This window comes from Nonlabens sp., from assembly GCF_051251825.1.
Lineage (GTDB): Bacteria > Bacteroidota > Bacteroidia > Flavobacteriales > Flavobacteriaceae > Nonlabens.
In genome coordinates, this window is the sequence record NZ_JBPOGG010000005.1 from 173,014 (window position 1) to 230,684 (window position 57,671).

General features: G+C 36.7%; 52 protein-coding genes and 1 other RNA gene (2 of these 53 only partly in view). 28 read left to right on the forward strand and 25 right to left on the reverse strand.

Annotated elements, in window-relative coordinates; all coding sequences use genetic code 11:
• The 5 genes from pheT to ACSHWW_RS08435 all read right to left on the reverse strand — a co-directional run.
• A protein-coding gene (gene pheT, locus ACSHWW_RS08415; RefSeq protein WP_435681997.1) for a phenylalanine--tRNA ligase subunit beta crosses the window boundary here: on the reverse strand, nucleotides 1–2,038 show its 5' portion. 386 nt of this gene lie to the left of the window's left edge; 2,038 of the gene's 2,424 nt are visible here — the first part of the coding sequence; its start codon is at nucleotides 2,036–2,038; its stop codon lies beyond the left edge, outside the window.
• Nucleotides 2,039–2,118: 80 nt separating this feature from the next.
• The gene (locus tag ACSHWW_RS08420) at nucleotides 2,119–2,886 is read right to left on the reverse strand and encodes a hypothetical protein (RefSeq protein ID WP_435681998.1); all 768 of its coding nucleotides are present in this window, start codon (nucleotides 2,884–2,886) and stop codon (nucleotides 2,119–2,121) included.
• 25 nt (nucleotides 2,887–2,911) lie between these two features.
• The gene (locus tag ACSHWW_RS08425; RefSeq protein ID WP_435681999.1) at nucleotides 2,912–3,715 is read right to left on the reverse strand and encodes a lysophospholipid acyltransferase family protein; all 804 of its coding nucleotides are present in this window, start codon (nucleotides 3,713–3,715) and stop codon (nucleotides 2,912–2,914) included.
• A gap of 76 nt (nucleotides 3,716–3,791) precedes the next feature.
• Nucleotides 3,792–5,612, reverse strand: coding sequence for a T9SS type A sorting domain-containing protein (locus ACSHWW_RS08430; RefSeq protein ID WP_435682000.1), 1,821 nt, complete (start codon nucleotides 5,610–5,612; stop codon nucleotides 3,792–3,794).
• 1 nt (nucleotide 5,613) lies between these two features.
• Nucleotides 5,614–6,213 carry an NUDIX hydrolase gene (locus ACSHWW_RS08435; RefSeq protein WP_435682001.1) on the reverse strand — a complete coding sequence of 200 codons (600 nt, stop codon included), beginning with the start codon at nucleotides 6,211–6,213 and terminating at the stop codon, nucleotides 5,614–5,616.
• Nucleotides 6,214–6,251: 38 nt separating this feature from the next.
• On the opposite strand from ACSHWW_RS08435, the gene ACSHWW_RS08440 reads away from it, so the two are divergent.
• Complete coding sequence (locus ACSHWW_RS08440; protein WP_435682002.1) at nucleotides 6,252–6,992, forward strand: peptidylprolyl isomerase; 741 nt, start codon at nucleotides 6,252–6,254, stop codon at nucleotides 6,990–6,992.
• A gap of 387 nt (nucleotides 6,993–7,379) precedes the next feature.
• Here the strand turns inward: ACSHWW_RS08440 and ACSHWW_RS08445 are convergent, their stop codons facing one another.
• Both ACSHWW_RS08445 and gcvP read right to left on the reverse strand, forming a co-directional pair.
• Nucleotides 7,380–8,438 (reverse strand): 3-oxoacyl-ACP synthase III family protein, encoded by a 1,059-nt coding sequence (locus ACSHWW_RS08445; protein WP_435682003.1) that lies wholly within the window; start codon nucleotides 8,436–8,438, stop codon nucleotides 7,380–7,382.
• Nucleotides 8,439–9,239: 801 nt separating this feature from the next.
• Nucleotides 9,240–12,080, reverse strand: coding sequence for an aminomethyl-transferring glycine dehydrogenase (gcvP, locus tag ACSHWW_RS08450; RefSeq protein WP_435682004.1), 2,841 nt, complete (start codon nucleotides 12,078–12,080; stop codon nucleotides 9,240–9,242).
• A 429-nt stretch (nucleotides 12,081–12,509) separates the two neighbouring features.
• On the opposite strand from gcvP, the gene ACSHWW_RS08455 reads away from it, so the two are divergent.
• Nucleotides 12,510–13,088: a hypothetical protein gene (locus ACSHWW_RS08455; RefSeq protein WP_435682005.1), complete on the forward strand. Its 579-nt coding sequence runs from the start codon at nucleotides 12,510–12,512 to the stop codon at nucleotides 13,086–13,088.
• A 266-nt stretch (nucleotides 13,089–13,354) separates the two neighbouring features.
• Here ACSHWW_RS08455 and ACSHWW_RS08460 read toward each other — a convergent pair whose 3' ends face one another.
• From ACSHWW_RS08460 to purE, 5 genes are all read right to left on the reverse strand, one after another.
• A complete protein-coding gene (locus ACSHWW_RS08460; RefSeq protein ID WP_435682006.1) occupies nucleotides 13,355–13,600 on the reverse strand; it encodes a hypothetical protein in 246 nt (81 codons plus the stop codon).
• Nucleotides 13,601–14,167, reverse strand: coding sequence for a sigma-70 family RNA polymerase sigma factor (locus ACSHWW_RS08465; protein WP_435682007.1), 567 nt, complete (start codon nucleotides 14,165–14,167; stop codon nucleotides 13,601–13,603).
• Nucleotides 14,168–14,338: 171 nt separating this feature from the next.
• On the reverse strand, nucleotides 14,339–16,396 hold the full coding sequence (locus tag ACSHWW_RS08470) for a M3 family metallopeptidase (RefSeq protein WP_435682008.1): 2,058 nt from the start codon (nucleotides 16,394–16,396) through the stop codon (nucleotides 14,339–14,341).
• 82 nt (nucleotides 16,397–16,478) lie between these two features.
• A complete protein-coding gene (locus ACSHWW_RS08475) occupies nucleotides 16,479–16,718 on the reverse strand; it encodes a hypothetical protein (protein WP_435682009.1) in 240 nt (79 codons plus the stop codon).
• Complete coding sequence (purE, locus tag ACSHWW_RS08480) at nucleotides 16,711–17,205, reverse strand: 5-(carboxyamino)imidazole ribonucleotide mutase (RefSeq protein WP_435682010.1); 495 nt, start codon at nucleotides 17,203–17,205, stop codon at nucleotides 16,711–16,713. The genes ACSHWW_RS08475 and purE overlap by 8 nt, the downstream gene beginning before the upstream one ends.
• 354 nt (nucleotides 17,206–17,559) lie before the next feature.
• Here purE and msrB (ACSHWW_RS08485) point away from each other — a divergent pair, with 354 nt between their 5' ends.
• Nucleotides 17,560–18,078: a peptide-methionine (R)-S-oxide reductase MsrB gene (gene msrB / locus ACSHWW_RS08485; protein ID WP_435682011.1), complete on the forward strand. Its 519-nt coding sequence runs from the start codon at nucleotides 17,560–17,562 to the stop codon at nucleotides 18,076–18,078.
• A 34-nt stretch (nucleotides 18,079–18,112) separates the two neighbouring features.
• The gene (gene msrB / locus ACSHWW_RS08490) at nucleotides 18,113–18,499 is read left to right on the forward strand and encodes a peptide-methionine (R)-S-oxide reductase MsrB (RefSeq protein ID WP_435682012.1); all 387 of its coding nucleotides are present in this window, start codon (nucleotides 18,113–18,115) and stop codon (nucleotides 18,497–18,499) included.
• Nucleotides 18,500–18,591: 92 nt separating this feature from the next.
• On the opposite strand, the gene ACSHWW_RS08495 is transcribed toward msrB (ACSHWW_RS08490), so the two are convergent.
• Together ACSHWW_RS08495 and ACSHWW_RS08500 are read right to left on the reverse strand one after the other, a co-directional pair.
• A complete protein-coding gene (locus tag ACSHWW_RS08495; RefSeq protein WP_435682013.1) occupies nucleotides 18,592–19,725 on the reverse strand; it encodes a DEAD/DEAH box helicase in 1,134 nt (377 codons plus the stop codon).
• A gap of 345 nt (nucleotides 19,726–20,070) precedes the next feature.
• Complete coding sequence (locus ACSHWW_RS08500; RefSeq protein ID WP_435682014.1) at nucleotides 20,071–20,913, reverse strand: OmpA family protein; 843 nt, start codon at nucleotides 20,911–20,913, stop codon at nucleotides 20,071–20,073.
• 56 nt (nucleotides 20,914–20,969) lie between these two features.
• Here ACSHWW_RS08500 and ACSHWW_RS08505 point away from each other — a divergent pair, with 56 nt between their 5' ends.
• Nucleotides 20,970–21,575: a DNA-3-methyladenine glycosylase gene (locus tag ACSHWW_RS08505; RefSeq protein WP_435682015.1), complete on the forward strand. Its 606-nt coding sequence runs from the start codon at nucleotides 20,970–20,972 to the stop codon at nucleotides 21,573–21,575.
• A gap of 3 nt (nucleotides 21,576–21,578) precedes the next feature.
• Here the strand turns inward: ACSHWW_RS08505 and ACSHWW_RS08510 are convergent, their stop codons facing one another.
• The 6 genes from ACSHWW_RS08510 to ACSHWW_RS08535 all read right to left on the reverse strand — a co-directional run bounded on the left by ACSHWW_RS08510 (nucleotide 21,579) and on the right by ACSHWW_RS08535 (nucleotide 27,410).
• A complete protein-coding gene (locus tag ACSHWW_RS08510; protein ID WP_435682016.1) occupies nucleotides 21,579–22,322 on the reverse strand; it encodes a LytR/AlgR family response regulator transcription factor in 744 nt (247 codons plus the stop codon).
• Complete coding sequence (locus ACSHWW_RS08515) at nucleotides 22,319–23,116, reverse strand: sensor histidine kinase (RefSeq protein WP_435682017.1); 798 nt, start codon at nucleotides 23,114–23,116, stop codon at nucleotides 22,319–22,321. Before ACSHWW_RS08515 ends, ACSHWW_RS08510 begins: the two co-directional genes overlap by 4 nt.
• Nucleotides 23,109–23,744 carry a hypothetical protein gene (locus ACSHWW_RS08520; protein ID WP_435682018.1) on the reverse strand — a complete coding sequence of 212 codons (636 nt, stop codon included), beginning with the start codon at nucleotides 23,742–23,744 and terminating at the stop codon, nucleotides 23,109–23,111. Before ACSHWW_RS08520 ends, ACSHWW_RS08515 begins: the two co-directional genes overlap by 8 nt.
• Before the next feature lie 8 nt (nucleotides 23,745–23,752).
• Nucleotides 23,753–24,322, reverse strand: coding sequence for a hypothetical protein (locus tag ACSHWW_RS08525; protein ID WP_435682019.1), 570 nt, complete (start codon nucleotides 24,320–24,322; stop codon nucleotides 23,753–23,755).
• Nucleotides 24,323–24,460: 138 nt separating this feature from the next.
• Nucleotides 24,461–25,639 (reverse strand): SdrD B-like domain-containing protein, encoded by a 1,179-nt coding sequence (locus ACSHWW_RS08530; RefSeq protein WP_435682020.1) that lies wholly within the window; start codon nucleotides 25,637–25,639, stop codon nucleotides 24,461–24,463.
• Between the two features lie 55 nt (nucleotides 25,640–25,694).
• Entirely contained in the window at nucleotides 25,695–27,410 is a 1,716-nt protein-coding gene (locus ACSHWW_RS08535) for an OmpA family protein (protein ID WP_435682021.1), read from the reverse strand.
• A gap of 331 nt (nucleotides 27,411–27,741) precedes the next feature.
• Here ACSHWW_RS08535 and htpG point away from each other — a divergent pair, with 331 nt between their 5' ends.
• From htpG to ACSHWW_RS08585, 10 genes are all read left to right on the forward strand, one after another.
• Nucleotides 27,742–29,634, forward strand: coding sequence for a molecular chaperone HtpG (htpG, locus tag ACSHWW_RS08540; protein WP_435682022.1), 1,893 nt, complete (start codon nucleotides 27,742–27,744; stop codon nucleotides 29,632–29,634).
• A gap of 517 nt (nucleotides 29,635–30,151) precedes the next feature.
• Complete coding sequence (locus ACSHWW_RS08545) at nucleotides 30,152–31,429, forward strand: hypothetical protein (RefSeq protein WP_435682023.1); 1,278 nt, start codon at nucleotides 30,152–30,154, stop codon at nucleotides 31,427–31,429.
• A 121-nt stretch (nucleotides 31,430–31,550) separates the two neighbouring features.
• Nucleotides 31,551–32,834 carry a hypothetical protein gene (locus ACSHWW_RS08550; protein ID WP_435682024.1) on the forward strand — a complete coding sequence of 428 codons (1,284 nt, stop codon included), beginning with the start codon at nucleotides 31,551–31,553 and terminating at the stop codon, nucleotides 32,832–32,834.
• 120 nt (nucleotides 32,835–32,954) lie between these two features.
• The gene (locus tag ACSHWW_RS08555) at nucleotides 32,955–34,238 is read left to right on the forward strand and encodes a hypothetical protein (protein ID WP_435682025.1); all 1,284 of its coding nucleotides are present in this window, start codon (nucleotides 32,955–32,957) and stop codon (nucleotides 34,236–34,238) included.
• A 104-nt stretch (nucleotides 34,239–34,342) separates the two neighbouring features.
• The gene (locus ACSHWW_RS08560; RefSeq protein WP_435682026.1) at nucleotides 34,343–35,617 is read left to right on the forward strand and encodes a hypothetical protein; all 1,275 of its coding nucleotides are present in this window, start codon (nucleotides 34,343–34,345) and stop codon (nucleotides 35,615–35,617) included.
• A 67-nt stretch (nucleotides 35,618–35,684) separates the two neighbouring features.
• The gene (locus tag ACSHWW_RS08565; protein ID WP_435682027.1) at nucleotides 35,685–36,197 is read left to right on the forward strand and encodes a hypothetical protein; all 513 of its coding nucleotides are present in this window, start codon (nucleotides 35,685–35,687) and stop codon (nucleotides 36,195–36,197) included.
• A gap of 6 nt (nucleotides 36,198–36,203) precedes the next feature.
• Complete coding sequence (locus ACSHWW_RS08570; protein ID WP_435682028.1) at nucleotides 36,204–36,932, forward strand: CsgE family curli-type amyloid fiber assembly protein; 729 nt, start codon at nucleotides 36,204–36,206, stop codon at nucleotides 36,930–36,932.
• 11 nt (nucleotides 36,933–36,943) lie between these two features.
• Nucleotides 36,944–37,363: a curli production assembly/transport component CsgF gene (locus ACSHWW_RS08575; protein WP_435682029.1), complete on the forward strand. Its 420-nt coding sequence runs from the start codon at nucleotides 36,944–36,946 to the stop codon at nucleotides 37,361–37,363.
• A gap of 17 nt (nucleotides 37,364–37,380) precedes the next feature.
• Nucleotides 37,381–38,895, forward strand: a complete 1,515-nt coding sequence (locus ACSHWW_RS08580) for a CsgG/HfaB family protein (RefSeq protein WP_435682030.1) — start codon at nucleotides 37,381–37,383, stop codon at nucleotides 38,893–38,895.
• Nucleotides 38,896–38,911: 16 nt separating this feature from the next.
• Nucleotides 38,912–40,384, forward strand: coding sequence for a carboxypeptidase regulatory-like domain-containing protein (locus tag ACSHWW_RS08585; protein WP_435682031.1), 1,473 nt, complete (start codon nucleotides 38,912–38,914; stop codon nucleotides 40,382–40,384).
• 371 nt (nucleotides 40,385–40,755) lie between these two features.
• Here ACSHWW_RS08585 and ACSHWW_RS08590 read toward each other — a convergent pair whose 3' ends face one another.
• Genes ACSHWW_RS08590 through ACSHWW_RS08600 form a run of 3 tightly spaced genes read right to left on the reverse strand, consistent with a single transcriptional unit; the run spans nucleotide 40,756 to nucleotide 43,750 of the window.
• Nucleotides 40,756–42,294: a hypothetical protein gene (locus tag ACSHWW_RS08590; protein ID WP_435682032.1), complete on the reverse strand. Its 1,539-nt coding sequence runs from the start codon at nucleotides 42,292–42,294 to the stop codon at nucleotides 40,756–40,758.
• On the reverse strand, nucleotides 42,291–42,701 hold the full coding sequence (locus ACSHWW_RS08595; RefSeq protein WP_435682033.1) for an acyl-CoA thioesterase: 411 nt from the start codon (nucleotides 42,699–42,701) through the stop codon (nucleotides 42,291–42,293). The genes ACSHWW_RS08590 and ACSHWW_RS08595 overlap by 4 nt, the downstream gene beginning before the upstream one ends.
• Nucleotides 42,701–43,750 (reverse strand): glutaminyl-peptide cyclotransferase, encoded by a 1,050-nt coding sequence (locus ACSHWW_RS08600; protein ID WP_435682034.1) that lies wholly within the window; start codon nucleotides 43,748–43,750, stop codon nucleotides 42,701–42,703. Before ACSHWW_RS08600 ends, ACSHWW_RS08595 begins: the two co-directional genes overlap by 1 nt.
• Nucleotides 43,751–43,837: 87 nt before the next feature.
• Here ACSHWW_RS08600 and ffs point away from each other — a divergent pair.
• Both ffs and ACSHWW_RS08610 read left to right on the forward strand, forming a co-directional pair.
• Nucleotides 43,838–43,937, forward strand: an RNA gene (gene ffs, locus ACSHWW_RS08605) — signal recognition particle sRNA small type.
• A gap of 45 nt (nucleotides 43,938–43,982) precedes the next feature.
• The gene (locus tag ACSHWW_RS08610) at nucleotides 43,983–44,786 is read left to right on the forward strand and encodes an SDR family oxidoreductase (protein ID WP_435682035.1); all 804 of its coding nucleotides are present in this window, start codon (nucleotides 43,983–43,985) and stop codon (nucleotides 44,784–44,786) included.
• Here ACSHWW_RS08610 and ACSHWW_RS08615 read toward each other — a convergent pair.
• Nucleotides 44,783–45,475 carry a Crp/Fnr family transcriptional regulator gene (locus tag ACSHWW_RS08615; RefSeq protein WP_435682036.1) on the reverse strand — a complete coding sequence of 231 codons (693 nt, stop codon included), beginning with the start codon at nucleotides 45,473–45,475 and terminating at the stop codon, nucleotides 44,783–44,785. The genes ACSHWW_RS08610 and ACSHWW_RS08615 overlap by 4 nt on opposite strands.
• Nucleotides 45,476–45,615: 140 nt before the next feature.
• Between ACSHWW_RS08615 and ACSHWW_RS08620 the strand changes: the two genes are divergently transcribed.
• The 9 genes from ACSHWW_RS08620 to ACSHWW_RS08660 all read left to right on the forward strand — a co-directional run bounded on the left by ACSHWW_RS08620 (nucleotide 45,616) and on the right by ACSHWW_RS08660 (nucleotide 54,472).
• On the forward strand, nucleotides 45,616–48,012 hold the full coding sequence (locus tag ACSHWW_RS08620; protein WP_435682037.1) for a heavy metal translocating P-type ATPase: 2,397 nt from the start codon (nucleotides 45,616–45,618) through the stop codon (nucleotides 48,010–48,012).
• A 66-nt stretch (nucleotides 48,013–48,078) separates the two neighbouring features.
• Nucleotides 48,079–48,261, forward strand: coding sequence for a cbb3-type cytochrome oxidase assembly protein CcoS (gene ccoS, locus ACSHWW_RS08625; RefSeq protein WP_435682038.1), 183 nt, complete (start codon nucleotides 48,079–48,081; stop codon nucleotides 48,259–48,261).
• 2 nt (nucleotides 48,262–48,263) lie between these two features.
• Nucleotides 48,264–50,468, forward strand: coding sequence for a cytochrome-c oxidase, cbb3-type subunit I (gene ccoN, locus ACSHWW_RS08630; protein ID WP_435682039.1), 2,205 nt, complete (start codon nucleotides 48,264–48,266; stop codon nucleotides 50,466–50,468).
• Between the two features lie 3 nt (nucleotides 50,469–50,471).
• The gene (locus ACSHWW_RS08635) at nucleotides 50,472–50,663 is read left to right on the forward strand and encodes a CcoQ/FixQ family Cbb3-type cytochrome c oxidase assembly chaperone (RefSeq protein ID WP_435682040.1); all 192 of its coding nucleotides are present in this window, start codon (nucleotides 50,472–50,474) and stop codon (nucleotides 50,661–50,663) included.
• Entirely contained in the window at nucleotides 50,656–51,615 is a 960-nt protein-coding gene (locus tag ACSHWW_RS08640) for a cbb3-type cytochrome c oxidase N-terminal domain-containing protein (RefSeq protein WP_435682041.1), read from the forward strand. The genes ACSHWW_RS08635 and ACSHWW_RS08640 overlap by 8 nt, the downstream gene beginning before the upstream one ends.
• Nucleotides 51,616–51,634: 19 nt before the next feature.
• The gene (ccoG, locus tag ACSHWW_RS08645) at nucleotides 51,635–53,056 is read left to right on the forward strand and encodes a cytochrome c oxidase accessory protein CcoG (protein WP_435682042.1); all 1,422 of its coding nucleotides are present in this window, start codon (nucleotides 51,635–51,637) and stop codon (nucleotides 53,054–53,056) included.
• An 89-nt stretch (nucleotides 53,057–53,145) separates the two neighbouring features.
• On the forward strand, nucleotides 53,146–53,589 hold the full coding sequence (locus ACSHWW_RS08650; RefSeq protein ID WP_435682043.1) for a FixH family protein: 444 nt from the start codon (nucleotides 53,146–53,148) through the stop codon (nucleotides 53,587–53,589).
• On the forward strand, nucleotides 53,549–54,316 hold the full coding sequence (locus ACSHWW_RS08655; RefSeq protein WP_435682044.1) for a sulfite exporter TauE/SafE family protein: 768 nt from the start codon (nucleotides 53,549–53,551) through the stop codon (nucleotides 54,314–54,316). The genes ACSHWW_RS08650 and ACSHWW_RS08655 overlap by 41 nt, the downstream gene beginning before the upstream one ends.
• Nucleotides 54,317–54,328: 12 nt before the next feature.
• Nucleotides 54,329–54,472 (forward strand): hypothetical protein, encoded by a 144-nt coding sequence (locus ACSHWW_RS08660; protein ID WP_435682045.1) that lies wholly within the window; start codon nucleotides 54,329–54,331, stop codon nucleotides 54,470–54,472.
• 291 nt (nucleotides 54,473–54,763) lie between these two features.
• Here ACSHWW_RS08660 and hemN read toward each other — a convergent pair whose 3' ends face one another.
• On the reverse strand, nucleotides 54,764–56,128 hold the full coding sequence (hemN, locus tag ACSHWW_RS08665) for an oxygen-independent coproporphyrinogen III oxidase (protein ID WP_435682046.1): 1,365 nt from the start codon (nucleotides 56,126–56,128) through the stop codon (nucleotides 54,764–54,766).
• A 195-nt stretch (nucleotides 56,129–56,323) separates the two neighbouring features.
• On the opposite strand from hemN, the gene ACSHWW_RS08670 reads away from it, so the two are divergent.
• Together ACSHWW_RS08670 and ACSHWW_RS08675 are read left to right on the forward strand one after the other, a co-directional pair.
• Nucleotides 56,324–56,863, forward strand: a complete 540-nt coding sequence (locus ACSHWW_RS08670) for a CopD family protein (RefSeq protein WP_435682047.1) — start codon at nucleotides 56,324–56,326, stop codon at nucleotides 56,861–56,863.
• Nucleotides 56,864–57,044: 181 nt separating this feature from the next.
• A protein-coding gene (locus ACSHWW_RS08675) for a hypothetical protein (protein WP_435682048.1) crosses the window boundary here: on the forward strand, nucleotides 57,045–57,671 show its 5' portion. 687 nt of this gene lie beyond the right edge of the window; only the first 627 of its 1,314 coding nucleotides appear in the window; it begins with the start codon at nucleotides 57,045–57,047; the stop codon falls past the right edge of the window.

The following is a 57,671-nucleotide window of genomic DNA, read 5'->3' on the forward strand; positions in this document are numbered from 1 at the left end:
AAAGCTTCTTTTTAACCACTCCTAAATCGGCGATTTTCACGCCACTATTTAGAGATATTCCTTCACTAAGGAAATCCATTTTAGTAGGTTTTTCATTTAATGACTCTATACCTAACCTTTTTAATAGTGCAATCACAGCTCCTTTTATGTAGAAGAAGTCTGCGGTGCGAGAAGGGTTATTCCAACTTTGTTCATGTATAGCACCGGTGGTGATTAAACTCAAGTGTTTTTGCTCTGTAAACTGGCGTTCTTGATATTGATGATATGAACTACCGAATTCAAATAACCTCAAATTATCCTGTCTACGATTCAGGTTATGAGCTACCGCTTCTAGTGCTCCATAAATCAAACTCTGTCGCATCACAGATAAATCACTACTCAATGGATTGAGCATGCGCACCTCATTTTTAGGTGAGATTTGCTCTGTAAGTGTATGATATTTGTCAGAGGTCAAGCTGTTTGCCATCATCTCATAAAAGCCTTGTCCAGCCAGTTGCTGTCCTACAAGATCTTGAAGTTTATGATTGTCTAGTCTAGAACTTTTTGCAATACTTGCATTTAATTTATCGCTAGTTCCTATGCGGTCATAACCATACACACGTAGTATTTCCTCAATAACGTCGGCTGGTCTTGTGACATCATTTCTATAAGCTGGAATAGTAAGTCCTAATCCAGTTTCAGTCACATTATTTACATTAATGTCTAGTGTTCTTAAGATGCTTTTAATTTCTTCTTTAGGAATTTCTTGACCTATTAAAGAATTCACTTTTGCAAAAGGAAGAAAAACTTGTTGATCTTCAATTTTCTGTGAATACACATCAGTAATATCACTGCTTATCTCACCACCTGCAGTTTCAAGAATAAGAACAGCCGCTCGTTTTAAAGCGTACTCAGTAATATTAGGATCTATACCACGCTCAAATCTAAAAGAAGCATCTGTATTAAAACCGTGACGTTTTGCTGTTTTACGTACGCTAACTGGATTAAAATAAGCCGATTCTAAAAATATAGAAGTCGTTCCATCTTTCGCACCACTATTCAAGCCACCATAAACTCCAGCAATGCATAACGGTTTAGAAGCATCGCATATCATTAAATCCTCTTCATGTAATTCGTGCTCTACTTCATCGAGTGTCGTGAACTTTGTTCCAGACTCCAGTGTTTTTACTACAATTTTATTTCCTGCGATAGTGCTTAAATCAAATGCGTGAAGTGGTTGCCCGAGCTCGTGCATTACATAATTAGTAACATCTACTACATTATTTTTAGGAGCAATTCCTATCGCTTTTAATCTATTTTGAATCCAGTCAGGAGAATCCTTTATGGTTAAACCAGTAAGCGTTACACCACAATATCGTGGTGCTAGTTCTGGTTTTTCTATTTCAATATCTACTCTATGAGAGCGATTGTCCACATGAAAAGTACTTACAGATGGAGTTATGAATTCTAGTAAATCACCATCTATAGCTAGTCCAGCACGTAAATCACGAGCAACACCTAGATGCGACATCGCGTCTGAGCGGTTAGGAGTAAGACCTATTTCAATAGTGTGATCTGTTTCTATTTTTAATATTTCACTAAGTGCAGTACCAGGTTCAAGAGTATCATCGAGTACCATAATACCGTCATGTGATTTTCCTAGGCCTAGTTCATCCTCAGCACATATCATCCCATAACTTTCCTCACCACGTATTTTACCTTTTTTAATTTTCCACGCTTCGCCATCCACAGTGTAAAGTGTCGTTCCTATAGTTGCTACGGGAACTTTCTGTCCAGCTGCAACATTAGGCGCACCACAAACGATTTGAACCGTTTCTGAGCCTATGTTTACTTTAGTAAGCTTCAATTTATCTGCATTAGGATGTTGCACACATTCTGTAACGTGACCTACCACAATTCCTTGTAATCCACCTTTTACGCTTTCAAATTTCTCAACTCCTTCTACTTCCAGACCTAGTGATGTGAGCAATGCAGTGTGCTCTTCAATTGATTCTGCAACAGTGATAAATTGGCGTATCCAGTTATAAGAAACCTTCATAAAATAGTGATTTTTTAAGGCGGTAAAGATAGTATTAATGCCGCTTTCGCGAAAGCGTATCCACCATAATCACACAACTCTTAAATCATCCAGTGACCGTGATGCACAATTTCTAGAACTGCTATTGCGAGCAACCACTTTTCTTCCTCAGGAGATGGAGTTTCTAGTAACGCGATGATAGGTTGTCCTATGGCGTTTTCATTAAAGTTTTGAGAGAAATTCCCGTGCTCAAAATCGGCATAGTTAGGTGCAACATAGATAGTCGCCAGTCTTTTATTATTGAGAACGACCTCATAAGTAGAGTCACCAAATCTATATCTCATACTACCTGTATGGATCGAAACTTTTGTAGGATGTTTTGCCGTTCCTAGGAAATTCCCATGATGGTCAGTTATTTCTCCAGAACTGGTAATTCTTCCTAATGATTCATTATTGAGAATGACGTTAATGTTATCATCCACCACTTGATAAGAAAGGTTGAAATTTGTTGAGCCTACAAAGAAATAGCCGTCTGATTTAAATCCACGTTCCACACGACTGAAAGCCATGATAGGTTCTTTATTAGTAGAGTAAACGGTTCCCACCAGTCTTCTCGCAAATCCTTTTGAGAACTTATAGGTCATGTATGATGAAATGTCTGTAAAACTGCGGTTTCCCCATGGAACGAGCGATTTTTTCATGTAATCGACTCGTGCGAGCATCTGCTGTTGTTCATTTTGTGCGTGCTCTGGTCCTTTATTAGGTGAAGATTTTCTAATAATCCATCTTATAAAAAAGAACATTCCCACCATAGGAATTGCTGCTAATAAGATAAATATGAGAATTAGAAAAACGCCAAATCCTTCCATGATAAGAGTTAATTATTTGAGACTATTAATAATCCCACTTACGCTTTTCGTTCAGTTTCTCCATTTCTTCCAGCTCTTCTTGCGGAATCACTTTAGAGAAAGATGGATGTTGCTCGATAGCATACTCGATTTTTTCAACGATGGATTCTACGCTTTCGTTTTCATAATCTATGTCTAGAGGTTCTTTAATGATAAAGGATTGTAGAATATTACGCTTTTTAATACGCAATCCTTTTTTATCAAAACTCCTACGGAAACCGTCTATAACTATAGGCACCACAATAGGTTTGTATTGTTTTATAATATGAGCTGTTCCTTTTCTAATAGGTTTAAAAGGTTTAGTCGTTCCTTGAGGAAAGGTAATCACCCAGCCATCTTCCAGCGCGATTCCTATATTCTTAGTATCGTCTGGATTTACCGCACGATTTACTTCTTCACCTTTTGCGCGCCAGGTGCGTTCAACCGTTATTGCTCCTACATAAGCAAACACTTTAGGTAAAAAACCACTGGTCATGGTTTCCTTTGCAGCGACATAATACATATTAAGTTTAGGTTTCCATAAGTAACCTACATTTTTAATAGTATCCTGTCTTCCAGATAGTGCTGCGTTGAATACGTGAAACATGCTCACTACGTCTGCAAAATATGTTTGATGATTTGATATAAAGAGCACACCAGTATCTGGTAAATCTCTTATGATCTCGCTTCCTTCTATGTTTAGTTCATTAAAACCGCGATATCTACGGTGTGATAAAGCACCTAAAACACGTATTAAGAATCGTTTAATCCAAAGAATATGACCGAAAGGATTTTTTTTAAATAATCCCATAGAGTTGTTTAAGTTTAAGGGATAGCTAATATAGGTATTGAGACTTTATCTGAGTCAAATTTGCTCAAAAAATCATCTATTCTTTGAGCAATCTATGGTGATACACCTCATTTCCCACTTGGAAATGCACCATGTAAAAACCAGATTGTAATTCTTCAACATTGATCATGGAAAAGCTTGATCGCTTCTCTAAAACTAACTGTCCTAATTGGTTATAGACTTGAATACTTTTGATGTCTGCATCAGTAGTGATGAACAAACGGCTATGTACAGGATTAGGATGTAAGCTTATCGATGGTTTCTCAATTTGAGCTATGGTTAAAGAGGCATCAACGGCATTTTTAATACTACCATGAATATTCTTTAAAAGTAATCGTTCATAAAATATTTGATGAGCTTCATTTGTAGCATGAACACCATCACCGCTATCATAGGGTAAAAGAATTTGGTTTCCAGCGCTGTTACCTATTCCTGTCCAGAAATCAACAGCGTTTGTTCCAAAGGTATTGTAAGTCTCTGTGACCATTTGATTTTGAATAGTAGCCTGTGTGCTATTTGCTGTAAAATTGCGTGGTTGTGGTGTCGTTACCCATAACTGAATCTGGTTTTGGGATGCGGTTTGAGCAATTAATGCATAGTTATGTAATTGATCTGTTACTGGATAACTGCTAGCAGCATCATTAGAAGGTAAGTTAATAATGATTCCGTGAGCGCCTAGACTGACTGCTTTAGTTACGTTTTTATTAACATTAATCGTTCTGTTTACTCCAGTAGGAATAGAAGTCCCAGTAGGTAGAATATTATAGGTTGCAAAACCACCTTGCGCTAGATTAATCACTTCATATCTAGTATCCAGTTGCTCTAGATAACGACGGTATTTCCATACCCAAGCGTTAAACTGATTAGACGGACCACTTCCAGAGGCAGTTGATGAACCTAAAACTACTATTCTATAAACCGTTCCATCATCTGGAATTATGGTAATAGGAGCAGAGTCCATGGTTTGAGTACCATTACTTAATCTTATAATCGCGTTGTTACTTAATTGATTAGGTACTGTAAAGTCATAACTAGAATCTGTAGCGGGAACTGTTGCTATAGAAGTAAAAGAATTACCACCATCTATGGAATATTCTAGAGTTACCATTTGGATTCCTTCACTTTTCCATAATAATGAAACTGTTTTTCCTACTTCCCAAGTGGCTGCAGCAGTTGGATAAGTAAGCTGCAAACTTGTAGCGGTTGATAATTGTGTTATCGGAGCACTTGAAATTTGTAATTCAAGTGCATTTAAATAATAAAAACCAAACCCATTTGTATTATTAATTCCAGCGGTTGCAGTTACGATTATTTCTCCATTAGCATTAGGTTGCATGTTAAAAGCATCGGCTTTTTGGGAACTGTTGTTAGATGCATTAAGAGAAACAGATTGTGTGCTGTTACCTGTAATGGTATATACTGTTTCCCGATTGTCTGTAACGTTCATTCTTGAAGCAAAAAACGAAAAACTATAATATCGATTAGGATCCAGTTGCCTCAATTTAAAACCACCAGTAGCTTCAGTATTTCCATTAAAAACTCCAGTCGCTCCAAAGAAACTATCACGACTGCTGTTTTGTGAAATTCCTAATTGATAGTCGGGAGAAGTGGTTCCAGTAGTATTAATGTTCAACCACGCATCATGTACTTGTAAATTAATTCCCGACGATATTCCTTGCTGATTGAATAATAGTACACCGTTTGAGTAACCACTTTGGAAACTTGATGAAATATTATTTATGTATTCTTGACTTGCTAAACTTTCATTTGTAGAACCAAAATCGACTAAAACGCGTTCTTGTGCCATCACTGCTGTGCATGAGCATAGAAAAATTAAAAAGTGATAGAATGCGCGCATGTTATAAAGATAAACTTTCTTGAAGCATACTTTTAAACTCTGCGAGCATCATGGCCGTTGCGCCCCAAACTACTTGGTTTTGTAACTTGTAGCATGGCACCGTGACTTCATTCATATAGCTTGTGGAAAGTGTGATTTTCTGTACATTTTGTGCGTCGAGTAACTCGTGCAGTGGGATTTCTATAATCGATTTGACCTCGCTGGGTTGCGGTGTGAATTGTAATTCCGCTTTCGCGAAAGCGAGAAAAGGAGCCACCATATAGTTGCTAGGAGGAATGTATATAGGAGTTCCTGCCGTGATGATTTCTTGCTGCTCTGGATAGATGCCTACTTCTTCGTGAGTTTCTCGAATCGCCGTAACAGAGTCGTTTGCGTCTTCTTTTTCTTTGCGTCCACCAGGGAAAGCAATCTGGCCGCTGTGTGCGCCTTTAGATTCCATGCGTTCAATCAAGACAAAGTGTGCGATGTCATTAACCGGATAGATAAGCATCATTACCGCAGCATGTCGTGGCGTTTTCTTTTGCAATGTTACACGTTGTAATTCATCCAGACGTTCCACGGCAGCCATTTGGTTTTGTGCGGCAAAACCTGGTCGTGGCATTTTCTTTATTTTTGATACCGAATTCTTAAACGCGTCAAATGAAATCAAGAGGTCTGTTTTTAATAATGTTGATACTCTTATCCTATAGTTGTAAAGATAGCTCACAAAATGAGATTATCGATACAGCGCCAGTTGAAGAAACTCGCTCTGCGGCTCAAATTGAAAAAGAGCGCAAAGAGAAAAAAATGGCCCAATATTATCAACGTAGATTGAATAGTAAAGGCGATACGCTGTTACCCTATATACCGCAGGATAGTGTTGAAGTGTTTTTTACTCGATATGCTCAAGAGCATCCAGAAACTAAGGTGCGTATGAGAACAACTTATGGCGATATAGAAATGGAGCTGTTTGAAGAAACACCTTTGTATCGAGCTAGTTTTTTGTTCTTAATTAAGAATGGATATTTTGACGAGACTGTGGTGCATCGCGCTGTGGAAGGTTTTATAGTTCAAGCTGGAAATAGCGATAACATGATTACTGCACAGAAAAAGGGTAGTGCGGGAAACTATCAATTACCCATGCATATTTTACCAGGCGTGAAACATGATTATGGAACTTTGAGCAGTGCTAAGTATTGGGAAAATAATCCCGAAAACTGGCACAATCCATTTGACTTTTTTATCTCGTTGCGTCCTACAGCTCACTTAGATGGAGAACATACAATTTTCGGTCGTGTCACAAAAGGAATGAAAGTCGCCGAGGCAATTTCAAAAGTTGAGAAAGATTCTCGCGACTGGCCTAAGACGGACATTTATATTGAGATGAGTGTGGTGGAGTAGTTTTCAGTCGCAGTTTTTAGTAGGCAGTAGGCAGGTTCATTTCAATATCTCGCTTTGCTTGATATTGAAATGTAATAGTCAGTTTTTTAGTTTTCAATCGCAGTCTCAGTTTTCAAACTTTTTAATTAAACGACTTTGCAATATCGAGCGAAAGTCGAGATATAGTTATGAGTTCTCAGTTGTTTATCGACCTTTCTTTACCTGTAGGCTGGCTGCGCTCAAACAAACGTGATAACAGAGATAACGAGGTTATTGCTGTTTAAAACTTTCAATTATTTTAAACTGTTCCAGGCTAAACTCGAACTAACATTTCGTTTTTTTAACTAAATACTAAATACTAAATACTAAATACTAAATACTAAATACTAAATACTAAACACTAAACACTTAATAACGATAAACAATCGCGTTAATGTTCATTCCGGCACCTACACTGGCAAACATGACTACATCGCCTTTTTCAACTTTGTGTTGTGGCATTTTACCGCGTACGACTAGATCCATAACGGTAGGCACTGTTGCTACAGAGCTGTTTCCATATTTATGAATGATCATAGGCATGATGTCTGTAGGAACTTCCATGTCGTAGAGTTTGTAGAAACGCTCTACGATAGCTTCATCCATTTTCTCGTTAGCTTGATGGATGAAAATCTTTTTTAATTCTTTAATATCTACGCCAGCATCTTCCATAGCAGCTTTCATTCCTTCAGGAACTTTAGAAAGTGCAAAGTTATATATGCGACGACCGTACATTTTAATGTACTTAGTTTTGTCTTGTAAGTCTTTATTATAAGAAGTCTCGTTGAAGATAAAGTATGCTTCTTCTTCGGTATATGTTGCTGTAGTTTGTCCTAAAATACCATGTTCATCATGACTTGCTTCTAGAACTGCTGCTCCAGCACCATCTGAATAAATCATAGAATCACGATCATGTGGATCTACGACACGTGAAAGCGCTTCAGCTCCTATCACGAGCACTTTTTTTGCAAGTCCAGATTTTATAAATGAGTCAGCTTGCGTAACTCCGAGAACCCATCCAGGACAACCGAATAGTAAATCATAAGCCACACAACCTGGATTCTTAATTCCAAGTTTGTTTTTTACACGGCTGGCAAGGCTAGGAACCATGTCGCTAGAACTACCATCTGCTTGTACGTCACCATAGTTGTGAGCTACAATGATATAGTCTAAAGTTTCAGGATCTAGATTGGCATCGGCGATTGCTTTTTGAGCTGCAAATGTTGCAATGTCGCTAGTTACTAGGTTGTCATTCATGTAACGACGTTCTTCAATACCAGTAATAGCAACAAATTTTTTAATAATCGTCGCGTTATCACTACCGAAAGAACTACCATCATTATTTAAGAACTCATGATTCATGAATTCTTCATTTTTACGTACTACATCTGGTAGATGGCTACCAACTCCTGTAATTTTTGCTCTCATTATAATTTACTTGTGTAAACAAAAAAAGTGAATAATGTTATGCATTCCTAGTAATTAAGAAGTTAATATATAGAAGTTTTTCAAAGTTTAAGAATCTGTCGGCATTACAACGTTTTCGTTGCGGATAATACAATGCGCTGCATAGTAAATTGACTTTAAGCTCTTTAAAAATTAAAAAACCGAATCAACAAAAGTGGGATTTGGAATGGTATATCTCAATGGACAAACTTAACTTGTTAATGAGGAATCAGTTATCTAAGTTTCCTGCGACTATTTTTCAAGAACCGAATTTTGATTTTCTTTCTTAAAAACAAATTCTAATAGAATTAAAAATAATGGTTTGGAAACATTATGGTATACGGAGTAATCAATGTCCATAAGCTTCCCAACAATAATCCACACACAAAAAGTAGCCACCTTAATCTATAGAGTTTTAGTCTATTTTTAAAATAGTAAAAATCAAATATCTCAATTAACAACCCAGCGGAATAAAATAAGTTTGCACCTGTAGTCCATATGATTACTCCAAAAGTATCTTGAAACGACCAATTATAATCTATGAAATTAAGGATGTCATATATTGCAATACAACCTGCTATTAGTAATGCTAAATTATAAATCCATCGCTTAGATTCCCACCATTTTATTTGAGATTTTAAATCTATAATCAAATCATTATTTTCCATCTAAACAAACTTAAACTATTGAAACAAAAAATCCGAATCAACAATTAGCTGATTCGGAATTCAATATTAATTACAAATTACCCAGTAACCTAATACCCAATAACCCAAAACCTAATTAATCCATATACTCTTCCATAGGAGCACAAGTACACATTAAATTACGGTCACCGTAAGCATCATCTGCACGGCGTACTGATGGCCAGAATTTATTGTCTGCTACATATTCTAGTGGATAAGCAGCTTGTTGTCTGGTGTAAGGTAAATCCCAATCGTCACTCGTAATCATTTGTAACGTGTGCGGACTGTTCTTCAACAAATTATTAGGCTCGTCGGCTTGACAAGTTTTAATCTCTTCTCTTATAGAAATCATGGCGTCACAAAAACGATCCATTTCTTCCTTAGATTCAGACTCAGTAGGCTCAATCATCATTGTTCCGTTAACTGGAAATGATACGGTAGGAGCGTGGAAACCATAATCCATCAATCTTTTTGCGATATCCACTACTTCGATTCCGTTTTCTTTAAATGGACGACAGTCTATGATCATCTCATGAGCAGCACGACCTTTTTCACCAGTATATAAACACTCATAAGAACCTTTTAAACGTTCTTTAATATAGTTGGCATTGATGATAGCATACTCAGTAGAACGCTTCAATCCGTCAGCACCTAGCATACATATGTAACCATAAGAAATCAAACATGCTAGTGCACTACCAAATGGTGCTGCACTAATAGGTGTAATCGCTTGGTCGCCACCAGTGGGAACGATAGGATTAGATGGTAAGAATGGAGCCAGTTGAGGCGCCACGCAAATAGGACCTACTCCAGGTCCACCACCACCATGAGGTATGGCAAATGTTTTATGCAAGTTCAAGTGACAAACATCGGCTCCTATGTTTCCAGGATTAGTTAATCCCACTTGCGCGTTCATGTTTGCACCATCCATATATACCTTACCACCATTTTCATGAATCAATCCCGTAATCTCTTTAATCGCGCTTTCATAAACTCCATGAGTTGATGGATAAGTCACCATTAACGCGCTTAAATTGTCCTTATACTTTTCTGCCTTTTCACGTAGATCATCTACGTCTATATTACCGTTCTCAAGAGCTTTGGTAACTACTACTTTCATTCCAGCCATTACTGCACTTGCAGGATTTGTCCCGTGAGCACTGGACGGAATCAAGCAAATATCTCTGTGATGATCTCCACGACTGTGGTGATATGCACGTATGGCCATTAATCCAGCAAATTCTCCTTGCGCACCAGAGTTAGGTTGTAAAGAAGTCCCTGCAAAACCAGTCGCTTCATTTAATTGCAACTCTAATTTCTTCAACATTTCTTGATAACCAGCCGCTTGATCTAGCGGTACAAATGGGTGGATATTTCCCCATTGTGGATTTGAAAGTGGCAGCATCTCTGCCGCTGCATTTAATTTCATAGTACAAGAACCTAGTGCAATCATGGAATGATTTAACGCTAGATCTTTGCGCTCTAATTTCTTGATATAACGCATCAACTCAGTCTCAGAGTGGTATGAGTTGAATACCTCATAGGTCATGAAATCCGTTTGACGTCCTTCACCTAAGTGTGTGTTCTCGATCAATTCTGTGATAGGAGAGAAGTCTTTGTTCACCGCTTTCGCGAAAGCAGATACAACATCATTCAAGTCTGCAAGTGAAGTCGTCTCATTTAAAGAAACCTGGACTGTGTTTGCATCTGGATAGTAGAAATTGATTTCTAATTTTAAAGCTTCTTTTTTAACAGCCTCAGCATCTACTTTGAAACTAAGTGTGTCAAAGAAGTTCTCGTTAGTCTGATAAATTCCTAGTTTTTCAACAGCGTCTGCAAGAGTTGCTGTTTGAGCGTGTAATTTATTTGCTATAAACTTCAATCCACGAGGACCGTGATAAACCGCATACATTCCTGCCATTACTGCCAGTAATACTTGCGCGGTACAAATATTTGAAGTTGCTTTATCTCTTTTTATATGTTGCTCACGAGTTTGTAGAGCCATGCGTAATGCACGTTTCCCATCAGTATCTTTAGTAACACCTATAATACGACCTGGGATTTGTCTTTTGAATTCTTCACGAGTTGCAAAATATGCTGCGTGTGGTCCACCATATCCTAGCGGTATCCCAAATCGCTGTGTCGTTCCTACAACTACATCTGCGCCCCAATGTCCAGGTGCTTCTAGCAATACAAGTGAAAGAATATCTGCTGCTACGGCGATACGTATGTTGTTTTCTTGACACTTTTTCGCGAAAGCGGTATAATCCACCACATTTCCACTAGCTCCAGGATATTGCAATAAAATACCATAGTAACCAGCATTCATATCCATCTCCTGCGGATTTCCTTCTACAAGCTCAATCCCTAGCGGAATCGCACGAGTTTTCAATAATTCTTTAGTCTGTGGTAAGCAGTCCTGATCTACAAAGAATTTAACAACATTGTCCTTTTTCTGTGCGCGTTCACGTACAGAGAAAAGAAGCGTCATTGCCTCAGCCGCAGCGGTAGATTCATCTAGTAATGAGGCGTTTGAAAGCTCCATTCCAGTTAGATCTGTCACCATGGTTTGAAAATTCAACAACGCTTCTAGACGTCCTTGAGCAATCTCTGCCTGATATGGTGTGTAAGCCGTGTACCATCCTGGGTTTTCAAGAATATTTCTTTGAATTACAGCAGGCGTGATAGGTGCGTTATATCCTATACCTATATAAGATCTAAATTGCTTGTTCTTATCGCCTAATTTTTTAATATGACTCAAGAATTCATACTCGCTCATCGCTGGATCTAACTGAAGATCTTGCTGCAAACGTATATTTGCTGGAACAGTTTCATAAACGAGTTGATCTATGGAGTCTACTCCTATTTTTTCTAGCATGGGTGCAAGGTCTGCCTTGCGTGGTCCGATATGTCTAAGGGCAAAACGATCTGTATTCATAGTACTTATGTGGTCTATTTTTAAGATATTGAATTCTTCCTGAACTCATTGCAAAAGTAGTCGTTTATGAGATTTAAACTAACAGTTGTTAGGTGGTAAAAGCATGTATTTTTCAACCTTTTTAAGCTAGTTATTAACTATGTGCAGTAAATTTGATCTATGAGCTTATTGAAAACTGTTTTAGATTTTTATATACGCAGTAGTTTGCATGTGGCGGTTTGCTTTGTGGCGTTGTTTAAGGCAATATCCTTAAACGGAAGTTATCTCATACCAAATTCCTTGTTTATCTTATCGTTTTGTGCCATTTTAATAGGTTATAATTTTATAAAGTACGGTAAACTGATATGGTTAGTAAAGCCGTTTAGTTTCAAAACGGCCATAATAATTTGCTCGCTATTATTTTCATTGATAGGTATTTATTGCTTGTCGATGGAAAATTATCACGTGTGGTTGGTGGTTGGAATTATGGGATTGTTAAGCGCATTTTATGCCATACCGTGGATAGGAAATAGAACTTTGCGGGACTTTCCAACGCTTAAGCTACTAACCGTGGTTGTTTGCTGGATGTTAGTGCTTTTTGCACTGCCAGAATATTCCATTTCTGCCCCTAAAGCTGTTTTTACTGATGATAATGGGTATAACAATAGAATACTGCTAACTCAAGTTTCAAGCGTTTTCTTTTTTATTTATGCTTTATGTATTCCTTTTGAAATTAGAGATTTACATTATGATCGTGAGGATTTACAAACTCTACCTCAGAAAATAGGAGTCCATAAAACTAAGATTTTAGGGATTGTATTATTACTAATTTCGTTTTCAATCGACTGGTTAGGAGATTATCACGTGTACTTTTATCCTATTCCCAAAATAAATTTACCATTTAGTATTACCATTGGGATTACAATTCTTGCCATCTGGTTCTCTGACAAGGTCAAATCTGACTACTACGCTAGTTTCTTTGTAGAAGCGATTCCTATATTGTGGTTGGGATTGTATTGGGTTTTTTAAATCATAGCGAACACCCATCTCCTGTCTTCCCATGCCTATCGGCAGGCGAGCCTCAAGGGAAGATGATTCATTTAGGGGAAGAACGAATTATTAGGATTAAAATGGTGTTATTATAGTTTTCCCTTGAGGGAAATGCCGATAGGCAAAGGGTGTTTTGCGTTGTTTGTTGTTTTGAATTGAAATCTATTTACTCACCACACCCAACTCTTATCTTCCCTCATATGAAAGGGTGTTTTGCATTGAATATGAATTGATAATGAGTAGAATCACTTCCTCATGGCATCTTTTAATCTCTCTTTAATGGAGTTTTTTTGAGATTTTGAAAGTTTGACCCAACCTAAACCGTTAAGTGTTTTTGAGAACAATCTGGATTTTTTATCAAAACTTCTACAACCTAGACAGTGTCCATGATGCAGTTTTTGCCTAAATTTTTCCTTAGGAGAAAGGTCGTTATACTGGTCTCTGGTACTTAAGATGCTTGCCTCGTCGCAGGAGATGAAAAATTTAGCCATTTATGAATCTTTATTGTACCATTTACTATTAAGGCATTCCATCAATTGTATTCTTGCACGATGAATGATTACCCATAAATTTGACGCCGTGATGTTGTGTTCCTTACAGATTGTTTCGGTATCTAATTTATCAATCGTTTTTTGTACAAATATAGTAGCATATCGTTCAGGTAATGCAGCAATACATTCATTTAAAGCTTCGCCTAATTCTTTTTGTTCAATCTCGTCTTCAATATTTGGATTGCGCAAGTCTCTCACTTTCTCTTCCATCCAGTCGCCATCTTGGTCGCCACTACTCAAGTAGTTCATACGCACTTCGGCCTTTCCTTTTTTAGAATTGGATTTTCTGTATTGATCTATAATCTTGCGCTTAAGTATGGAAATCAACCAAGTGCGTTCTGTAGATTCTCCTTTAAATCGATGAGCACTTTTTAATCCTGCCAGGAAAGTTTCAGATACCAGATCTTGAGCCATTATCGGATCATTGATACGCGATATGGTGAAATTAAAAAGGTAGTCTCCGTAGCGATCTACCCATTTTTCTGGTATGAGTTTTATTTCTGGCATTTTTGTTTTTTAGATTTCCGTTTCGCAGCCTTAGTGAATGCTGAAACTTTTTTATCTTTTTAAACTATTCTCAAATGAGCTTGCACTAAAATTATTTTTTGAATTTCGTTAATCGTTAATCGTTAATCGTTAATCGTTAATCGTTAATCGTTAATCGTTAATCGTTAATCTCTATGCGACTAATCCAGCTCTTTTAAGCAAGGCGTCTATTTTAGGTTCGCTTCCGCGGAAGCGTTTATATAATAACATAGGACTCTCAGTTCCTCCTTTTGATAATATGTGATCCTTAAAGCTTGTGGCAGTGGTTCTATCAAAAATCCCTTTTTCTTTAAATACTTCAAAAGCATCAGCATCTAAGACTTCGGCCCATTTATAGCTGTAATATCCTGCGCTGTATCCACCTTGGAAAATGTGACCAAAAGAGGTGCTCATACAACTGGTAGGAACATCTGGATACAAGTCTGTTTTTTCAAAAATGGTTCTCTCGTGTGCTTTTACATTAGTAATATCTGTTGGGTTAATCCCATGCCAGCTCATGTCAAGCATTCCAAAAGACAATTGCCTTAAAGTCTGTAATCCTTCTTGAAAATTTGCCGCTTTTTTAATCTTCTCGATATATTCTAGCGGTATCACTTCATTAGTCTCATAATGTCTTGCAAAAATCTCTAGCGCTTCTTTTTCATAACACCAGTTCTCTAAAATCTGACTAGGTAATTCTACAAAGTCCCAATATACCGATGTGCCCGATAAGCTTCGGTAATGAGTGTTTGCGAGCATACCGTGCAGTGCATGACCAAATTCATGAAACAATGTCGTTACTTCATTAAAGGTAAGAAGTGAAGGTTTGGTTTTAGTAGGCTTAGTGAAATTACAAACATTTGAAATGTGCGGTCTATGATTCTTACCGTTTTCCACATACTGACTTTTAAATGAAGTCATCCAGGCACCATTGCGTTTTCCTTTACGTGGAAAAAAATCTGCATAGAAAATAGAATTCAAACTTCCGTCTTCATTCTTTACCTCGTAGGTCATCACGTCTTCGTGGTATTTATCAATCTTATCTGTCTTTTCAAAGCTCAAACCGAATAAACGATTTGCAACTTCAAACGCTCCATCGATGACATTTTCTAGCTTGAAATATGGTTTAAGAAGCTCATCATCAAGTTCAAAAAGTTGTTTTTTAAGCTTTTCGGCATAATAAGCGGCATCCCATTTTTCTAATGAAGTGATTGTTTCACTAAGGTCAGATTTTGAAGAGGTCGTTATGGCAAAGTTTTGAAGTGCCGCAAAGTCACGCTCTGCGGCAGGTTTTGCTTTTTCAAGAATATCATTTGAAAATTCCATCACCTTTTCTGGTGTCATGGCCATGCGTTCTTCTAGCACAAAATGTGCATGCGTTTCATAACCTAACAATTGTGCTCTCTCATAACGCAATGTTGCGATTTTAAGAACGTTTTCTTGATTATCAAATTCGTCATTAAAAGCTTTGGAACCAAAAGCCATTGAGATTTCTTTTCTCAATTCACGATCATCGGCATAGGTCATTACTGGGATGTAACTAGGATAATCTAGTGTGAATAAATAGCCATCTTTATCTTTAGATTTAGCTAGTTCTGCTGCGGCTTCTTTGGCGCTTTCTGGTAATCCGGCTAGTCTAGAATCATCCTTTAAATGCAGTTCAAACGCATTTGTAGCAGCTAGTAAATTCTCGCCAAATTTTAAGGTCAACTGTGATAGTTCACTGTCTATTTCGCGTAAGCGGGATTTTTTATCTTCATTTAAGTTTGCTCCGTTGCGAGAGAAACTTTTGTATCTTTTATCTAATAGTGTGGATTGTTCTGCATTTAAATCCAGTGTGTTTCTAGAGTCATAAACCGCTTTTACACGCTTGAATAAATCCTCATTTAAAGTTATGTCATTACCGAACTGTGATAGCTTAGGACTTACTTCACGAGCTATGCGCTGGATCTCATCATTAGTCTCGGCACTATTCAGGTTAAAAAATATACTGGAAACGCGACTTAATGTATCTCCAGATGCGTCAAGTGCTTCTATAGTATTTTCAAAAGTAGGTACGTCGCTATTGTTAATAATAGCTTCTATTTCCTCACGTGCTTTTTGAATCGCCTTGTCAAAAGCCTCTTCATAGTGCGTTTCCTTAATCACATCAAATGGTGCTGTGTCTAGATAGGTGTCAAATGTTTGTAATAATGGATTTTTATCACTCATAATAGTAAAATTAGTCCTCAAAAGTCAATTTGTTCTAATTAAATTGTTAAACTTTTGAATCTAAAGATTAAACAAAAAATTGTTATGCGAAAAAATACCCATAACCGCCCAAGGCAATCATGAATATAATATGTATGAAACCGAGGTAGTTGTATTGGGCATTTACAAATTGCCGATTTATGACAATCGCCATCAAGAAATGAATCCCGCCAGCAGCGAGATATTGCCACTGCGGCGTGTATTTATCAATTCCAAAAATAAAAAACCAAAGCACCGTTAATACAATGATTATGATGGAAGCAATTTGAAAAGGTTTACTCATTATCGCGCATCTCTTGGGCAGCTCGTGTTACTTTTTCTTTTAGGCTTTCTTTATAAGAGATAATACGTTCTCGCACATCTTCTTGAGTAGCGCCAATGATTTGAGCTGCAAGAATTCCAGCGTTTTTTGCTCCATTAAGTGCAACTGTTGCTACGGGAACTCCACCTGGCATTTGTAGAATAGAAAGTACACTGTCCCATCCGTCTATAGAATTAGATGATTTTACAGGAACACCTACTACAGGTAAAGGCGATAAACTCGCTACCATTCCAGGTAAGTGAGCGGCTCCACCAGCACCAGCAATGATGACTGCGATACCTTTTTTATGAGCGGTTTTACCAAATTCAAACATTTTCTCAGGCGTGCGGTGAGCACTCACCACATCAACCTCAGTCTCAATTCCTAATTCTTTCAACACATCAATAGCGTCTTGCATTACTGGCAAGTCGCTGGTTGATCCCATGATAACAGCTACTTTTTTATTCATGTGATAAAAGTAATTATTTTGAGTCTAAACCAGGTTCTATTAAGCAGTGTTTTTTAAAGTTGTCGATCTACACGTGATACAGGTTCTACCCGTGAGGTAACACGATAGATTATTTCTCATTACCTTCTAGGTTCTTTGGTGCTCAATGGCGGAAAGAATTCCGCCGCTATAATTTCTTAAGTCGCCTGCGGAGTTCTTCTATAATGCCGACTAAAGTTGGACTTGATTTTAACAACCTACAACAGATAACCGTTAACCATTTGCAATGATTCTGTGATACTATCGACATAACACTTAACATATCTTAAAGAACCGTTATGCGTATAATCTCGTAACTTTACTCAAATGAACAACATGAAATATTTAATTTTATTAATAGTAGCCGTAATGACTTTGGGTTGCAAAACAGCACCTAAGGAAATAGCTCAAAACGATACTCAAGATCAAGAAAAAGTTTATGAAGTCACAAAGACTGAAGAACAATGGCGACAGGAATTAACGTCTGCCCAGTTTGAAGTGCTGCGCCGTGCTGGAACAGAAAGACCTAACACGAGTCCATTAAATAAACAATATGAAGCAGGAACACTTATATGTGCCGGTTGCAATGCGCCTTTGTACAAGAACGAGCATAGATTTGACTCAGGAACCGGTTGGCCTAGTTACGATCGTGCCATTGAAGGACAAGTAGAACGCGATGTGGATTATAAATTAGGCTACGCACGTACTGAATTGAAATGCAATACTTGTGGTGGCCACTTAGGACATGAATTTAATGATGGACCTAGAGAAACGACTGGGAAACGTCATTGTATTAATGGAGTAGCGTTAGAATTTATTCCTCAAGGACAGGCTATTCCAGCGTTAAATAAGTAGTTGAGTTTCGCGAAAGCGTAATTAAAACATCATCATGATAGAAAAAACTGATGCAGAGTGGAAAAGAGAACTCACTCCAGAGCAATATAGAATACTAAGAGAAAAAGGAACAGAACGACCTTTTTCAGGTGAATACAATACTCATTATGAAGATGGGACTTACAGCTGCGCCGCGTGTGGAAATGACCTATACAAATCCGAAACTAAATTTGATAGTGGTTGTGGCTGGCCATCTTTTGATGATGAAATTGAAGGTGCCATCATGCGCAAACGTGACGTAACGCACGGAATGATACGTACTGAGATCATGTGTGCTAATTGTGGCAGTCATTTAGGACATGTTTTTAATGACGGTCCTACGGCTACAGGAATAAGACACTGTGTAAATAGCGTGAGTGTGGATTTTAAGAAAGGTTCTTAGTTTTAAAACTTAAACCTAAATCTAAACTTAAATTAAAATCTAGCCTTTTTTAGACACACTAAAAAAAAGACTGCCTACTAAATCCTATCTACTTACTTCGGATTCCACTCTGGTAAATCCTCAGTCCAGACTTTGATTTTCATTTTCTTCTGGATGACGCGCCAGTGGTGTGCTTCTTCGGTACTGATGAATGTTATGGCTTCTCCAGTATTTTCAGCACGGCCAGTTCTTCCTATACGGTGGACAAAATCTTTAGGAGAACGTGGTAATTCATAATTAATGACATAAGGTAAGAACTCAATGTCGATACCACGAGCAAGTAGGTCTGTAGTTACTAAAGCTGTTAGTTCGCCAGTTTTAAATTCGGTTAACGCTGAGTTTCTCGCACCTTGACTTTTCTTACTGTGAATAGCTTTTGAGGCAATACCATTCTTTTTAAGCTTATCGTTTACATGATCTACTTGATACGTAGAGGAACAGAAAATCAACACTTGTGTCATTTCCTTTTCTTTCATTAAATGTCTTAATAAGGCTCCTTTTTTACCTTCTTGAACTCGGTAACCTATTTGTTTGATAAGAGAAATATCTTCCTCTTTTTCTTCTACAGATACTGTTACAGGATTATTAAGAAGAAGCTGTGTTAAGTCAGAAACATCATCACTAAGAGTTGCAGAGAATAATAGATTTTGCCTTTTATTGGACATCAATTTTATAATCTGATCCAGTTCGATTTTAAAACCTTTGTTAAGCATTTTATCAGCTTCGTCTAGAACTAGCGCTTTGACATCTTTTAAGTGAACAGCGTTTGATTCTATCAATTCTAATAACCTTCCTGGTGTAGCGATAAGAATATCTACGTTATTCATCTTACGCATTTGCGTATTAATGGATGTTCCTCCATAAACAGCCATGGTAATTAAAGGCTTAGCAAGCGCTTTAGAAAACGGAATAAAAACATCACTCACTTGTGCTGCTAATTCACGTGTAGGAACGAGTACTAATGCGGTAATATGTCTATTTTCAGATTCGGTTCCTTCTAATCGTTGTAAGAGTGGTAGGGCATAAGCCATGGTTTTACCAGAACCTGTTTTTGCGATACCAAGAACGTCCTTACCTTTTACTATTTCTGGAATCGCCAGTTTTTGTATTGGAGTAGGATGTGAGAATTGATTTTCTCGTAAAGCAAAAAGTAACTGATTAGATAATCCTAAGGATTCAAAAGACATAAGATGAATTTATTCTTTGCAAAGATAGTTGGTTTTTAGAGTGCTTAGAAGGAGTATTAGTTTTATAACAGATCTTGACTTTCGCTTCAAGTTCGGTCTTCGAGAACACTTCGACAGGCTCAGTGTGACACCTCAGACCTCGCTTTTGTGGTTTGATTTTGATTTTGGTTTTGATTTTGTTTTTAAAAAGGTCTTCGAGAACACTTCGACAGGCTCAGTGTGACACCTCAGACTTTGCTATTGTAGATTGATATATAGAATTCGGTCTTCGAGAGCCTCAGACCTCGCTTATATGGTTCGATTTCACTTTCGAGTTCAAGTTCAAGTTCGATTTCAAGTTCAACCTCATTCCTCTTCCCGTATTCCGGTGATATGAATTTCAACTCTACGATCGTAGTAATCTCCTTTTCCTGTTTTAAAGTTGGCCTGTTTGCCTATAGTGGTAAGTCGATCTGCCGCTACGCCATATCTTACCATAAAACGCTTCACTTGTTCAGCTCTGGCTTGAGATAAATTCCACTGTCCCGTATCCATGTCACGACCATATACTCCAGCTGCAAGACAGCAAATATGCCCTTGAATTTCTATTTCATATTTTTTATGAAGCAATAAAGAATTGATGATAGAATCCATAACTGGATAGGAGGATTCCCTTAAAACATGACGACCTGGATAAAAAATAACATTATTAAAAACCAATTTATCACCTACTTCAAGACTGTCTTTAAGAATGTCATAGGAGCGGTATTTCTCGATGGTATCAGTAGCAACGGCTACAGCTTCTACTTCTGGCGCAGGTTCTTCTTCATAGGTAATCGTTATATCTACGCGTCTGTTTTGGGCACGTTGTTGCTGGATATTTGAATTGGACATCAACTGAATTTCACCTACGGCTTGCTCGCTAAATGCTCCGTAGGCATAATTGGGTTTTAAATAATCAATAACAGACCAGACTCGTTTCCATGCTAGTTGTTCGTTATAGGCAATACTACCACGCTCATCACAATAACCTGATAAGAAGATGTTTGTAATTTTAGAATTTTCAGAATTAGTAATATAAGTATCGATTTTATTCAGCGATTGTTCCTTTAAAACTGCACTGTCAGTATCAAAATATACCGAAAACTGTTCTGTCTTTTGTTGAGCGGTAACCACCACAGAAAGAATTAAGAAAAAGTATTTTATCATCTTCATAACAATAGGCAAACGTTAGGCTTCTTAAATTAGTGTTTTAATTATATCCCATGTCACAAAAACTACCTCTTTCTTATTATCAGCAAACCGATGTGGTACATCTTGCCAAAGATTTAATAGGGAAGAAAATAGTGAGTAATATAAACGGTAAGTTGACCAGCGGTATGATCACTGAGACTGAGGCTTATCGAGGTTATGATGATAAGGCTTGCCATGCACACTTAGGCCGTTTTACAGACCGCACTAAAATCATGTATGAACCTGGTGGTGTGGCTTATGTGTACTTATGCTACGGCATTCATCATTTATTCAATATCATCACAAATACAAATGGAAATGCAGACGCTATTCTTGTACGTGCCGTGGAACCTATCGATGGAATTAAGGTCATGCTCGACAGGCGTAATAAGTCTCAACTCGATAAAACGTTGACCTCTGGACCTGGGAATTTCAGCAAGGCTTTTGGGTTGCATAAATCGCATTATGGTGCTCATTTAACTGGTGATGAAGTATGGATTGAGGAAGATGGTTTAGCACGCTTACGCGAAAGCGATATCATAACAACCACTAGAATAGGAATAGACTATGCTGGTGAGGATAAAGACCTGCCATGGCGATTTTACCTGAGTACCAGTCAATTTGTGAGCAAGCGATAGCTTTTAACCACGGAATCGCTCTAAAAACTCAGCACGCTTAGCTCGGGCAACAGGAATGGTAGCATCACTTGCTAATACTACATAGCCATCATTTAAATACTTGACAATGTGTGTGGTGTTTACAACGTAGGATTTGTGGATGTGGTAAAAATCGGGATGTGTAAGGAGTTTTTTAAAGTGACCTATGCTGCTAGAACTGAGAATGGGTTTGTGGTTCGTGAAATGAATTTTAGTGTAACCGTCCACGCCTTCACAATGAGTGATGGTCTTCACTTTTACAAACTCAAGACCGTCAGTAGAAGGAATGACAATCTTCTTTTTTTGGAAGTTTTCTTGACTTATGTTTTCCAGTAGTTGTTTATTCTTTAAGAGTGCATTTTTTTGCTCAATATTTATCGTTGCGTTAGTGACTGCTTCTACAAGGTCTTCATTATCAATAGGCTTTACTAGATATCCTATGGCGCATTGTTTAATAGCATCCAGCGCATACTGATCAAATGCAGTAGCAAAAATAATCTCAAACTGCGGATTTTTAAATTGCTCCAGTACGTCAAATCCGCTCATGCCAGGCATGGCGATGTCTATAAAAACCAGTTGAGGCTGTAGTTCATTAATAATATCAAATGCTTGAGCAGGTTTCTCGATAGTAGCAACTATTTCCAGCTCTGGACAGAAGCGTTCAATTTTATTTTTAAGTATAGCGATAGCCTTAGGCTCATCATCTATAAGAATGGTTTTAATGCTCATAAGTCCGTTAAATTTTGAATCCTTAGTTCCACGATTGTTCCTGTACCATCATTCAGTTCTGAGCGATCTTGAATAGAGTAGGAGATGTTCCAGTCACCGCTATCGTTTAAAATTTCTAATCGTTCTGCAAACACAGCACTGGAATGAGCCTTTGCAGTACCAGTAGTTTGCTTATTGTGTTTTTTAGTTCTGTTGATTCCTACACCATCGTCTTTTATGATGATTTGGTATTTGTTTTCTTGTGGAGTTTTTTTAAAATTTACTTCAATATTGCCAGAGGTTGTTTTATGAAAAATACCATGATTCACGGAGTTTTCTAACATAGGTTGCAACAACATAGTCGGGATGCTAAGGTCATTAACTTGTAATGATTGATCGACATTAATTGTATAAGATATTTTATCTTCAAATCTTAGTTTTTCAATATCTAGGTATTTTTTAATGAAGGCTATTTCTTCTTTGAGTGTTATTGTTTTGGTGCGAGAATAATCAAAGAAAAGCCTCATTAATTTTGAGAATTTAGTGAGGTAGTCTTCGCTTATTTCTACTTCGTTTCTTTGAATATAGAATTGGATAGCATTTAAACTATTATGCACAAAATGCGGATTCAACTGGCTGCGTAGTGCGTTCAGCTCGCTCTCATATTGTTTCTTTTGAGCTGCTAGTTGATCTTCTAGTTGTTGTTGTAAAAGTTGGTTTTTACGGTTGTTGAAGGTGATGAATAGACTTAAAATACCGACACATGTTATAACAATAATTAGAAAGCCGCTTATAAATATTAAATTATCACTCATATTGATCATTTAGACTAAGTGCATAAGTAATACATCCATATAAAACTATATTAATCATACTAATTACAAAATTCATTTCCCAATCTAATCTAGTAAGTTTAGGTAAAAAAAGCGTTAATGCCATTACTGTAACATGATAAACAAGTAGTCCAATTGAAATCCAAAAAGGTCTTAATTTTTTAAGATTATTATCTATATCAATTAAAAGTAACATTCTTAATAAAAGAAATACGGAAGATAGCACAACAATTGCTCGCGCTATGCTATTGAGTGGGAATTGTGTTTTTAAATTATGATAATAGGTAAGGTCTAAAATGAAGGCTGCAATAACTAAAATTATTGAAAATATAGCAAACCATTTGTTTTTCAAGTATAGATAAAACCACCATATAATTAATAATATTGAAATAAAACTTAAGGTGTCTGTAATCCTAGCTGTTGATTTCCAATACTTCCAGAGGATATAGTTTGCTATGGATTCTAGAATTACCGTAGTGAATAATAGTACAATTATTACTTTTTCTTTTGAATTCCAGAGAGCTTTAAACCTTATTATAGCTACTGTAGTAGCTGTAATAAGGCATATAGCACATAGGATTGTAGAAATGAAATAATATGTGTAATTCATTGTAGTTTCTATGGATTTGTAATTCCTAATGGAGGCATACCTGATGTACTTACATTAAATCCGTCAGCTCCAGGAATATTTGGTGGTACTGGATAAATTTGCATCGCCGTAGGATCGCTAGGAGGCATTCCACTTGGAAGGAAAAATATACTAGACACTATTTTGCCGTTGCCTAAATCTTTGGAACCTATGTATGCACGTAAACCTATGTTTGTATATCCAAGACTATCGCCATATTCTTCTATATATTTTAGGTAACATCTCATGTTTTCTACGTTAAAGTTGAATTCACGATAATCTTGATAAACAACTCCACTATTGTCTGTGAGTGAATCACCGTGTACTGCATAATGAGTTGCTCCATAAAGTGAATCTCTAGTAACGGCTACTGATCTCTCAATTCTCGAGGGATTTGAAGAGAAGTCTAATTCTGGACAATTTCCATCACTACATTCATTTACAAGTGGGACTTCCTTTGGTTCAACATCATCATCATGGCCACCTATCGGCCAGTTACAAGCGGTGACTAGTACAACAATACAAGCAAGTAATAAATAAGTAATTTGTTTAGTTTTCATAATAATGAGATTGGTTAGTTTTTAAAGGTATATGTTTTTTAACAATTGTTAGTATTGCTATGTTAAAAGTGAGTTGTTATTTTTAATTAGAGAACCAGCGCAACAGGATTGCTCCATGTCACGCTGTCCCCTTGAAATCTAATTTCTACAAGAATAGAACTCGGTAATTACAGCCGTATTTCCTGTAACTGTTCTGGATTCAGTAGTTACAGTTTGTGACCATCCTGTTTGATTAACTATTCTTACTGTGTATGTACCATCATCCAAACCAGAAAAGAAAATATTTCCGTTAATATCAGTGGTTGCTGTTCTTATTACTGAGTTTGACGCATCTAGTAATTCAAAGGTCCAATTATCTCCTATACTGTCTGTAGTTGCGTTGAACATCCTATCACAATTAACTTCTTCTAATACGTTTTGTACAGTTATGGTGTTGTTTTCACAACAGCCTTCGGCATTATTTGATATCACTACGTCGCCATCGCTAGTTACCATATCTCCAAGAAACGAGAACCCTAAAATTACCGCTCCTGTATTTATTAAACTTCCTCTTAAACTATAGCTACCAGCTGTTAATGGGAAATTACTTGCCGTCCATGCTGGAATAGCGGTTCCAGTCCATATGTACGTGGCACTGGTATCTAAGACCGTTCCTGTATTGTTATCAATTAACTCAAAATACATGCGATCGTCTGCTTTAAACACAAAACTAAAATCTACTTCAGTATCTTCCAGAACACAAAAGGAACGTTCAAAGACAAATGGTACTTGAATTCCAGCATTATTAACTGCGTTATTACACCCAAAAGTTCCATTAGGTCCCAGATCAAATGGCGCTAGAGTACCTGTTCCAGGTTGATTCACCCATGCACTACTTCCCATACTGCCAAAGTTCATCGAGTACGCATCATTTGAAAAAGTTCCTACAGCTGCATTTGTACATGGACTGCCTGGGCTTCCTAGAAATAATGGTGGTTGATTAATTACTTTCCAGAATGGATCTATTGCTCCAAAAGCAGCCGCAATAGGATCTCCATTTGCATCAATACCGCTTGATAAATTTAATACTCCTTTTAAATCACAGCCTTCAGGAAGTACTGGTCCATTTCCTATACACTCACAAAACTCGTTAATTGTTCCGTCCAGTAAAGTATCACCATTACTATCACACGCATCTCCTATGTTTGCTTGTAAATTAGGACAATCAGGATCTCCATCTCCTGTATAACCACATACTTCTTCTCCATCGCAGGAAAGAACCATAATAGCTAGTAAGCTTAGTCCTATTGTTTTAAAATTATTGATAATATTTTTCATGATTTCTATTTTAAGCCTCAGCCTGATATAAGGCTGAGGAGTTGATTATTAATTGTTATTCTGGACAGATTACTTTCATCTCAGTTCTACGATTGATTTGATGTTCTGCGGCACTACAATCAGTCCCATCTGCACAACGGTTTAAAAGTCTCGTTTCACCATATCCTATTCCTACTACACGATTTGCGTTAATACCTTGAGAAGCTATATAATCTCGTGCAGCGCTTGCGCGGTTTTGAGAAAGTGTTTTGTTGTATTCATTAGAACCTCTTGAGTCTGTATGAGAAGATATTTCTATACTTACGCCAGGATTATCTTTCATAAATTGTACAAGTCTGTTTAACTCAGGTTTAGCATCGGCTCTTATGAAATATTTATCTAGATCATAAAGAATGTTTTTTAAGGCAATCGCCTTACCACAATCTGCTTCTTCAAGACATACTTCTAGTTTTACAAACAGTGTAGTGCTACGATCATAATTCTCAGTAGAAATGGTTTCGGTTTGCGAGAAATAGTTAGCCTTTTTACCACGTAAAGAATACGTCGCCTTTTGCTTCACATTAAAGATGAATTCACCTTTAGAATCAGTCATGGTATTCTTTTGTTCTGCGACGGTAAGATTATTTAAAATAACAGACACTCCATCCAGTGCGGTTGTCGTATTACAAACCACTGCTTTTCCTTTTAAAATAAAATTGAGATCACTGTAAACAATTTCTTTTTGTAGTGTTTCATTAGATTTAAATTCATTTTTTACAGCTGTTGTTCCATCCAGATTTACATCATATAACTTCCCTTCAATGGTATAGTCATCCTTATTAATATCATTAAAAACTACGACCCCATAGGCATTTGACTTTCCAGTCTGTACTATGTTCCCTTCAGTATCTTTAAGAACGATGTCAGTGTCTGGTAGTAGCTCCTTTGTGAATTTATCTCTTGCTGTTACTGCAAGATTGTATTTGTCACAAACATTGCATTCTTCGCTATCATGTTTGTTGAGCTTATAAGTAATTCCGGCAAATACACCTACAGATGATATATCACAATCACAAGGTTCTTCTCGTTGCCTATAAGTACGTTGCGTGAGTATGTTCTGACCTTGATCACTATTGAATTCATGATATCCTGTAGAAACTCCACTTTCCACAGATTCAGTAACATTAAGGTGTCTCATATAATAAGCACCGGCATGAATTCCCCAATTATCATTAAAAAAGTAAGTGAATCTTGTTTGCAACTTAAAAGTAACCGCACTTCCCACGTCATAACCAGCATGAAAATTTACAGGTACAGTCGTGCCGCCTGGAGCAGCTACATCGTGTGTTAAACGGCCGCCTTTTATCGAGGCTAAACCAATACGAGTATTCAACTCTGCACTGAAATTTCTGCTAGCATTGCGATATTGGAAATCTGGTCCTATACCATAGAATATTCTGGTGATTCCATCTTCTGTTATGGTAGAGGTTGTAAATGCTGTACCGTCAAAATCTAACAAGCCAGAAGTAGGATAAATACTTTCAGGACTATTCTTAATATAATCTATATCTATTCCTACACCTATCCAGTTCCAGTAGTAGTCCACACTTATTCCAGCCTCAAGTCCACCATTGTAATCGATGTAAGGTGTGTTATTATGATACGTCGGGAAATCGTATCCTATTCTAGGTGAGATTTGAAAATAATTGTCTGTTGCATGATTTACCTGCGACCAGGCTGAAATACCACTTAGTAGTATTATCAATAAAAATAGTGGTTTAAAGAGTTTCATAATTAAAATTTAAGTTTTGATTAAAGTTATTTAAGTGCTTGAGCGATGATATAAATCCTTTGGCTAATTCTTAATACCACAGCTCAATCACTTGTAGTTCTTATTTTGAACAGGTCAAATATGCTATGTATCTTAAGTGTTAACTAGACGGAATTGATGATCGGTAGGTTTCATTACAGCATCGGTATGCATTAATGACTTATGGGTTGCTCATTTTGCTGTCACCTTGTCACAATTGTGTAAATGGTACTGCGTTTGAGTAGTGGATAGGGATGAATGATTACGCTTTCGCGAAAGCGTAAAAACAATAACCTAAAGAACATTATAAATTATGTCACAAAAAGGAACCATTAACGTAGCGGTGGAAAACATTTTCCCGCTTATTAAGAAGTTTTTATACAGTGATCACGAGATTTTTCTACGTGAGCTCATTTCAAATGCTACTGATGCAACTCTTAAATTGCAACACCTTGCCAGAATAGGTGAGGCAAAAGTAGAACTGGGCGACCAGCAAATCGAAGTTAAAATTGATAAAGAAGCAAAAACGCTTCACATCATCGATCAAGGTCTAGGGATGACTGAAGATGAGGTGCAGAAGTATATCAATGAAGTAGCTTTTTCTGGAGCTGAGGAATTTCTTGAAAAATATAAGGACACGGCAAAGGATAGCGGAATCATAGGACACTTTGGCCTAGGATTCTACAGTGCTTTTATGGTGGCAGACAAGGTTGATATTCTTACAAAGTCATTCAAAGATGAACCAGCAGTGCACTGGTCATGTGATGGGTCACCTAATTATACTATTGAGCCAGGTGAGAAGAAAGATTTTGGTACTGAAATTATTTTACATATTTCTGAGGACGAAACAGAGTTCCTTGAAGAATCTAGAATTACTGAGTTACTTAATAAGTATAACAAGTTCATGCCGGTTCCTATCAAGTTTGGAACTAAGACTGAAACTCTAGAAAAGCCAGAAGATGCTAAGGAAGAAGATCCAGCGCCTACTCAAGAGGTAGATAATATTATCAATAATCCTAATCCAGCATGGACCAAGCAACCTACGGAACTGGAAGATGCAGATTATAAGAGTTTTTACAGAGAATTGTATCCTATGCAATTTGAGGAGCCGCTATTTAATATCCACTTAAATGTAGATTATCCGTTCAATCTTACTGGGATATTATATTTCCCTAAAATGACTCAAGACTTGAATGTACAAAAGGATCGTATCCAGCTGTATCAAAACCAAGTTTATGTAACAGATAATGTTGAGGGAATCGTACCTGAATTCCTGACTATGTTACGTGGAGTAATCGATTCTCCAGACATTCCATTGAATGTTTCTCGTTCTTACTTGCAAGCAGATGGAGCTGTGAAGAAAATCTCCAGTTACATCACTCGTAAGGTGGCAGATAAGTTGAAATCACTATTCAATGAAGATCGTGCTGCATTTGAAGAAAAGTGGAACGACATCAAAATCGTGATTGAGTACGGAATGTTGAGCGAGGAGAAATTCTTTGAAAAGGCAGACAAGTTTGCACTGTATCCTACGGTAGGTGGTTCTTATTATACATGGGATGAACTTATAGAAAAAGTAAAACCAGCACAAACTGATAAGGATGATAAAACAGTTCTTCTTTATACTTCAAATAAAGAAGCGCAGCATAGTTATGTAACTGCTGCTGTTGATAAAGGGTATGAAGTGTTATTACTGGATTCTCCTATTATATCTCACTTGATGCAAAAGTTAGAAGGTTCAAAAGAGAATATTTCTTTTGTAAGAGTAGATGCAGATCACGTAGATAATTTGATTAAGAAAGATGATGATCAAATTTCAAAATTATCTGACGAGGAAAAAGAAACACTACAAAAAACAATCACAGATACAATTGCAGATTCTAGTTATTCAGTACAAGTAGAAGCAATGAGTAGTGATGCTGCGCCATTTATTATCACACAACCAGAGTTTATGCGTCGTATGAAAGAGATGCAGGCAACTGGCGGTAGTGGAGGAATGATGGGCTTTGGGAATATGCCAGATATGTACAACCTAGTGGTTAATGCAAATCATTCACTAGTGCAGGAGATTTTTAATGCAGAATCTGCTGAGAAAAAGGCAGGACTTATTAAACAATCTGTAGATCTTGCAAAATTATCTCAAGGATTATTGAAAGGTGAAGCACTTACTGATTTTGTAAAAAGAAGTTATGAGTTAATTAAGTAAGTAGAATTTAATAATAATTATAGCCGTTTATCTTTCTCGATAAACGGCTTTTTTTTAGAATTATTTAAAAATTTTAAATCTCAAAATGGTCCTATTCAAACACTCGATGTAGGAATTTGAGTTTTTATATAGCTTCATAAGGTAGTAATTTACTACAAATTATGCCGCAATAACGATTTCGTAATATAATATTTGTAGGAATTTGACATATAAAAGTTGATTAACAAATAATTAACATATTGAGCAATGCCTTGAAATTACTTAGCCGCTAGAATTGTTAACACATTCCTTAAATAATATTTTTACAATAGGTTTGGAATTGTCGATTATTCGCCTCTATCTTTACAATGTCTTTTTAAACGAGCTCAATTCTTTAAAAAGCAACTGGCAGATATCCCTATCTCCTGTCATAATTAACCCCTTAGATTAATGAACCCAGGTTCAAAGTATTTTTAGTTTGTAAGGCTAAGAATATTTGCTCACGAATGTGTTTTTTATTAATTCTAAATATTTAATTATGAAAAGAGTAATCCTGAGTGTTGCTGCACTCGCAATTGGAAGTTTTGCGTTTGCGCAAACTCCTCAGACAATCGCAGCACCTGTCCAACAGGTGTCACCTACAGCAACTGCTATTATAGGTGGTAACTTTTCTGATATCGATCAAAAAGGTGTAGGTAGTGATGCTACTGTTCAACAACAAGGAACCGCAAATGCTTCATTTATAGAGCAAACAGGTACAGATGCTGCAAATCGCAACAATGTAGATGTTCTACAATGGGGTAATGTACAACCTAGTATAAGCGGACATTTAAACTATTCTGATATCTTACAGAATGGAGCTGGCAATGATTTCATGGTAACCCAACAAGGTGACCTGAATGAAGTATTCGGTACTCAATCGGGACTTGATAACACCGCAATAGTGCAACAAGGAGCTGATGCTCCTCAACAAGCTGAAAGTAATCTTTCATTAGTAGATCAAGATGGTAAAGATAACTTTGCTGAAGTGCAACAGAGGTATGATAATAGTAAAGCAAGTATTTTACAACGTAATGATGTCGCTGCTGGAGTAGGTAACCGTTCATATCAAGAACAAATCGCAGATCCTAATATGTCATCAGGTCATGTAGCAATAGGAACACAGTATGGTGATGGTAACACTTTAGTTCAAATGCAACAAGGTGGACCGCTAGCCTCAGGTTCAGGAAACTATGCAGAGGCAAGTCAAGGTGATGCTATAGATGATGCAACAAATGCCTTTGCTCAACAGTTGCAACAAGGTGATGTGAATGAAGCTTATGTAACACAAAAAGGAACTGATAATACGAGCTTTCAAGAACAGTCTGGTAATCAAAACTTAGCTCAAGTAACTCAAGCAAATAATCCAGTAAATGGGTCCAATCTTTATGCTGAGCAATATCAAGAAGGTACGATCAACGTAGCAAAAACCGAACAAAACGGCGCAAATCATGAATCTTATCAAGAACAAAATGGTTATAGTAACCTTTCTGTTGTTTTCCAGCGTGGTGGTGTTAACCCAGCAGATGGAAATGTAGCAATCTCTATGCAGGAAGGGACATTTAATAATAGTTTTATTTCGCAAAAAGCTAGAGGGAATCATGCATTAGTAGATCAAACTGGAGATGGACAAACAAGTACCATTGAGCAAAACATCAATTCTAATTCAGCTCCAAATGGTGATGGGTTTAATACAGCCAGTGTTATTCAACGAAATGCAAACGTTCCTTTAACTCCGCAAATTCAAAGAGCGGCAGCAACTAGAAGGCACTTTTAATTTATAAACCGGTAGGGTCGGTTTAATAGTTCAAAGTTTGCTAAGGAAATTGAGAGTCTTAGCAGGCTTTTAAAACAAGTCAATCTCAATGTTTCAATTTAATAATTCTAAATATTTAATTATGAAAAGAGTAATCCTGAGTGCTGCTGCACTCGCAATTGGAAGTTTTGCGTTTGCGCAAACTCCTCAGACAATCGCACCTATAGTTCAACAATCGTCTCCAACGGCGGCAGCTACTATTGGTGGAAACTATTCTGACATCGATCAAAAAGGTGTAGGTAGTGACGCAACAGTTCAACAACAAGGAACTGCAAACGCCTCATTTATAGAGCAAACAGGTACAGATGCGGGAAATCGCAATAATGTAGATGTTCTTCAATGGGGAAATGTTGTACCAACTAGTCTAAGTGGACATTTAAACTATTCTGACATCATGCAAAATGGTGCTGGAAATGATTTCATGGCAACTCAACAAGGAGATGAAAATGAAATTCTTGGTATGCAAGTAGGTTTAGACAACTCTGCAATCGTACAACAAGGAGCAAATGTTCCTCAACAAGCTGAGAATAATCTAGCTAAAGTGGACCAAGATGGTAAAGATAACTTTGCTGAAGTTCAACAACGTTATGATGACAATGAGTCAAGTATTTTTCAACGTAATGATGCTGCTGCAGGAGTAGGTAACCGTTCCTTCCAGAGTCAAGAAGCAAATCCTAATCAAACAGCTGGTCATACTGCAATAGGTGAGCAATGGGGTGATAACAATGAGTCTGTACAAATTCAAGATAGTGGATCACCAGCATTAGGTGGAGCAAACTATGCAGACGTGAAGCAAGGTGATGCTACAACTGAAGCTTCTGGTGCATTTGCACAACAAGTTCAGTCTGGTGCAAGCAATGAAGCTTATGCTACACAATATCTAGCTAATGATACTTCTTACCAGGAGCAATTAGGATCAGATAACAAAGCTGTAGTAAATCAAAATACTGGAGGAAGTTCTTCAGGTGGAGATAACTTAGTTGAGCAGTATCAAGATGGAGATCGTAACGAAGCTCGATCTACTCAAAACGGTAACAATAATATGGTGAACCAAGAGCAATATGGTCAAGATAACTATTCTCGTGTATCTCAAGGTCATGGTCAAGTAGCTGGTAATATGGCAACTTCTATTCAAGATGGTTCATTAAACCACTCTGTTATTAATCAGCGTGCAAACGGTAACATGTCTATGGTAGATCAAACAGGTAACGGTCAAACAAGTTTAATTAACCAGAACGCTCCACTTGCAGGACAACCAGCACTAACTTCTGGGCAAAATAACGCAACTGTTATTCAGAGAAATGCAAATATTGCTTTAACTCCACAAGCTAGAAGAGCAGCGGCAACTAAAAGACATTCATTTTAATATATAAACCGGTAGGGTCGGTTTAATGTGATTTAAAGTTAGCTAAGGAATTTGAGAGCCTTAGCTGACTTTTAAAACAAGTCAATCTCAATATTTCAATTTAATTCTAAATATCTAATTATGAAAAGAGTAATCTTATGTGCTACGGCACTCGCAATGGGAAGTTTTGCATTTGCACAAACTCCACAAACAATCGCACCAATTGTCCAGCAAACGTCTCCAACGGCAGCAGCAACAATAGGTGGGAACTATTCTGACATCGATCAAAAAGGTGTAGGTAGTGACGCAACAGTTCAACAACAAGGAACTGCAAACGCTTCATTTATAGAGCAAACAGGTACAGATGCAGGAAATCGCAACAATGTAGATGTTCTTCAATGGGGAAATGTAGCTCCATCTAGTTTGAGTGGACATTTAAACTATTCTGACATCATGCAAAATGGTGCTGGAAATGATTTCATGGCAACTCAACAAGGAGATGAAAATGAAATTCTTGGTATGCAAGTAGGTTTAGACAACTCTGCAATCGTACAACAAGGAGCAAATGTTCCTCAACAAGCTGAGAATAATCTAGCTAAAGTGGACCAAGATGGTAAAGATAACTTTGCTGAAGTTCAACAACGTTATGATGACAATGAGTCAAGTATTTTTCAACGTAATGATGCTGCTGCAGGAGTAGGTAACCGTTCCTTCCAGAGTCAAGAAGCAAATCCTAATCAAACAGCTGGTCATACTGCAATAGGTGAGCAATGGGGTGATAACAATGAGTCTGTACAAATTCAAGATAGTGGATCACCAGCATTAGGTGGAGCAAACTATGCAGACGTGAAGCAAGGAGATGCTACAACTGAAGCTACTGATGCATTTGCACAACAAGTTCAGTCTGGTGCAAGCAACGAAGCTTATGCAACTCAAAAACTTTCTGGTGATACTTCTTACCAAGAGCAAATAGGTTCTGATAACAAAGCTGTAGTAGATCAAAACACTGGTGGAATTTCATCTGGTGGTGATAACCTAGTTGAGCAGTATCAAGAAGGAGATCGTAACGAAGCTCGTTCTGATCAAAACGGAAATGACAACATGGTGAACCAAGAACAATACGGTAGCGATAACTATTCAAAAGTAAAGCAACGTTATGGACAGAATGCTGGTAACATGGCAACTTCTATTCAAGATGGTTCAATGAACCACTCCGTAATCAATCAACAAGCTCATGGTAACATGTCTATGGTAGATCAAACAGGTAATGGTCAAACAAGTTTAATCAACCAAAATAACCCAACAACTGGTGCAGCTGCAGCAGCAGGTGGTTATAACAATGCAACTGTAATCCAGAGAAATGCAAATATTGCTTTAACTCCTCAAACTAGAAGAGTTGCTGCTTCAAAAAGACACACATTTTAATCTTTAAACCCGTAGGGACGGTTTAATTAATTAAGTAGTATTAAGGATGGCGATTGTATAAGTGCTATCGCCATCCTTTTTAATTCACATTCTAAATATCAATTATGAAAAGCTCAATATTAAATACCACAGCGTTAATTATATGTGGTGCAGCATTTGCTCAAATGCCACAAACGCCTCAAACCATAGTAGCTCCTATACAACAAGTTTCGCCTACAGCTGGCGCAACAGTAGGAGGAAACTACTCAGATATCGATCAAAAAGGAGTCGGTAGTGATGCAACAGTTCAGCAACAAGGAACTGCAAATGCATCTTTTATAGAACAAACAGGAACTGATGCGGGAAATCGTAACTCAGTTGATGTATTACAATGGGGAAATGTTACCGCTTTAAGTGGTCAAGAAAATTACTCAGATATTAAACAAAATGGTGCTGGAAACGACTTCATGGTTACTCAACAAGGAGACATGAACGAAGTATTCGGTACACAGGTAGGGCTAGACAATACAGCTTTAGTTCAACAAGGAGCTGATGTAGCTCAACAAGCTCAAGATAATCTTGCACTCGTAGATCAAGATGGTAAAGATAATTATGCTCAAGTTCAACAACGTTACGATAATAACGAATCAAGCATTTTACAACGAAATGACGCTACAACTGGTGTAGGGAATCGTTCTTATCAAAGTCAAATTTCAGACGGAAATCAATCTCCTGGTCATGATGCTATAGGTACTCAATACGGTGATGATAATGAATTAATTCAAACTCAGGATAGCGATTATGCTCCGTTTAACGGTAATAACTATGCTGAAGCTAATCAAGGAGATGCCGCAAATAGTGCTGAAAGAGCTTTTGCTCAACAAGTTCAAAATGGTGGTTATAACCAGGCTTATGCAAATCAGTATGGAGAAGATAATTCATCGTTCCAGGAACAAGAAGGAGCAGCAAACCGTGCTGAAGTAAATCAGAATACATCTTCAATAGGTGGTGATAACTATGCTGAACAATATCAAGCTGGTGGATTAAACTCTGCAATTGCTACTCAAAATGGAGAAAACCATAGTTCTCACCAGGAACAATATGGATTCTTTAATGAGTCTGTAGTGAATCAAAATGGTGGAGCAACCGTAGGGAATCAAGCTTTGACTATTCAATTCGGTTTTAATAATAATTCATTAGTTAATCAAAGTGCAAATGGAAACATGGCAGATGTTGATCAACTAGGAACTGGACACCAATCTGTTATTAACCAAAATGCTGGCGCATCTATGGCTCCAGGTGCTGGTTCAAATACAGCAACAGTAACTCAAAGAAATGCAAATGTTTCTTTAACTCGCCAAAGCCAAAGAGCTGCAGCAACAAAGAGACATTCTTTTTAAAATTTTGCTTAATTACTCTAACCGAGGAACTCTTGATAGTTCCTCGGTTTAAATTAAAACTATCGTTATGAAAAATGTATTCTTCTTACTGCTATGTATTGTATTCACTTCGTTAACAGTGTCGGGTCAGACTTATGTGGACGATACACAAGTGATTAATAATGATAATTTAAGAACAGCAAACGCTCAACTCAATGTAGCTTCGGTACAAAATAACACAGTTGCTACGACGCAATTTGTGAATCAAAATAGTGTGTTCATTGAACAAGTAGGGTCTGGAAACAACGCGATTATTAATGTTGCATCAGATGACAGTCAGATCAATCTTTATCAAAATGGCGCCTTAAACATGACCACTTTAAATTTAAGTGCCGACCGCATAAGAGCAAATATTGTTCAAATAGGTAACTCAAATTCAGTATATGACTATAGTGTACACGGTGCTCAAACACATAATATAAATGTCCTGCAAAATGGTGATTATAATACCACCATCAGTGCTGGCGCAAATGGAATATCAGAAAAAATGACTATTAGTCAAACTGGAATAGGGTCATCAGTTTATGTTTTAAGCTTTTAATTCTTCATGAAATTCATAACTAACATAATCATCTTTCTTTCCCTTTTTGCCTTGCAAGCTCAAACGCAGGTGCAAGAATCATTTTATAATAAAGAAGTAAGCGGTGAAATATTTCTAGAACAAAAAGGAGATTACATCTCTATCCAAGGTGTAGCGTCAAATCTTACTGACGTGTCTGCTAGTATTAGATATGAACTTTCAGTTTTTAAAAAAGATAGCCTTAATAACACCTCTAAAAATAAACAAGAAGGTCGTGGAGTATTAAACGCAAAAACAAAGGCCATACTCTCCACAACCTCAATTAACATCAACAACCCTTCAAAAGTTACCATCATGTTACTTATTTATAACACTGATGATAAATTGATAGGTAAAGATCTCAAAACACTTAAAGAGAATACCCGTCAACTCGAAGTGGAAAAAACGACCGCTTATGATGGAGTTGAATTTAAAGGAATAGTAATAAAAAAAGTTACTACTAAACCAGCAAGAGACTTCTATAAAAGTTTCTTTTCTGAGTATAATAGATATAAAATAAATGGTAATCGCATTGTTACCATTCAGGAAGAATTTGGACAAGGTAGAAGTTCACAAATAAATGTTTCTGTAGGTAGAGAAGTTGTATTTCAATTTTTTGTATCACCTAAAAAGAAATATTTGAAACAAATGGTTGAAATAGCGATAACTAAAGTGTATCAAAAATTTCTAGCCATTAAAGAACAAGAATCTAATTAAAATCAATAATCATGCTCACAAAAACTACAACATTGCTCTCGTTGTTCTTTTTAGTTTTCGCCTACACGGCGAGTAACGCTCAACAACTTACTTACAAACCTATCAATCCTGCTTTTGGTGGTGACACCTTTAATTATCAGTGGTTGATACAAAGTGCTGAGGCACAAAATCAATTTACAGATCCTGCAGAATCTGCAATAGATGAAGGTTCAGAACTAGATGCCTTTACTGAAGGACTAAACAGGCAACTGCTTAGCGGTTTTTCAAGACAAATTTTAAACCTTCAATTAGGAGATCAAGAATTAAGACCTGGGGTTTTTACCATAGGTTCTTATGAAGTTGAAGTCCTTGAATCTCTAGAAGGACTGGTTGTTAATCTGTTGGACACAAATACAGGAGATCAAACTCAAATTATTATCCCTAATAATTAGATAAAAATCTTACTGTAATGAAAAATTATAAAATCATCGTGGCACTCATGATGCTCACTATGTTGTTAACAGCATGTGGAGCATATATGAATCAACCACTAAGCACTCAACCGGCACGTATCGGTGAAGCGACTGACGTCTCAAAAAGACTCATTGCCTTACCTGAACCTAGTGCACCTGCATTTGTAGGAGTATATGAGTTTCAAGATCAAACCGGTCAATTCAAACAAGCGGAAAACGGTAGTACTTTTAGTAATGCTGTTACTCAAGGAGGAACGACTATACTTATAAAAGCACTTGAAGATTCTAAATGGTTTGCCCCTATAGAAAGGGAAAATCTCCAGAATCTTATGCAAGAGCGTAACATTATCTTAACGACAAGAAGAGATTTTGCAGCGCGTAGTAATACACAATTTAAAGACCTAGAACCTCTGCTTTACGCAGGAGTTTTAATTGAAGGAGGAATAGTTTCTTATGATACTAATGTATTAACTGGTGGAGCCGGAGCGAGATATTTTGGTGCTGGTGGATCTACTAAATACAGGCAAGATCGTGTCACGGTTTATCTAAGAGCTGTTTCTACTAAAACAGGAGCTATTATGAAAACGGTTTACGTTTCTAAAACAATATTCTCGCAAGCCGTGGACGCGAGCCTTTTTAGATATGTAAGTTTTAAAAGATTGCTAGAGGCAGAGACTGGTTTTACAAGAAATGAACCAGGACAACTCGCGGTTAAAGAAGCCATAGAAAAAGCTGTAGAAGCACTAATCATAGAAGGAATAGAAGCAGAATTATGGTACCCTAAAGGAGGAAAACCAGTTGCAGATCAAATGGTTGCAACTTATAACAAAGAAAAGGACGTTGCTGAAAATACTGATGTTTATCAACGCAACATCGTTGATAGACGTAGTAAATGGCGTGTTGATGCTGGCGCTGGAGGAACCTTAGTTAATGGAGATTATCCTAATGCTTATTATGAATATTCCCTAGCTGCTGGAGTTAAGTATAGCTTCTCACCTTATGTAGGGCTACATGCTTCGGTACATAAATTTAGATTAAAGAACACTGATTTATTCAATCGAGAGTTTGCAGCATCAGAGCTTAATGTGGAATTAACCATGTTGCCATATGATAAATTCACACCTTATGTCTATGGTGGAGCTGGAATAAATCATTCAAATTGGTTTGATAAGAATGACTTGAAAGTTCAAGCTGGTTTAGGATTGGAATACACCGTTTCTCCGTCAATAGGAATTAAATTATATGCAGATTATAATGCAGTTTTTGCAGACGATCTAGATTATATCGTAGCTGGACAGCGAGACGATCATTATCTCAAATTTGGTGCTGGTGTAAATATTTATATCGGTAATAATGAAGCCAAGGAGAATAATGAGAAACGTAAAGCGAGAAAATACCGTCGTACACAAAGACGTATTGAAAAAATGAAATTGAGAGTTCAAGCTGAGCAAGAGGTTGCTGGGGACACGCTTTCGCGAAAGCGTAACAACTCAAACTTACCAACTCCATAATTAAAAGATAGAAAAAATGAAATTACTGCAATATATAGCTGCAATCACTATCCTACTTTTAGTGTCAGGATGTAGCGAGGATAAATTACAAATTAATGGGAAAGGAACTCTAAAAGGTCGAGTAGTGGCCGATGAGACTTTCTTACCACAAGAAAACGTGAAAATTTCAACAAACCCTAATACCAACACAGTATTTACAGATGCTGATGGAATGTTTGAATTTGAATTAGAAAATGGTCAGTACTCTGTGCAAGCAGAGAAAGATGGTTTTTTAACTGATTTTGAAAGTGCAACTGTTGAAGTAGATGCGACAGTTGAGGTTGTTTTTGAACTAAAAGTTGAAACTGCAAATAATAGACCACCTGCAACACCTGTCCTAACCGTTCCAGAAGACAATGAAGTAGATGTCGCATCAAACGTTACACTAGAATGGACCGCTACAGATCCTGAAGGTGATGATCTTACTTTTACGGTTGAGCTTAGAAATACATCTACAAATACAATCGAGGTTTTTGAAGATATTACTGAGCCTATGCTTGATGTAACCGTCGAATTTGGTACTACTTATCTATGGCAAGTACGTTCTAATGATGGAATTAATCAAGATATTAATAGTGCTACTTTTTCATTTAGTACCACTGCATTCCCTACCAATAGATTCTTATTTGTGCGTAAAGTAAATGGTAATAATGTGATATATAGCGGTGATGATAATGGAACTGAGGTGGCACTTACTTCTTCCACTACTAATAGCTGGCGACCTAGAATTAATAGACAAGCTGGTAAAATTGCGTTTTTAAGAAATGTAGGCGCGGCAGTTCATGTGTTTACCATGAATCCAGATGGTTCCCAAGAGCAACAGGTGACATCAACAGTGGCTGTTTCGGGTTTTAACCTGGATGAAATTGATATTTCTTGGGCTACAAATGGTTCCTTAATTTATTATCCGTCGCTTAATAAACTTTATACCATTCAACCTAGTGGTGCTGGGTTATCATTATTTTATCAAACTAGTAATGGGAATTTAATTACTGAGGTAGATGTTAACGAGCCTAGAGTTGCGATAAAAACAAACGATTTTGCTGGTTATAATGTGGAAATACTTGTGCTCGATATGCAAGCAACGGTGATTGAAACTGTCATTAGTGGAATGGCTGGAGCTGCAGGTAGTGTCAATTTAAGTGCAGATAATACTAAGGTACTCTACACTCGTGATATATCTGGATTTGAGAACATCGCTTATAGACAACTAGATTCAAGATTGTTTGTTTATACTTTCTCTACCTCGGTTGAACTGGATGTTTCTTTTAATAAACCAATAGGTACAAACGATTTAGACGCGCGTTTTTCACCTACTGAAGGACTCGTCATATGTATGAATCAAGATAATGATGGAAACTCAGCACCTTTAATACAATCTCTAGAACTCTCAATTGCTGATACTAGGGAAGATTTATTTACAAATGCCATAATGCCAGATTGGGAATAGGCGCTCTTTATCCTTATGTAGTGAAATGCGTTAACTACATAGTGGACTTGAGTCCCTGAGCAAGATTCAAACATGTCTAGGGTAACTAACTATGATACTTACGCAATTATCAATAGTCCTGTGCCTATTCCGTTCTGGTATTTTTATAAACAGATAATGCCCAATTTAAGAATGTAGGGATTCTTTTATTGGGCATTTATCAATTCTAAATATCTTGAAAAGAAATGTTTTCTATTTTAAGATGAAACAAATTTATAGTTAAAGCATGTTCCACACAACTAGTTTAACATACTTTGACGTTTAACGGACTATTTTAACCTCTTTTTTAACTTTTTAGTGTATTTCAGCGATTTTATAAAACTGTAAATCGGTTATCCAGCAGTTAAATCTCTGGATTCATAAGCTCCAGCATCTGGAGATGAACCTCTTGAGTTATTTAAAATGTCATTTACTGTAGAAGTTGAAGGATTTGCAATTCCATTTGCGCCGCCAGTAGTGTCGATTTCTAATAAATTATTATCCTCATCATTAAATATAGGATCTATGTTAAAAACATTTAAATCATAATTTGCCGTGTTTGAGAAGTCATAATTTGCTAATCCCGTAAAATCATCAAATCGATCATTAAATTTTAATAAAGAGTTTTCAAAATTAAAATTGAATTGCGATACGCTATCGTCTGCAAGAATAAATTCTATGTCACGATCTCCATAAATGATACAATTTGTGAATGTAGCTTGAACTAAATCTTCTGTAAAAGCAGTGTTAGGAATCACGTTTGAAATGAATAGAGTAGGATCTTGTCTAAAACTATTGTTCCAGTAGTTTGCAATCGTACAATTATTAAAAGTATAATCTCCACCTAATCGCAACACTAAGGATGATTGTCCTGAATTATTAATCACAAGATTTTCTGCTTCTATGTGTCCTGTCGTACCTATAAGTCCAGAGTTAGAACTGTTATAAATTTGAGTATTGTTGATTTTTAAAGTAGCACCATTTGAAGAATTATTCACGCTATCCATAATGATTCCCACGCTAGCATTTTTAATCGTAGCGTTATTAATAATATTATTTTTACTACCAGCGGTGAGCCATATTGCGCCCCATTGCCCAGCAACATCAGCATATTGTGGTTCTAATCGATCTCCTTCAAAAATCACTTCGTTTTCTAGATCATCAGTTACAGATGGTAATCCATTAACTTGTAAACTTCCTTCATTTGCGACTATAATACCGCTCTGGCTATGGAAGTGTAATCTCGCTCCAGGATCAATGGTTAAGGTTTTATTTGCTGGCACTGCCGCAAATCCATAAATAACATAAGGTTTTGCTGCCGTGAAATTGAGTTCAGTATCATCTAAGACAAAACCGCTTATTCTTATTTCCTCGCCTTCCTCAGTGGTCCCTAGTAATAAAGTCTCTTCAACTCCTTGCGTGTCACGAGCTGGAAATAAAAATACAGCATCTTGAACAAGTGTTACCAGTTCTACTTTTTGAAGATTAGGACCGTTATCAAACTCAACAGTATCAGTATAAAGAAATTCGTCACCGCTAGAGAAATCATTAATGTCTATAGTGGTTTCTACAAAAACAAATAAGGAATCCTTTGCAAGTAATTCCACATTTTCAAATACTCGTCCAGGCACACCATCTACGGCAAGTCTATATTTAGAATTATCTCCTTGAGCCAGCGCAACTCTAGGAATTACTATATCATCGCTGCTATTATTATAAACTTTAAATGTACGTGTGCTAGAACCTATGTTTGTGAAAACAGTATCTAGAAAAACGGTGTCTTGTGAAAAGCCTAAATCTCCAGTACTACTAGAAAAAGCAAAATCATCCCTGCATGAAGCAAAAATGATTGTGATTAATACAGTTGGTATTATTATTAAGTATTTTTTCATGTGAGTGTCTCAAATAAATCTCTAAGTTCTTGAGAGATTTTTACAGGTTTACCTTTTTTATTAATAGCACACCACACAGATTTAGTCTTAACAAGTAACTGTTGCGTAGTGGCATTATATATTTCAATAAAACGCTCGTATTTTACATTTGTTGCTTGACCTACTTGAGTTTTAATTTCTATCGTATCACCTAGAAAAGCGGCAGCTTTATACTCTAGATTATGCTTGATCATTACCCAGTCAAATTGTTTTTTAAGCGCCTCAGTTCCTACGTTGAGCCAGTGTTCAACGGCAATCTCATTTGCCCACTGATTATAAACCACATTGTTAACGTGGTTGAGGTCATCGATCTCGTCATTAGTAACTTCTCTAGTGACGGTATATATAGGTAAGTCTGCTGTGATCACTATTTCTTTATTTTAATTTCAAACATTTTATCCCAACGTTTTCCTGTAACAAAAATTGTTTTCGTTTTAGGATTATAGGCAATTCCGTTTAGTACATTATCTTCTTTATCTGCAACTGAAACCTTTGCAGTAAGCGTTTTTAAATCTATGATTCCTTCTATGGCTCCATTCTCTGGATTTATGATCGTGATACCATTAGTTTGATAAACATTTGCATAGATCATACCATCAATCCATTCCAGCTCATTGATTTTAGTAACACTATTTTTAGTGGAAACCACTTGAATATAACTTAACTCTTCAAATGTGTTAGGGTCTATTTTCCAGATTTTATCAGTACCATCACTCTTATAAAGATATTCTCCATCATTACAAAGTCCCCATCCTTCTTTACTGGCTCCATATCTAAAGTCGTCCACACGATTTAACGATAAATCATACACAAAACCATAACCTGCTTTCCACGAAAGTTGATAGATTTTATGGTTCATGATAGTCATTCCTTCAGCAAAAATGTGATCAGGCAATTCTACTTTTTTAATCGCATCTCCTGTTGTCACATCTACTATTCTCAAATCACTTTCTCTGAACTGACCAGTACTCTCGTAGAGTGAGTCGCCATAAAACTCAAGTCCTTGCGTGTAAGATTCGCTCTTATGAGGATAACTTGCTACTTCTTCAAACTGATACAGCTTTGCATTCTTGGTGGCAAACCTATTGATTTGTTGCGATTTGGTAACCATTTTCCCATCCTTGTATATATGAGCTTTAAATGTTAAAGTTCCTAGTGGTTGATTTTCCAGCTTTCGCGAAAGCGTATTACCATTTTCTCCATCAATTTTACGAGCATTTATAGTCCATAAAACAGAATCTATACCCATTTGTGCGCCATCCATCACCGAAAGATTTATGGAATCAGCATCAGTATAGGAATTTTTAGGATTATTTATCTCTAAAGTGTAATTATCCTTAAAGGAATCGATATCGTTCTTACAGCTTGTTAATGAGGTGATTGCTAGTAAGATTATAGCGGCATTTTTCCAGTTCATAAAGGGTTTTTAAGAAGTCGAAATATAATGATAAAAATGCTTGCTTAAAATCTTTGCAGACTATAAACAACATATTATATTTGCAGCTGGCAAGTCCTACACAACTAGCTCCTGTTGAACTCCTCCAGGGCGGGAACGCAGCAAAGGTAAGCGGTCGTAGCAGTGTGATGTAGGTAGCTTGCCTTTTTTTATGTCTTATAGTGAAATCTAATCATCTCAATTATATATAGTTATGAATAAAGTGGTTCTAGTTACTGGTGGTTCTAGTGGGATAGGAAAGTCTATCGCCATTTATTTAAAGCAAAAAGGTTACACCGTTTATGGTACCAGTAGAAATCCTTCTCGGCATCCAGAAAGTCCTGTGTCACTTGTTGCGATGGATGTAAAAGATGCTGATTCTATAAATACAGCAATTACTGAAGTCATAAATAAAGAATCCAGAATCGATATTCTTATCAATAACGCTGGAGTAGGTATTACTGGTCCGGTAGAAGAAACTCCTATGGATGAAATCCATGGAGCGATGGACACTAATTTTTATGGTCCATTAAGAGTTTTACAAGCTGTGTTGCCTCACATGCGTGCCCAGAAATCGGGAAGAGTGATTAACATTACGAGTATTGCTGGTTATATGGGATTACCGTATCGTGGTATTTATAGTGCTAGTAAAGGTGCACTAGAAATTGTGACTGAGGCTTACCGCATGGAATGTGCGCATTTGAATATTCATTTTAGTAATGTAGCACCAGGAGATTTTGCCACAAATATTGCCGCAGGAAGATTTCACGCACCAGTTATAGAAGGAAGTGATTATGCCGCTGGTTATTCTAAAACGCTAGCTTTAATAGACGAGCATGTAGATGATGGAAGTGATCCTATGGAAGTTGCTTATAAAATTCATGAAATTCTTCAAGTAAAGAATCCTGGAATTCATTATAAAGTTGGGAGCTTTTTACAGAAATTTTCTATCGTTCTCAAGAAAATCTTACCCGAAAAAAGATATGAGAAAATGTTGAAGAAGCATTATAAGCTCTAGACCGCACTCGCAAGACTTTCTAATTCTTTAAGCTTTTCAAGTTTTATATTCTTACCATTTGTAGAGATTAAACCTTGCTTTTTAAAATCTGAAAGTAATCTTATACAGGATTCTGTTGCGGTCCCTATGACAGCAGCAAGATCTTCACGTGATAAAATTAAAGATAGCTCACCTGTTTCTTCATTTTCACCAAATTGTTCTCTTAAGTAAAGTAGAGCTTGTGCTAAACGTTGCTTTACAGTTTTTTGTGAAAGATCTATAATAAGGTCATCTGCTATGCGCAGTTCATGAGCCATATTCAATAAAAGTTTTTTTACAAAGTCAGGATTGTTCATCATACGATTTGTAATGGTAGATTTAGGAACAAAACACATTTCCATATCATCGAGAGCAACGGCACTTAAATTAGTACTCTCATCACATATAACAGAGCGCTGACCTAACACTTCTCCTATCGAAGATATTTTTACAATTTGATCTCGACCGGAATTTGTGATTTTGGAAAGTTTTGAAGAGCCTTTTCGTACACAGTAAATACCAGTTAAACGCTGTCCTTCTTTAAAAATCACATCGCCTTTTGCAACTTTGACAACTTCTTTGGTTCTATTAATTTCAGATAGGTCAGCAGTATTTAGTACTTTAAAAGCACTGAACTGTCTTACGATACAATTTTCACATTTATTCCCCATAGCATCTACTTGCTTATCTAACGTTTACAAAGTTAAAGTTTTGAATACGGATTATCGTATTAAAACTGATAATTGTCATGTTTTAAGGATGAAACTAGGCTCAAATTTGTAATCAGGTATAAAGAGCAAATAATAACATTATGGATAAGTGTTTCCATTGTGGAGATCCGTGTATTGAACAAACTATTTGTCATGATGAGAAAAAGTTTTGTTGTACAGGTTGTAAGCTGGTTTATGAGATTTTAAGTGAGAATGATTTAGGCAATTATTACAATCTTGAACATAATCCAGGAACATCTCCATCTTCTTTTAAAGACAAGTTCAATTTCTTAGAAAATGAAGAAATTGTAAGTAAACTGTTGGAATTTAATGAACAAGAAGTTCAGGTAGTGAATTTATCCATTCCTTCCATTCACTGTAGTTCATGTATATGGGTTCTTGAAAACCTACAGCGCATACATAAAGGTGTAAAATCTTCTCAAGTTGATTTTCCTAAAAAATCAGTACGTGTTACTTTTAATTCTACAGAGCTGGATTTAAAAGCACTTGCTTTATTACTCGCTTCCATAGGTTATGAGCCTTATATATCATTGGAGGATTATGAAGAAAAGGATAAAAAAATAGATCGTTCCTTAATATACAAATTAGGAGTTGCAGGTTTTGCTTTTGGGAATGTGATGTTTCTTTCTTTTCCAGAATATTTTGAAGTACAAGAATTCTGGTTGGATCGATTTAAAGGACTTTTCAGGTGGATGATGTTTGCCTTTTCTTTACCAGTCGTTTTCTATGCAGGATTTGATTATATCAAATCAGCCTATAAAGGAATCAAATCCGGTATTTTGAATATTGATATTCCTATTGCGTTGGGAATTTTAGTCTTGTTCATACGCAGTACTATTGAAATTGTATTTGATTTAGGAACAGGATTCCTAGATAGTCTCACTGGTTTAGTATTCTTTTTATTATTAGGTCGTTTTTTCCAGCAACGCACTTATGCTTATTTATCTTTTGATAGAGATTTTAAATCTTACTTTCCCATTGCTGTTACTCGATTATTAAAACTAGATGGTGAGATAAAGGAAGATCAAGTTCCTATTTATAAAATTGAAAAAGGAGACCGTTTGCTCATACGATCTGGTGAGATATTACCTGTGGACGCCGTTTTGCTTAGTGATAAGGCGACCATGGATTATAGTTTTGTCACCGGAGAATCAGATCATGTGTCTAAATACATGGGAGAAATCCTTTTTGCTGGTGGAAGACAGCAATCGGGTCTGATTGAAGTTGAGGCGATTAAAAATGTGGAGCAAAGCTATTTAACTAGCTTGTGGAGTAATGATATTTTCAAGAAGAAGCGTCATTCTAGTTTCCAGACTTTGGTAGATCGTATTTCAAAAAGATTTACTGTAAGTATCATAAGCATTGCTGTCATAGGAGCAATTATCTGGCTATTTATTAATCCGTTAACTGCAATAAATGTATTTACCGCTGTATTAATAGTGGCGTGTCCATGCGCGATAGCCTTGTCTACACCTTTTACCATGGGAAACATGTTACGTATTTATGGCAACATGGGATTATATCTCAAAGAATCTGTGATTATAGAGCGCATGGCTCAAGTTGACACGATTGTATTTGATAAAACAGGAACCATAACCACTAGCTCTAGTTCTCAAATAGAATATCAAGGGATACCATTAACATCTCAAGAAGAATTGAATCTAACTAGTACGTTGCGCGGTTCTAATCACCCTTTGAGTAGAGCGCTATATCAAGAACTTAAGAAAAATAATATTCTACCAGCCTTAGACGACTTTAAAGAAGTGGCTGGTAAAGGACTGATTTCTAGAATTAATGAAGTTGTGATTAAAGTAGGTTCTTCCTCTTTTACAGAAGCGCAATCTACTATAGAAACTAATGTAGAAACGGCGGTTCATATCAACTATAATGACACTTATAAAGGGAAATTTACCTTTAAAAATAAATATCGTCAAGGAGTATATGACTTATTTAGAAACCTGTCCACGCAATATGGTTTGCACGTCATATCGGGTGATAACGCTGGTGAAAAGCAAAAACTTCAAGATTTACTTCCACCTAGTGTCAGACTTCAATTCAACCAGCAACCTGAAGAAAAACTCAATTACATTAAAAACTTACAATCACAAGGTGCTCGTGTCATGATGGTAGGTGATGGACTTAATGACGCAGGAGCACTTGCTCAAGCAGACGTAGGTATTTCTATTGCAGAAAATGTAAACGTGTTCACTCCAGCCTGTGATGGAATCATGGATGCCGGTATTTTAAAACGTATGGATGGTGTGATTACGCTTTCGCGGAAAGCGGTAAACATTATCAAATGGTGCTTTGCACTGTCATTCTTCTATAACCTGATAGGAATTTCTATTGCGTTAAGTGGTCTGTTAACTCCAGTTATGGCGGCTATACTTATGCCTGTGAGTTCATTAAGTGTAGTAGCATTTACCACAATAATGACAAATTATATGGGTAGAAAATTCAATAAGAAAAATTTCTAAAACTGATAATTGTCATGTTTTAAGGAAGCAGTGAGAAATACATTTGTAACGATAATTCAAAGTGGTATGAGCATTATCTACATGTTGTTAGCAGTGAGCGTAGTTGTCGCTCTTTTATTTTTTGTCCTCTTTATAATTTCTGTAAAGTCTGGACAATATGATGATACCTATACGCCAAGTGTGCGCATGCTATTTGATGATGAACTTGTGAAACCTAAAGAAGAAAAAAACCAAATTAAATCAAAATAATTATGCAATTAGAACAATTTCATTACGATAATAAAATCGTTAAGAAGTTCCTTTACGCAACCATTCTCTGGGGTGTTGTGGGAATGTTAGTGGGACTGATCCTAGCCTTTATGTTTCTGTTTCCAAATATGACCGATGGGATCTCATGGCTTAGTTTCGGTAGATTAAGACCGTTGCATACAAATGCGGTGATTTTTGCATTTGTAGGAAACGCCATTTTTGCTGGTGTTTATTACTCCACGCAGCGATTACTTAAAGCGCGTATGTGGAGCGATTTATTATCAAACATTAATTTTTGGGGATGGCAATTAATAATTGTGGCTGCAGCCATTACTTTACCGCTAGGGTTGACTTCTTCAAAAGAGTATGCAGAACTAGAATGGCCTATCGATATTGCAATAGCCTTAATTTGGGTTGCTTTTGGTTTAAACCTAATTGGAACACTCATTAAAAGAAGACAGCGTCACTTGTACGTTGCGATTTGGTTTTACATCGCCACATTTGTTACTGTAGCTGTATTGCACATATTTAATAGTATGGCGCTACCAGTAAGTGCTTTTAAAAGTTACTCTGCTTATGCAGGAGTGCAAGATGCTCTTGTTCAATGGTGGTATGGTCATAATGCGGTAGCGTTTTTCTTGACTACTCCATTCTTAGGATTGATGTATTACTTCATTCCTAAGGCGGCAAACAGACCAGTTTACTCTTATAGATTATCTATTATTCACTTTTGGTCGTTGATATTTATTTACATCTGGGCTGGTCCTCACCATTTACTTTATAGTGCTTTACCAGACTGGGCACAAAACTTAGGTGTAGCATTTTCTGTAATGTTACTTGCTCCATCTTGGGGTGGAATGATTAATGGATTATTAACCTTACGTGGTGCTTGGGATAAAGTACGTACAGATCCTGTTTTAAAGTTTATGGTAGTTGCTATCACAGGTTATGGTATGGCAACATTTGAAGGTCCATTGCTTTCTCTTAAAAATGTAAATGCAATTGCTCACTTTTCAGACTGGATTATTGCACACGTTCATGTAGGAGCGCTAGCCTGGAATGGGTTTATGACTTTCGGTATGATCTATTATCTCGTGCCTATTTTATTTAAAACAAAGTTAGCTTCTACTAAACTGGCAAACTTTCACTTTTGGATAGGAACATTAGGTATAATCCTTTATGCTTTACCTATGTACGTAGCTGGATTTGTTCAAGCATTTATGTGGAAACAGTTTAATCCAGATGGAACGCTTGCTTATGGGAATTTCCTAGAAACGGTTAATGAGATTATGCCTATGTACTGGATGCGTGCCATAGGAGGAACTCTTTACTTGATAGGTATGTTAGTTCTAGTTTACAATGTCATTATAACTATAAGACAAGGTAGCGCGGTTACAGATGAACTTGCTGAGGCTGCTCCACTTACTAGAGTTTCTAAATCTAGAACAGCTAGTGAAGGATGGCACACATGGTTAGAAAGAAAGCCATTAAAAATGACACTTTATGCTACCGTAGCTATATTAATAGGTGGAATTGTTCAAATCGTTCCTTCCTTAATGGTAGATGATTACATTCCTGTAATCTCAAGTGTGAAACCATATACTCCACTAGAACTTGAAGGTAGAGATCTTTATATAAGAGAAGGTTGTGTGGGATGTCACTCGCAAATGATCAGACCATTCCGTAGTGAAGTAGAGCGTTACGGTGAATATTCCAAAGCCGGAGAATACGTGTATGATCGCCCATTCTTGTTTGGTTCAAAAAGAACCGGTCCAGATTTGATGCGTATAGGTGGAAAGTATAATGATAACTGGCACCTCAATCATTTCTATGATCCACAAACGACCAGTTCAGGTTCTATCATGCCTTCTTACAAATGGTTAATAGCAAATGCTCATGACCGTAGTGATACTCAAGATAAGATGGAAGTAATGGCAACTCTAGGTGTTCCTTACTCACCTGCCGAAATTGAAAACGCTCCAGAGCACATGGCTGCCCAAGCGTTAAAAATAGAACAGAGCTTGATGAATGATCCTGACTTTGCCAAAACTTATGCGGCAGACAAGAAATATGCTCAAGACAATGGAGAAGAGTTTGTAGAAATGAGAGATAGAGAAGTAGTTTCTATCATCGCTTACTTACAGCGTTTAGGAACAGATATCAAGGTGAAAAACGCCGAGGATTTAAGTGTAACTCAAAACAATTAAGTCATGCTTAAATATATTAAAGGAAATCTCGAAGCGATAGATGGTGTATCCATATATCCTATAATCTCATTAATCATCTTTTTTACCTTTTTTACCTTATTATTTATTTATGTAATAACAGCTAAAAAAGGACACATGAAGTCATTAAGTGAAATGGCTATAGATGAACCAACTAAAACACAAGACGATGAATAAATCAGCACTATTTAGAATAATCATTTTCATGATTCTAGCACTAGTTCTTTTTGAACTGGTAGCAGGTAAAGAAGGAACTTGGGCTGTGCAAGAATATCCATTAATCTGGTTAATACTAGGAGTTTTATTCCTGTGCGCGTACTTGCTTGAAACAAGTGTAAAAACACTTGAAAGAGTTCTATATAACACCTTGTCAGATGAAGCTAAGGAACGATATGATGCTCAAGCAATCGCTCGTAAAGAACAAGAGTTTGCAGGTGTAAAGAAGTTCTATGATAAAATGATGGGTGATAAGCCTATGGAGGAAGAAGGTGAGATAGAAATGGATCACAATTATGATGGTATCCGTGAATTAGATAATAATTTACCGCCATGGTGGGTTTATCTATTCTATGCCACAGCGATTTTTGCGGTAATTTATTTAACTAAATATCATGTATTAGACGCCGCACCAGATCAAGCTGAGGAGTATCTTCAAGAAGTTGCTCTAGCTGAGAAAGAGATAGAAGAATACAAAAAAACAGCTAAGGATTTAATAGACGTAAACACCGTAACCTTACTAGCAGATGCGTCTGATCTTAAAGCTGGTCAAGCCATTTTTGAAGAAAGCTGTATTGCTTGTCACAAAGCCGACGGTGGTGGTGGAATAGGTCCTAACCTTACTGACAGACACTGGATTCTAGGCGGCGGAATTAAAAACGTCTTTAATACCATAAGTGAAGGTGGACGTGACGGAAAAGGAATGGTTTCCTGGAAAGCAGATCTTTCTCCTAGTGAAATGGCTCAAGTAGCAAGTTATGTCATAGGTTTTCAGGGAACAACTCCTGCAGAACCTAAAGAGGCTGAAGGTGAGATATGGATCGATCCAGATGCTCCAGCACCTCATGAGGATGTGCCTGTGGAATCTGTAGAGACTATGATAGACTCTACAGTAACAAATTTGAATAAATAAATTCTAGAACATTAACTAAATGGAAACTCCAGAAAATGAGGTTTTTAGAGACAGTATCGCAACCATCGATAAAGATGGAAAGCGCAGCTGGGTATATCCTAAAAAACCTTCAGGTAAATTTTATGACTACCGTAAATGGGTGAGTTATGTATTACTTACTTTTTTTCTAGCAGCTCCATTTGTTAAAATAAACGGTAACCAGTTCCTTATGTTTAATGTGCTGGAAAGACGTTTCAGTATCTTAGGTTTTCCGTTCTGGCCACAGGATTTTTACTTGTTTGTGATCATGATGCTTATAGGCGTTGTGTTTGTAATATTCTTTACAGTTGCATTTGGAAGGATTTTTTGTGGATGGATGTGTCCTCAGACTATTTTCTTAGAAATGGTATTTCGCAGGATAGAGTACTGGATAGAAGGAGATCGTGGTAAGCAAATCAGACTTGATAAACAAAAATGGGATGCAGAAAAGATCCGTAAGAAAGCTACTAAATGGTTCATTTTTGCGATCATCTCATTTATTATCGCAAATGTGTTCCTAGCATATCTTATAGGTAGTGATCAATTATTAAAATATGTGACTGACGGACCATTTGTACATGTTAGCACCTTTATTTCGCTTATAATTTTCACTTCTGTATTTTATTTTGTCTTTGCATGGTTTAGAGAACAAGTGTGTATTATCGCTTGTCCTTATGGAAGATTACAAGGAGTATTGCTCGATGATAAATCCATCATTGTTGCATATGATCATAAGCGAGGAGAAAAAGAAGAAGGACGTGCACTATTTAAAAAGAATGAAGATCGTGCAGCAACTGGTAAAGGAGATTGTATAGATTGTTTCCAGTGTGTTCAAGTGTGTCCTACGGGAATAGACATTAGGAATGGAACACAACTCGAGTGTGTGAATTGTACCGCATGTATAGACGCTTGCGATAGTATGATGGAAAAAGTGGACTTGCCTAAAGGCTTGATACGTTTTGCTAGTGAGGATAATATTACTAAAGGTAAAAAGTTTGAATTTACTCCTAGACTTAAAGGCTACACCGCAGTTCTCGCAATCTTAATAGGACTTTTTTCTGGTATGATGTTGTTGCGCAATGACGTTGAGGCAGACGTATTAAGGCTTCCAGGATCGCTATATGAACATAAAGGTGAAACCATAATTAGCAACGTTTACACCTATAAACTGGTCAACAAAACTACGGCTACCATAGAGGATATAAATTTTAAATTAATGTCTCATAAAGGAACAATTAACCTCGTGAAGAATGACGGTTTTGATATTAAAATGGAAAGCCTGGCAGAAGGTACCTTGTTTATAGAACTAGAAACTGGAGCCATAAAGAGCGATAAGGAACGTGTAGAAATAGGGATTTATAGTGGAGATGACTTGATAGAAACCACGACCACTTCCTTTATGGGACCTAGAAGTTATAAGTAGTGTGAGGTTGATGTTGTTCTCGCTTTCGCGAAAGCGTAATTAAAATAATACTGTGCCACCTATGTGGAATAGATAAAAAAATAAAGATTATGAAACTCAATTGGGGAACAAGTATTGCGATTGCTATCACTCTATTTATAGGTTTTATCATGGTCATGGTGGTTACTATGTTTACAGATAAAGGTTATGACCACGACATGGTAACTACTGATTATTATAAAAAGGAATTGCTCTTTCAGCAAGAAATTGATGCAGAGCAGAATGCGAAAAACCTGGGCGATATTAAAGGAAAAAAAACCACCACAGGTTGGGCACTAGAATTTCCCGAAAGTATTAAAGAAAAAAAGTTTACAGGAACAGTGTCCCTATATAGACCGTCAGACAAGCAACTAGATTTTGACTTGCCTATAGTCTTATCTGGTAATTATTTGCTCATACCTGACAATCGCTTAAAAGACGGTCGATGGGACATTCTTGTAACAGCTACTCTTGATGGGAAGCCGTTTAAATATAAAGAATCTATTATATATTAATATGTTGTGGTCTGGTTTCATATTAGGTTTATTAGGCAGTTTCCATTGTATGGGAATGTGTGGTCCTATTGCCTTTTTATTACCAGTAGATCATAAAAAGCCTACTAAAAAAACTTTTCAGGTATCTGTATATCATGCTGGTAGATTGTTTGCATATGGGTTAATAGGTTTGTTGTTAGGTTTAGTAGGGAAGAGTTTTGACTTATTTGGATTACAACAACAGTTAAGTATTGCCGTAGGAGTAGCTATGATTATAATGGTCATCACGACTTACTTTATAGGAATGAATTTCACGATTACTAAACCTCTCTATAGACTAGTAAGTAAATTAAAAAGTGCAATGGGTAAAGAACTCAAAAAGAAAACTTTTGATGCTTTTTTTACCATGGGGTTTTTAAACGGTCTCTTACCATGTGGACTTGTTTATATGGCAGTAATAGGAGCGATAGGAGCTGGAAATGCTGTAGAAGGTGCAGTTTATATGATGTTTTTTGGACTGGGAACTGTTCCATTAATGACTGCTGCTGTGTATTTAGGAAATGTAATATCAATTAAAGTAAAAACAGTGATGAAAAAAGCCGTTCCTGTTTTTGTGATAATAATAGGTGCGTTATTTATAGTAAGAGGATTAGGATTAGGAATTCCTTACTTGTCGCCCGTAAATATGAATAATCAACAATCTGCTGAGCAGTCATGTCACACGCCGGTTGTTTTACATACAAATTAAAATTATATAGATATGAAAATGTTACCTCTAGTAGATTGGACCATGGGAGCTGTTTTGATAGGTTTTTTTGCCTTAGTATGCATAGGGCTAGTCGCCATCGTTATGAGCATGATGAAGTCAGATAAAAAGAAAGAAGAAAATACTAAGACTGATTAGGTCTTAGATAAAAAATATCAAAGCGCACTTCATAACTGCGTTCTGATTTATTTTGGTTAATTGGTTGAAAGAGGTGTTACTAGTAGAGTAATACCTCTTTCTTGGTTTTTAATAAATTGAAACTATATCGGTTGAAGGAAATCTGCGATCTAGCAAATACCATAAGGCAAAGGGTATTTTCAAACTTCGTAATTTATTCTTAGTATTCAATCATAGGTTATTTCCTCTAGGCACAAAAAAAAGCCTCCCAAAATGAGAGACCTGAAAAGTTCACTTTAGGGATATGAACTCTTAAATAGTCATAGAAAATAGTTGAGTATCTGGTTTTTTACGTTTCAATCTCAAGTCAAACGCCATGCATATATTACGTACAAATGCGCGACCTTTCTCTGGAACAATAATGCTGTTGGATTCTAGAACGAGTAATCCATCAGCTTCCATTTCTTTGAGATCGATAAGTACGTCTGGTAATTCTGTGAAATATAAACGACCGTTTTGTTCCCAGCTCGTCTCAAATTGACACATTAAGTTGAGTATGTGTTTTCTTATGATGAGGTCTTCTTCATTTAATAGATGACCTCTATAAACTGGAATTTGATCCTGATCGAGTAATTTTTTATATGCTGTGATGTTTTTTACGTTTTGGGCAAATCCATACCAGCTATCACTTATAGAAGAAACACCTAGACCTATCATAGCCTGAGTACTGCTAGAGCTGTATCCCATAAAATTGCGATGTAATTTCTTAGTCACCATAGCTATGTTCAACTCATCACTAGCAAGTGCAAAATGATCCATTCCTATTTCAATATATCCAGCATCTTCCAGCATTTGTTTTCCTAACTCATACTGCTCTCTTTTTTCAACTGGGCTAGGTAAATTTTCTTGAGAAAAACCACGCTGTCCATTACCTTTTATCCATGGCACAAATGCATAACTGTAAAAAGCAATACGATCTGGCTTTAAGGCAATGGTTTGTTCAATAGTGTGAATAACGTGTTCTTTCTTTTGAAAAGGTAACCCATAAATTAAATCATGACTTACAGAGCTGTAACCTATTTCTCTTGCATTAAAAGTCGCGCTCTGTACATTTTCAAATGGTTGTACTCTGTGAATGGCTTTTTGCACCTCAAGATTAAAATCTTGAACTCCATAACTCACACGGTTAAAACCTAGATCATGAAGCGTTTGTAAATGTTCACGAGTCGTATTGTTGGGATGACCTTCAAAGCTTAGCGCCGCGTCATCGGGTTGCACGGCATGCTTGAAAATTCCATCTATGAGTATTTTTAAATTTTCTGGAGAGAAAAAAGTAGGAGTTCCACCACCTAAATGTAACTCGCTAATTACAGGTGCTTCATCAAGCAGTGCGAGATATAATGACCATTCTTTAAGCACATATTTTAAATAAGGCAGTTCCACATTATGATTTACGGTGATACGTTTGTTACAACCGCAAAAGGTGCACATCGCCTCACAAAAAGGTAAATGAATGTAAAGGCTTATTCCTTCCGTACTATTAGATTCTTTAAATGCTTTAATCACTGAGTTTTCCCAGGCTTGTTTTGTAAAGGCTGCTTCTTCCCAGTAGGGAACTGTTGGGTAACTTGTGTAGCGTGGACCAGCTACATTATATTTTTGAACTAGAGATGACATACCTGACGTTTTAATAGCACACCTCAAATTATTTGAGTCCTATGTATGCTAGAATTTGAGTGTAAATTTATAAGCATCTACTATGTTATAACATGACAATTATCAGTTCTTTAATGCTTTTAAAAGAATCCTTAAGATTCCCTAATTACTGAGTGCTTTTTGATAATTTTACAATTCTTAAAAAACACCATTTCTTTGGAGGATTATTATCTATATATAAAATCATTACACCTCATTTTTGTAGTTACCTGGTTTGCTGGATTATTCTATATACCGCGACTGTTTGTCTATCAAATTGAAGCCCATGACGAGCAAGAACCAGCAAAAGGTATTTTACTCAAGCAACTCAAGTTAATGACACGCCGTTTATGGTTTATTATTTCGTGGCCTAGTGCGGTACTCGCAACGAGCTTTGCATTACTGCTTATTTACATCAATCCAGGAATCGTAGAAGCGACGTGGATGCAAGTGAAACTAGGCTTTGTAGTTTTGCTTATTATCTATCATATTAAAACGCATTTTATCTTCAAGGAACTAGAAAATGATGTCGTGAAATGGACCTCAAACGGAATGAGATTATACAATGAAGGAGCGACTATAATTTTATTTGCGGTTATCTTTTTAGTCATTCTTCAAAACGCCATCAATTGGATTTATGGCGTTGTAGGAATTTTTGCTTTGGCAGCTTTGTTGATGGTATTATTTAAGATTTATAAGCGGTATCGGAAATCATAAAAATTAAATTTTAAGCTATTTAATTTACTTTGTGTCAATAGGTTAATGTTTTTTTATATCTGTTAAAGTCGTTTGGCGTTTTAAATCAATACTTTATCGAATAACATTTTTTTTGTAAGATTTAAATTCACTATTGTGCATTAATCAGGATACTTTTGTTCATTATAAATAAGATTTATTAATGAAAAATTTATTCACTTTACTATTCATACTTTTACTTCTATTTGCAGGTCGCAATAGTAATGCGCAAGTAGGAATAAATACAGATTCTCCAGCACTAGATGCAGCGCTAGATGTAGAGGGAACAGATAAAGGAATCTTAATTCCACGATTGAATATTATTGATTTGTCCACCATAGCACCTGTAACGGGTGGTTCTACAGAAAGTTTATTAGTTTATAATACAAATACCACAACAGGAAAAGGTTTCTACTTTTGGTCTGGAGTGGAATGGGTTCCAGTAGGAAAAGGACTTTATTGGGAAAAGAATGGAAATTCAGGAACGACACCTGGAACTGCAGCTGGTCAGAATTTTTTAGGAACAACTGGTGCACAAGATTTGGTAATTGCAACAAATAGCACTGAAGCTATGAGAGTTACAAGTTCAGGACAGATTCAGGCTGCAAACTCAGGAACTGCAGCAGCACCTACTTTTTCTTTTAATTCTGATAGTGATACAGGGATTTATTCTGGCGCAGCAAATAAATTAAACATGTCTGCAGGTGGTAATGCAATGTTAGAACTTAATGGTACATCAAATCCTGAGATAGTTCTTAATCCAACAGGAGCAAATATAGATACTCGTATC

What these genes read in the sequence shown, in the direction of transcription:
- ACSHWW_RS08420 (WP_435681998.1), bottom strand. Translation starts at nt 2,886, where the DNA reads ATGGAAGGATTTGGCGTTTTTCTAATTCTCATATTTATCTTATTAGCA.
- ACSHWW_RS08425 (WP_435681999.1), bottom strand. Translation starts at nt 3,715, where the DNA reads ATGGGATTATTTAAAAAAAATCCTTTCGGTCATATTCTTTGGATTAAA.
- ACSHWW_RS08430 (WP_435682000.1), bottom strand. Translation starts at nt 5,612, where the DNA reads ATGCGCGCATTCTATCACTTTTTAATTTTTCTATGCTCATGCACAGCA.
- ACSHWW_RS08435 (WP_435682001.1), bottom strand. Translation starts at nt 6,213, where the DNA reads ATGCCACGACCAGGTTTTGCCGCACAAAACCAAATGGCTGCCGTGGAA.
- ACSHWW_RS08440 (WP_435682002.1), top strand. Translation starts at nt 6,252, where the DNA reads ATGAAATCAAGAGGTCTGTTTTTAATAATGTTGATACTCTTATCCTAT.
- ACSHWW_RS08445 (WP_435682003.1), bottom strand. Translation starts at nt 8,438, where the DNA reads ATGAGAGCAAAAATTACAGGAGTTGGTAGCCATCTACCAGATGTAGTA.
- gcvP (WP_435682004.1), bottom strand. Translation starts at nt 12,080, where the DNA reads ATGAATACAGATCGTTTTGCCCTTAGACATATCGGACCACGCAAGGCA.
- ACSHWW_RS08455 (WP_435682005.1), top strand. Translation starts at nt 12,510, where the DNA reads ATGGAAAATTATCACGTGTGGTTGGTGGTTGGAATTATGGGATTGTTA.
- ACSHWW_RS08460 (WP_435682006.1), bottom strand. Translation starts at nt 13,600, where the DNA reads ATGGCTAAATTTTTCATCTCCTGCGACGAGGCAAGCATCTTAAGTACC.
- ACSHWW_RS08465 (WP_435682007.1), bottom strand. Translation starts at nt 14,167, where the DNA reads ATGCCAGAAATAAAACTCATACCAGAAAAATGGGTAGATCGCTACGGA.
- ACSHWW_RS08470 (WP_435682008.1), bottom strand. Translation starts at nt 16,396, where the DNA reads ATGAGTGATAAAAATCCATTATTACAAACATTTGACACCTATCTAGAC.
- ACSHWW_RS08475 (WP_435682009.1), bottom strand. Translation starts at nt 16,718, where the DNA reads ATGAGTAAACCTTTTCAAATTGCTTCCATCATAATCATTGTATTAACG.
- purE (WP_435682010.1), bottom strand. Translation starts at nt 17,205, where the DNA reads ATGAATAAAAAAGTAGCTGTTATCATGGGATCAACCAGCGACTTGCCA.
- msrB (WP_435682011.1), top strand. Translation starts at nt 17,560, where the DNA reads ATGAAATATTTAATTTTATTAATAGTAGCCGTAATGACTTTGGGTTGC.
- msrB (WP_435682012.1), top strand. Translation starts at nt 18,113, where the DNA reads ATGATAGAAAAAACTGATGCAGAGTGGAAAAGAGAACTCACTCCAGAG.
- ACSHWW_RS08495 (WP_435682013.1), bottom strand. Translation starts at nt 19,725, where the DNA reads ATGTCTTTTGAATCCTTAGGATTATCTAATCAGTTACTTTTTGCTTTA.
- ACSHWW_RS08500 (WP_435682014.1), bottom strand. Translation starts at nt 20,913, where the DNA reads ATGATAAAATACTTTTTCTTAATTCTTTCTGTGGTGGTTACCGCTCAA.
- ACSHWW_RS08505 (WP_435682015.1), top strand. Translation starts at nt 20,970, where the DNA reads ATGTCACAAAAACTACCTCTTTCTTATTATCAGCAAACCGATGTGGTA.
- ACSHWW_RS08510 (WP_435682016.1), bottom strand. Translation starts at nt 22,322, where the DNA reads ATGAGCATTAAAACCATTCTTATAGATGATGAGCCTAAGGCTATCGCT.
- ACSHWW_RS08515 (WP_435682017.1), bottom strand. Translation starts at nt 23,116, where the DNA reads ATGAGTGATAATTTAATATTTATAAGCGGCTTTCTAATTATTGTTATA.
- ACSHWW_RS08520 (WP_435682018.1), bottom strand. Translation starts at nt 23,744, where the DNA reads ATGAATTACACATATTATTTCATTTCTACAATCCTATGTGCTATATGC.
- ACSHWW_RS08525 (WP_435682019.1), bottom strand. Translation starts at nt 24,322, where the DNA reads ATGAAAACTAAACAAATTACTTATTTATTACTTGCTTGTATTGTTGTA.
- ACSHWW_RS08530 (WP_435682020.1), bottom strand. Translation starts at nt 25,639, where the DNA reads ATGAAAAATATTATCAATAATTTTAAAACAATAGGACTAAGCTTACTA.
- ACSHWW_RS08535 (WP_435682021.1), bottom strand. Translation starts at nt 27,410, where the DNA reads ATGAAACTCTTTAAACCACTATTTTTATTGATAATACTACTAAGTGGT.
- htpG (WP_435682022.1), top strand. Translation starts at nt 27,742, where the DNA reads ATGTCACAAAAAGGAACCATTAACGTAGCGGTGGAAAACATTTTCCCG.
- ACSHWW_RS08545 (WP_435682023.1), top strand. Translation starts at nt 30,152, where the DNA reads ATGAAAAGAGTAATCCTGAGTGTTGCTGCACTCGCAATTGGAAGTTTT.
- ACSHWW_RS08550 (WP_435682024.1), top strand. Translation starts at nt 31,551, where the DNA reads ATGAAAAGAGTAATCCTGAGTGCTGCTGCACTCGCAATTGGAAGTTTT.
- ACSHWW_RS08555 (WP_435682025.1), top strand. Translation starts at nt 32,955, where the DNA reads ATGAAAAGAGTAATCTTATGTGCTACGGCACTCGCAATGGGAAGTTTT.
- ACSHWW_RS08560 (WP_435682026.1), top strand. Translation starts at nt 34,343, where the DNA reads ATGAAAAGCTCAATATTAAATACCACAGCGTTAATTATATGTGGTGCA.
- ACSHWW_RS08565 (WP_435682027.1), top strand. Translation starts at nt 35,685, where the DNA reads ATGAAAAATGTATTCTTCTTACTGCTATGTATTGTATTCACTTCGTTA.
- ACSHWW_RS08570 (WP_435682028.1), top strand. Translation starts at nt 36,204, where the DNA reads ATGAAATTCATAACTAACATAATCATCTTTCTTTCCCTTTTTGCCTTG.
- ACSHWW_RS08575 (WP_435682029.1), top strand. Translation starts at nt 36,944, where the DNA reads ATGCTCACAAAAACTACAACATTGCTCTCGTTGTTCTTTTTAGTTTTC.
- ACSHWW_RS08580 (WP_435682030.1), top strand. Translation starts at nt 37,381, where the DNA reads ATGAAAAATTATAAAATCATCGTGGCACTCATGATGCTCACTATGTTG.
- ACSHWW_RS08585 (WP_435682031.1), top strand. Translation starts at nt 38,912, where the DNA reads ATGAAATTACTGCAATATATAGCTGCAATCACTATCCTACTTTTAGTG.
- ACSHWW_RS08590 (WP_435682032.1), bottom strand. Translation starts at nt 42,294, where the DNA reads ATGAAAAAATACTTAATAATAATACCAACTGTATTAATCACAATCATT.
- ACSHWW_RS08600 (WP_435682034.1), bottom strand. Translation starts at nt 43,750, where the DNA reads ATGAACTGGAAAAATGCCGCTATAATCTTACTAGCAATCACCTCATTA.
- ACSHWW_RS08610 (WP_435682035.1), top strand. Translation starts at nt 43,983, where the DNA reads ATGAATAAAGTGGTTCTAGTTACTGGTGGTTCTAGTGGGATAGGAAAG.
- ACSHWW_RS08615 (WP_435682036.1), bottom strand. Translation starts at nt 45,475, where the DNA reads ATGGGGAATAAATGTGAAAATTGTATCGTAAGACAGTTCAGTGCTTTT.
- ACSHWW_RS08620 (WP_435682037.1), top strand. Translation starts at nt 45,616, where the DNA reads ATGGATAAGTGTTTCCATTGTGGAGATCCGTGTATTGAACAAACTATT.
- ccoS (WP_435682038.1), top strand. Translation starts at nt 48,079, where the DNA reads ATGAGCATTATCTACATGTTGTTAGCAGTGAGCGTAGTTGTCGCTCTT.
- ccoN (WP_435682039.1), top strand. Translation starts at nt 48,264, where the DNA reads ATGCAATTAGAACAATTTCATTACGATAATAAAATCGTTAAGAAGTTC.
- ACSHWW_RS08635 (WP_435682040.1), top strand. Translation starts at nt 50,472, where the DNA reads ATGCTTAAATATATTAAAGGAAATCTCGAAGCGATAGATGGTGTATCC.
- ACSHWW_RS08640 (WP_435682041.1), top strand. Translation starts at nt 50,656, where the DNA reads ATGAATAAATCAGCACTATTTAGAATAATCATTTTCATGATTCTAGCA.
- ccoG (WP_435682042.1), top strand. Translation starts at nt 51,635, where the DNA reads ATGGAAACTCCAGAAAATGAGGTTTTTAGAGACAGTATCGCAACCATC.
- ACSHWW_RS08650 (WP_435682043.1), top strand. Translation starts at nt 53,146, where the DNA reads ATGAAACTCAATTGGGGAACAAGTATTGCGATTGCTATCACTCTATTT.
- ACSHWW_RS08655 (WP_435682044.1), top strand. Translation starts at nt 53,549, where the DNA reads ATGGGAAGCCGTTTAAATATAAAGAATCTATTATATATTAATATGTTG.
- ACSHWW_RS08660 (WP_435682045.1), top strand. Translation starts at nt 54,329, where the DNA reads ATGAAAATGTTACCTCTAGTAGATTGGACCATGGGAGCTGTTTTGATA.
- hemN (WP_435682046.1), bottom strand. Translation starts at nt 56,128, where the DNA reads ATGTCATCTCTAGTTCAAAAATATAATGTAGCTGGTCCACGCTACACA.